Source organism: Oceanobacillus sp. M60 (assembly GCF_053839645.1).
Genome location: NZ_JBSSNH010000002.1, coordinates 115,344 through 173,014, shown reverse-complemented (window position 1 = coordinate 173,014; position 57,671 = coordinate 115,344). Strand labels below are relative to the sequence as shown.

General features: G+C 37.5%; 56 protein-coding genes, 1 pseudogene and 1 riboswitch (2 of these 58 cut by a window edge). Of the genes and pseudogenes, 19 read left to right on the top strand and 38 right to left on the bottom strand.

What is annotated here, in order from left to right:
• Window positions 1–972: the 3' portion of a THUMP domain-containing class I SAM-dependent RNA methyltransferase gene (locus tag ACW0TQ_RS05050; RefSeq protein WP_193062171.1), read on the top strand. 159 nt of this gene lie to the left of the window's left edge; the window shows 972 of its 1,131 coding nt (coding positions 160–1,131); its start codon lies off the left edge, out of view; its stop codon occupies window positions 970–972.
• 241 nt (window positions 973–1,213) lie between these two features.
• Here ACW0TQ_RS05050 and ACW0TQ_RS05045 read toward each other — a convergent pair whose 3' ends face one another.
• From ACW0TQ_RS05045 to ACW0TQ_RS05030, 4 genes are all read right to left on the bottom strand, one after another.
• Complete coding sequence (locus ACW0TQ_RS05045) at window positions 1,214–2,887, bottom strand: b(o/a)3-type cytochrome-c oxidase subunit 1 (protein WP_379542575.1); 1,674 nt, start codon at window positions 2,885–2,887, stop codon at window positions 1,214–1,216.
• The gene (locus tag ACW0TQ_RS05040) at window positions 2,868–3,401 is read right to left on the bottom strand and encodes a cupredoxin domain-containing protein (protein ID WP_212928184.1); all 534 of its coding nucleotides are present in this window, start codon (window positions 3,399–3,401) and stop codon (window positions 2,868–2,870) included. The genes ACW0TQ_RS05045 and ACW0TQ_RS05040 overlap by 20 nt, the downstream gene beginning before the upstream one ends.
• A gap of 18 nt (window positions 3,402–3,419) precedes the next feature.
• On the bottom strand, window positions 3,420–3,530 hold the full coding sequence (locus tag ACW0TQ_RS05035; RefSeq protein WP_455725399.1) for a cytochrome c oxidase subunit 2A: 111 nt from the start codon (window positions 3,528–3,530) through the stop codon (window positions 3,420–3,422).
• 487 nt (window positions 3,531–4,017) lie between these two features.
• On the bottom strand, window positions 4,018–4,218 hold the full coding sequence (locus ACW0TQ_RS05030; protein ID WP_042534079.1) for a cold-shock protein: 201 nt from the start codon (window positions 4,216–4,218) through the stop codon (window positions 4,018–4,020).
• Between the two features lie 439 nt (window positions 4,219–4,657).
• Here ACW0TQ_RS05030 and ACW0TQ_RS05025 point away from each other — a divergent pair, with 439 nt between their 5' ends.
• From ACW0TQ_RS05025 to cls, 12 genes are all read left to right on the top strand, one after another.
• Window positions 4,658–5,611 carry a thymidylate synthase gene (locus ACW0TQ_RS05025; RefSeq protein ID WP_289585152.1) on the top strand — a complete coding sequence of 318 codons (954 nt, stop codon included), beginning with the start codon at window positions 4,658–4,660 and terminating at the stop codon, window positions 5,609–5,611.
• Between the two features lie 36 nt (window positions 5,612–5,647).
• A complete protein-coding gene (locus ACW0TQ_RS05020; RefSeq protein ID WP_193062167.1) occupies window positions 5,648–6,139 on the top strand; it encodes a dihydrofolate reductase in 492 nt (163 codons plus the stop codon).
• An 86-nt stretch (window positions 6,140–6,225) separates the two neighbouring features.
• On the top strand, window positions 6,226–6,429 hold the full coding sequence (gene tatA / locus ACW0TQ_RS05015; RefSeq protein WP_042534073.1) for a twin-arginine translocase TatA/TatE family subunit: 204 nt from the start codon (window positions 6,226–6,228) through the stop codon (window positions 6,427–6,429).
• A gap of 35 nt (window positions 6,430–6,464) precedes the next feature.
• On the top strand, window positions 6,465–6,635 hold the full coding sequence (gene tatA, locus ACW0TQ_RS05010; RefSeq protein ID WP_040982187.1) for a twin-arginine translocase TatA/TatE family subunit: 171 nt from the start codon (window positions 6,465–6,467) through the stop codon (window positions 6,633–6,635).
• A gap of 71 nt (window positions 6,636–6,706) precedes the next feature.
• Window positions 6,707–7,462 (top strand): twin-arginine translocase subunit TatC, encoded by a 756-nt coding sequence (gene tatC, locus ACW0TQ_RS05005; protein ID WP_042534071.1) that lies wholly within the window; start codon window positions 6,707–6,709, stop codon window positions 7,460–7,462.
• 12 nt (window positions 7,463–7,474) lie between these two features.
• The gene (locus ACW0TQ_RS05000; RefSeq protein ID WP_289585151.1) at window positions 7,475–7,699 is read left to right on the top strand and encodes a YozE family protein; all 225 of its coding nucleotides are present in this window, start codon (window positions 7,475–7,477) and stop codon (window positions 7,697–7,699) included.
• A gap of 274 nt (window positions 7,700–7,973) precedes the next feature.
• Window positions 7,974–8,486 (top strand): VrrA/YqfQ family protein, encoded by a 513-nt coding sequence (gene vrrA, locus ACW0TQ_RS04995; RefSeq protein WP_212928186.1) that lies wholly within the window; start codon window positions 7,974–7,976, stop codon window positions 8,484–8,486.
• A 122-nt stretch (window positions 8,487–8,608) separates the two neighbouring features.
• Window positions 8,609–9,568, top strand: coding sequence for a peptide-methionine (R)-S-oxide reductase MsrB (gene msrB / locus ACW0TQ_RS04990; RefSeq protein WP_256704707.1), 960 nt, complete (start codon window positions 8,609–8,611; stop codon window positions 9,566–9,568).
• 42 nt (window positions 9,569–9,610) lie between these two features.
• Window positions 9,611–9,814 (top strand): DUF6501 family protein, encoded by a 204-nt coding sequence (locus ACW0TQ_RS04985; RefSeq protein ID WP_042534067.1) that lies wholly within the window; start codon window positions 9,611–9,613, stop codon window positions 9,812–9,814.
• 140 nt (window positions 9,815–9,954) lie between these two features.
• Window positions 9,955–10,194, top strand: coding sequence for a 4Fe-4S dicluster domain-containing protein (locus tag ACW0TQ_RS04980; protein ID WP_017796848.1), 240 nt, complete (start codon window positions 9,955–9,957; stop codon window positions 10,192–10,194).
• A gap of 137 nt (window positions 10,195–10,331) precedes the next feature.
• Window positions 10,332–11,849: an FAD-dependent oxidoreductase gene (locus tag ACW0TQ_RS04975; RefSeq protein ID WP_276540056.1), complete on the top strand. Its 1,518-nt coding sequence runs from the start codon at window positions 10,332–10,334 to the stop codon at window positions 11,847–11,849.
• A 162-nt stretch (window positions 11,850–12,011) separates the two neighbouring features.
• Complete coding sequence (cls, locus tag ACW0TQ_RS04970; RefSeq protein WP_042536270.1) at window positions 12,012–13,469, top strand: cardiolipin synthase; 1,458 nt, start codon at window positions 12,012–12,014, stop codon at window positions 13,467–13,469.
• Window positions 13,470–13,512: 43 nt separating this feature from the next.
• Here the strand turns inward: cls and ACW0TQ_RS04965 are convergent, their stop codons facing one another.
• Window positions 13,513–13,788 (bottom strand): acylphosphatase, encoded by a 276-nt coding sequence (locus ACW0TQ_RS04965; RefSeq protein ID WP_042534065.1) that lies wholly within the window; start codon window positions 13,786–13,788, stop codon window positions 13,513–13,515.
• Between the two features lie 148 nt (window positions 13,789–13,936).
• Between ACW0TQ_RS04965 and ACW0TQ_RS04960 the strand changes: the two genes are divergently transcribed.
• Complete coding sequence (locus tag ACW0TQ_RS04960) at window positions 13,937–14,425, top strand: GNAT family N-acetyltransferase (RefSeq protein ID WP_042534064.1); 489 nt, start codon at window positions 13,937–13,939, stop codon at window positions 14,423–14,425.
• A gap of 173 nt (window positions 14,426–14,598) precedes the next feature.
• Here ACW0TQ_RS04960 and ACW0TQ_RS04955 read toward each other — a convergent pair whose 3' ends face one another.
• The 12 genes from ACW0TQ_RS04955 to ACW0TQ_RS04900 all read right to left on the bottom strand — a co-directional run bounded on the left by ACW0TQ_RS04955 (window position 14,599) and on the right by ACW0TQ_RS04900 (window position 25,569).
• Window positions 14,599–14,976: a hypothetical protein gene (locus ACW0TQ_RS04955; RefSeq protein WP_042534063.1), complete on the bottom strand. Its 378-nt coding sequence runs from the start codon at window positions 14,974–14,976 to the stop codon at window positions 14,599–14,601.
• A gap of 4 nt (window positions 14,977–14,980) precedes the next feature.
• Window positions 14,981–15,784, bottom strand: coding sequence for an LAGLIDADG family homing endonuclease (locus ACW0TQ_RS04950; RefSeq protein ID WP_455725398.1), 804 nt, complete (start codon window positions 15,782–15,784; stop codon window positions 14,981–14,983).
• Window positions 15,785–15,902: 118 nt separating this feature from the next.
• On the bottom strand, window positions 15,903–16,988 hold the full coding sequence (gene xerS / locus ACW0TQ_RS04945; protein ID WP_042534061.1) for a tyrosine recombinase XerS: 1,086 nt from the start codon (window positions 16,986–16,988) through the stop codon (window positions 15,903–15,905).
• Between the two features lie 1,019 nt (window positions 16,989–18,007).
• Window positions 18,008–18,406 carry a VOC family protein gene (locus ACW0TQ_RS04940; protein WP_341172982.1) on the bottom strand — a complete coding sequence of 133 codons (399 nt, stop codon included), beginning with the start codon at window positions 18,404–18,406 and terminating at the stop codon, window positions 18,008–18,010.
• 164 nt (window positions 18,407–18,570) lie between these two features.
• Complete coding sequence (locus tag ACW0TQ_RS04935; protein WP_455725397.1) at window positions 18,571–19,119, bottom strand: TetR/AcrR family transcriptional regulator; 549 nt, start codon at window positions 19,117–19,119, stop codon at window positions 18,571–18,573.
• 150 nt (window positions 19,120–19,269) lie between these two features.
• Window positions 19,270–20,904, bottom strand: a complete 1,635-nt coding sequence (locus ACW0TQ_RS04930; protein ID WP_341172980.1) for a BCCT family transporter — start codon at window positions 20,902–20,904, stop codon at window positions 19,270–19,272.
• 386 nt (window positions 20,905–21,290) lie between these two features.
• Entirely contained in the window at window positions 21,291–21,452 is a 162-nt protein-coding gene (locus ACW0TQ_RS04925; RefSeq protein ID WP_175297063.1) for a hypothetical protein, read from the bottom strand.
• Window positions 21,453–21,626: 174 nt separating this feature from the next.
• Entirely contained in the window at window positions 21,627–21,917 is a 291-nt protein-coding gene (locus tag ACW0TQ_RS04920; protein WP_212928191.1) for a hypothetical protein, read from the bottom strand.
• 193 nt (window positions 21,918–22,110) lie between these two features.
• Window positions 22,111–22,404: a hypothetical protein gene (locus ACW0TQ_RS04915; protein ID WP_212928192.1), complete on the bottom strand. Its 294-nt coding sequence runs from the start codon at window positions 22,402–22,404 to the stop codon at window positions 22,111–22,113.
• Window positions 22,405–22,437: 33 nt separating this feature from the next.
• A complete protein-coding gene (locus ACW0TQ_RS04910) occupies window positions 22,438–24,138 on the bottom strand; it encodes an ABC transporter permease (protein ID WP_341172978.1) in 1,701 nt (566 codons plus the stop codon).
• On the bottom strand, window positions 24,090–24,773 hold the full coding sequence (locus ACW0TQ_RS04905; protein WP_084612973.1) for an ABC transporter ATP-binding protein: 684 nt from the start codon (window positions 24,771–24,773) through the stop codon (window positions 24,090–24,092). Before ACW0TQ_RS04905 ends, ACW0TQ_RS04910 begins: the two co-directional genes overlap by 49 nt.
• A 106-nt stretch (window positions 24,774–24,879) precedes the next feature.
• Window positions 24,880–25,569, bottom strand: a complete 690-nt coding sequence (locus ACW0TQ_RS04900) for a sensor histidine kinase (protein ID WP_455725396.1) — start codon at window positions 25,567–25,569, stop codon at window positions 24,880–24,882.
• Between the two features lie 91 nt (window positions 25,570–25,660).
• Here ACW0TQ_RS04900 and ACW0TQ_RS04895 point away from each other — a divergent pair, with 91 nt between their 5' ends.
• Window positions 25,661–26,329: a DNA alkylation repair protein gene (locus tag ACW0TQ_RS04895; protein WP_455725395.1), complete on the top strand. Its 669-nt coding sequence runs from the start codon at window positions 25,661–25,663 to the stop codon at window positions 26,327–26,329.
• A gap of 252 nt (window positions 26,330–26,581) precedes the next feature.
• Here the strand turns inward: ACW0TQ_RS04895 and ACW0TQ_RS04890 are convergent, their stop codons facing one another.
• Window positions 26,582–27,136 carry a cysteine hydrolase family protein gene (locus tag ACW0TQ_RS04890; protein ID WP_455725394.1) on the bottom strand — a complete coding sequence of 185 codons (555 nt, stop codon included), beginning with the start codon at window positions 27,134–27,136 and terminating at the stop codon, window positions 26,582–26,584.
• Between the two features lie 164 nt (window positions 27,137–27,300).
• Here ACW0TQ_RS04890 and ACW0TQ_RS04885 point away from each other — a divergent pair, with 164 nt between their 5' ends.
• Complete coding sequence (locus ACW0TQ_RS04885; RefSeq protein WP_042534056.1) at window positions 27,301–27,738, top strand: Lrp/AsnC family transcriptional regulator; 438 nt, start codon at window positions 27,301–27,303, stop codon at window positions 27,736–27,738.
• A 119-nt stretch (window positions 27,739–27,857) separates the two neighbouring features.
• Here the strand turns inward: ACW0TQ_RS04885 and ACW0TQ_RS04880 are convergent, their stop codons facing one another.
• The 17 genes and pseudogenes from ACW0TQ_RS04880 to ACW0TQ_RS04800 all read right to left on the bottom strand — a co-directional run bounded on the left by ACW0TQ_RS04880 (window position 27,858) and on the right by ACW0TQ_RS04800 (window position 49,607).
• Window positions 27,858–29,057, bottom strand: a complete 1,200-nt coding sequence (locus tag ACW0TQ_RS04880; protein ID WP_042534055.1) for an alpha/beta hydrolase — start codon at window positions 29,055–29,057, stop codon at window positions 27,858–27,860.
• 772 nt (window positions 29,058–29,829) lie between these two features.
• Window positions 29,830–30,111: pseudogene (locus ACW0TQ_RS04875) on the bottom strand (PTS sugar transporter subunit IIA); the annotation flags it as partial.
• Window positions 30,112–30,468: 357 nt separating this feature from the next.
• A complete protein-coding gene (locus tag ACW0TQ_RS04870; RefSeq protein WP_042534054.1) occupies window positions 30,469–31,824 on the bottom strand; it encodes a hypothetical protein in 1,356 nt (451 codons plus the stop codon).
• A gap of 90 nt (window positions 31,825–31,914) precedes the next feature.
• Window positions 31,915–32,625, bottom strand: a complete 711-nt coding sequence (locus ACW0TQ_RS04865) for a GntR family transcriptional regulator (protein WP_042534053.1) — start codon at window positions 32,623–32,625, stop codon at window positions 31,915–31,917.
• Between the two features lie 73 nt (window positions 32,626–32,698).
• The gene (locus ACW0TQ_RS04860; protein WP_455725393.1) at window positions 32,699–33,439 is read right to left on the bottom strand and encodes an SIS domain-containing protein; all 741 of its coding nucleotides are present in this window, start codon (window positions 33,437–33,439) and stop codon (window positions 32,699–32,701) included.
• A 33-nt stretch (window positions 33,440–33,472) separates the two neighbouring features.
• A complete protein-coding gene (locus tag ACW0TQ_RS04855) occupies window positions 33,473–34,774 on the bottom strand; it encodes a neutral/alkaline non-lysosomal ceramidase N-terminal domain-containing protein (RefSeq protein WP_193062151.1) in 1,302 nt (433 codons plus the stop codon).
• A 1,107-nt stretch (window positions 34,775–35,881) separates the two neighbouring features.
• Complete coding sequence (locus ACW0TQ_RS04850) at window positions 35,882–36,913, bottom strand: NAD-dependent formate dehydrogenase (protein ID WP_212928196.1); 1,032 nt, start codon at window positions 36,911–36,913, stop codon at window positions 35,882–35,884.
• Window positions 36,914–37,283: 370 nt separating this feature from the next.
• Window positions 37,284–37,646: a Na-translocating system protein MpsC family protein gene (locus ACW0TQ_RS04845; protein ID WP_042534049.1), complete on the bottom strand. Its 363-nt coding sequence runs from the start codon at window positions 37,644–37,646 to the stop codon at window positions 37,284–37,286.
• Between the two features lie 130 nt (window positions 37,647–37,776).
• On the bottom strand, window positions 37,777–40,395 hold the full coding sequence (locus ACW0TQ_RS04840) for a DEAD/DEAH box helicase family protein (protein ID WP_212928198.1): 2,619 nt from the start codon (window positions 40,393–40,395) through the stop codon (window positions 37,777–37,779).
• Window positions 40,396–40,788: 393 nt separating this feature from the next.
• Window positions 40,789–41,271 carry a LysM peptidoglycan-binding domain-containing protein gene (locus tag ACW0TQ_RS04835; RefSeq protein ID WP_244882401.1) on the bottom strand — a complete coding sequence of 161 codons (483 nt, stop codon included), beginning with the start codon at window positions 41,269–41,271 and terminating at the stop codon, window positions 40,789–40,791.
• A gap of 745 nt (window positions 41,272–42,016) precedes the next feature.
• Window positions 42,017–42,625 carry a uridine kinase family protein gene (locus ACW0TQ_RS04830; protein WP_256704697.1) on the bottom strand — a complete coding sequence of 203 codons (609 nt, stop codon included), beginning with the start codon at window positions 42,623–42,625 and terminating at the stop codon, window positions 42,017–42,019.
• A gap of 299 nt (window positions 42,626–42,924) precedes the next feature.
• Window positions 42,925–43,611 carry a thiaminase II gene (gene tenA / locus ACW0TQ_RS04825; protein WP_193062147.1) on the bottom strand — a complete coding sequence of 229 codons (687 nt, stop codon included), beginning with the start codon at window positions 43,609–43,611 and terminating at the stop codon, window positions 42,925–42,927.
• Between the two features lie 91 nt (window positions 43,612–43,702).
• Window positions 43,703–43,805, bottom strand: a riboswitch (TPP riboswitch).
• Between the two features lie 150 nt (window positions 43,806–43,955).
• Window positions 43,956–44,996, bottom strand: coding sequence for an NAD(P)-dependent alcohol dehydrogenase (locus ACW0TQ_RS04820; protein WP_042534045.1), 1,041 nt, complete (start codon window positions 44,994–44,996; stop codon window positions 43,956–43,958).
• Between the two features lie 319 nt (window positions 44,997–45,315).
• Complete coding sequence (locus ACW0TQ_RS04815; protein ID WP_455725392.1) at window positions 45,316–46,362, bottom strand: NAD(P)/FAD-dependent oxidoreductase; 1,047 nt, start codon at window positions 46,360–46,362, stop codon at window positions 45,316–45,318.
• A 503-nt stretch (window positions 46,363–46,865) separates the two neighbouring features.
• Window positions 46,866–47,069: a twin-arginine translocase TatA/TatE family subunit gene (locus ACW0TQ_RS04810; protein ID WP_042534043.1), complete on the bottom strand. Its 204-nt coding sequence runs from the start codon at window positions 47,067–47,069 to the stop codon at window positions 46,866–46,868.
• Between the two features lie 27 nt (window positions 47,070–47,096).
• The gene (locus ACW0TQ_RS04805; protein ID WP_193062145.1) at window positions 47,097–48,836 is read right to left on the bottom strand and encodes a GMC family oxidoreductase; all 1,740 of its coding nucleotides are present in this window, start codon (window positions 48,834–48,836) and stop codon (window positions 47,097–47,099) included.
• A gap of 21 nt (window positions 48,837–48,857) precedes the next feature.
• Entirely contained in the window at window positions 48,858–49,607 is a 750-nt protein-coding gene (locus ACW0TQ_RS04800; RefSeq protein ID WP_193062144.1) for a gluconate 2-dehydrogenase subunit 3 family protein, read from the bottom strand.
• 1,225 nt (window positions 49,608–50,832) lie between these two features.
• Between ACW0TQ_RS04800 and ACW0TQ_RS04795 the strand changes: the two genes are divergently transcribed.
• On the top strand, window positions 50,833–52,224 hold the full coding sequence (locus tag ACW0TQ_RS04795; protein WP_193062143.1) for an aminotransferase-like domain-containing protein: 1,392 nt from the start codon (window positions 50,833–50,835) through the stop codon (window positions 52,222–52,224).
• 108 nt (window positions 52,225–52,332) lie between these two features.
• Here the strand turns inward: ACW0TQ_RS04795 and ACW0TQ_RS04790 are convergent, their stop codons facing one another.
• A complete protein-coding gene (locus tag ACW0TQ_RS04790; RefSeq protein ID WP_455725391.1) occupies window positions 52,333–53,640 on the bottom strand; it encodes an MFS transporter in 1,308 nt (435 codons plus the stop codon).
• A gap of 521 nt (window positions 53,641–54,161) precedes the next feature.
• Here ACW0TQ_RS04790 and ahpC point away from each other — a divergent pair.
• Together ahpC and ahpF are read left to right on the top strand one after the other, a co-directional pair.
• Complete coding sequence (gene ahpC, locus ACW0TQ_RS04785; protein ID WP_042534036.1) at window positions 54,162–54,725, top strand: alkyl hydroperoxide reductase subunit C; 564 nt, start codon at window positions 54,162–54,164, stop codon at window positions 54,723–54,725.
• Window positions 54,726–54,915: 190 nt separating this feature from the next.
• Window positions 54,916–56,445, top strand: coding sequence for an alkyl hydroperoxide reductase subunit F (gene ahpF, locus ACW0TQ_RS04780; RefSeq protein WP_193062140.1), 1,530 nt, complete (start codon window positions 54,916–54,918; stop codon window positions 56,443–56,445).
• Window positions 56,446–56,760: 315 nt separating this feature from the next.
• On the opposite strand, the gene ACW0TQ_RS04775 is transcribed toward ahpF, so the two are convergent.
• Window positions 56,761–57,240 carry a PaaI family thioesterase gene (locus ACW0TQ_RS04775; RefSeq protein ID WP_193062139.1) on the bottom strand — a complete coding sequence of 160 codons (480 nt, stop codon included), beginning with the start codon at window positions 57,238–57,240 and terminating at the stop codon, window positions 56,761–56,763.
• 200 nt (window positions 57,241–57,440) lie between these two features.
• Window positions 57,441–57,671: the final stretch of a hypothetical protein gene (locus ACW0TQ_RS04770; RefSeq protein WP_455725390.1), read on the bottom strand. 1,110 nt of this gene lie beyond the right edge of the window; only the last 231 of its 1,341 coding nucleotides appear in the window; its start codon lies off the right edge, out of view; its stop codon occupies window positions 57,441–57,443.

Below are 57,671 nucleotides of genomic sequence, written 5' to 3'. Positions count from 1 at the left end.
ACCGCTGACCGCGTAAAAATTCTTGTCGGCAAATTTCAGGCCAAGACATTTGATGAATTATTTGAACAGACTAAGGCGCTTCCCTGGGAAAGTTATATTGATGAAACAGGGCAGATACCTGTATCAGGCAAATCTGTCAAATCGACGCTATACAGTGTGCCAGATTGCCAAGCTATTGTGAAAAAAGCAATTGTAGAACGAATGAAATTAAAATATGGACTCATAAATAAGCTGGAGGAATCCGGAGCGCTCTACAAAACAGAAATTGCTCTATTAAAGGATGAAGCAACACTGACGATTGATACTTCCGGGACAGGCTTACACAAGCGAGGATACCGTGTCGGGCAAGGGGAAGCTCCTTTAAAAGAGACACTTGCAGCAGCGCTTGTTCAATTAACCAACTGGAAGCCTGACCAGCCTTTAACCGACCCATTCTGCGGCTCTGGAACGATTTTAATCGAGGCTGCACTCATCGGCCAAAACATTGCACCCGGATTTAATCGTGAATTTGCTTCAGAGGAATGGAGTTTTGTAAAACAGAAGCATTGGGATGCGGCTTTTGGAGAAGCAGAAGAGGTAGCGAACTATGACCAGCCTTTATTTATCACTGGTTCGGATATCAGCCATCAGCTGATTGAAACAGCACAGGCAAATGCGCTGGAAGCAGGGCTTGGTGATTTGATTGAGTGGAAGCAGATGCAGGTCAGCGATCTTACAATCAAGCAAAAGGACGGGTATTTAATCACGAACCCGCCATACGGAGAACGTTTAAGCGATAGGGAAGAAGTAGAGAAGATGTATCAGGATCTGGGGACTATCATGCGTCATCATCCATCCTGGAGCGCATACATTATTACGGCGTATGAGCAATTTGAAAAAGTATTTGGAAAACCAGCCACAAAGAAACGTAAGCTGTTTAATGGTTTTATCCAGACGAATTATTATCAATATTTCGGGCAGAAAGAGGATTAGAACCCCTCGTAATCATGCATTAAAGACGGCAGCAGGTAATCATGGAAAAACGATTACCTGCTGCCGTTTTTTATTATTTTTCAAATGAATTCTTTTTGTCTTGTTCAGACACGTGCTTTTCTGCAATCTATTAAAAAAATTCTTTTTCAATTTCCGTTAACTCACGGTCCAGCTTATGCTTAAAATCAGTTTCGAGATGTTTATATATTTTTCTGTTCATCATTTATTGAATTACTTCCCCTTATAAAATACCGTCAAATGGAGGAGATCCTGGCGGTGCATTTTGAATAATATCTATCATCGGAATCGTATATGCAAATAATATCAAAGCAATTGTGATTCCAATCCACAGCTTCCAATTTTCCATCCATTGCGGTGTAGGCTGTGCATCCTCTTCTTCTTCCGCAATAGGGTATTCTTCTTCCCCTTTAGGAGCAAATGCGATTAAATCCACAAAAATGTATACCATCAGTACAATACCGATAAACAAGAGGGTGCCTCCAACAGCCTGTGCAGTCTGATAACCAACCCATTCTGCCGCTTGCTCGGTACCGCCGTATTCGGAGAAGGAGGATCTTCTTGGTCCTCCTAAAAGTCCTTGAATATGCATTGCCCCAGACATAATAAGCATCCCGACAGCCCAAATAATGGTTTGATAAATTCCCAGCTTATGAATCTTTGGCGTCAGCTTTCTGCCTGTTAAATGCGGTATTAACCAGTATGCAATCCCAAAGAAAGTGAGGAGTACTGTCGTCGCAATCGTTAAATGAAAGTGTCCTGTTACCCAAATCGTATTATGAACAAGCGTATTCAATTGGTGAGATGCGTTAATAATACCGCCTGCTCCGCCAGGGATAAACGCAAGCATTCCGACAAACGGAGCTACAAAACGGACGTCCTTCCAAGGCAATTTTTTAAACCAGTCAAACAGTCCGGTTGCACCTTGTTTTCTGCCTGTAGTTTCAAACATAGCAAACATTGAAAATGCAGTCATTAAACTTGGTACAATAACCATAAAGGTAAGAACTACCTGAATAAACTTCCATGTTGGATCAATTCCAGGCTCTGTAAGCTGATGGTGAAAACCAACAGGAATGGAGAAAAATAAGAATAAAACAAAGGAAAGCCTTGCTAACGAATCACTGAATATTTTTCCGCCAATAATCTTTGGTATAATCGCGTACCATGCCATATATGCAGGCAATAACCAGAAATAAACCAGCGGATGGCCAAAATACCAGAATAATGTCCGGCTTAACAGAACATTAATCGTCTCTGCATACCCTAATGACCATGGGATAAATTGGACCAGCACTGCGACTGCCACACCAATGGAACAAATAACCCACATAATCATATTAATCGTAACCATAAATGCTAACAGCGGTGTTTTCTGACCTGGATGCGCTTTTTTCCAAACATAGACCTGATGCCAATTTACAAAAGCCGCAATCCAAGAGCCAACGACCACAAGCGCAAGCCCGATATAAAAGATAGGGTGTGCTTTTAATGGCGCATAGAAGGTATATAGAACATTTGCTTCTCCCAGTAAAATGGCTGTTCCTGTTAAAGCTGTTCCTATCGTCATCGTCCAAAAAGACAGCCAGCCCAGCTTCCGTTGTTTATCGGACATTCCGACGGTTTTACCTAATAAGGAATATTGAAAGCCGATAATGAAGAAGGTAGTCAGTACTAATGCCAGGATAACGCCGTGTAAAGTAAGAATTTGATAATAGCCGATACCAAGCGGAAGTTCAAAATCGCCTGAACGCACCAATACTTGTAATAACCCCATTAATCCTCCAATAAATAAGGAAATAAATGCAACATACATAAAGGAAAGATATAATTTCGCTTCCGGTTTTGTAATCGGTAAGGGTGTTACATTAATTTCTTCATTCGGCTGCTGTTTCATTGCCAGACTCATCGTCGACCACCTCCACTGTCGCAAACATCATATGGTGTCCTACACCACAATATTCATTACATACTAATGTAAATTCTCCCGTTTGATTAAGCTCTACTTCCAAGCTGCTGATATATCCGGGCTCCACCATCATATTGACGTTGGTGCCGGCGATATTTAATCCATGGATAACATCGGTTGTAACTGCCTGAAATAAAACGGTTGATCCTTTAGGTATTTCAATGTGAGATACCGCGTTACCTTCCCCGTCATCACCTAAATCGTAACTGAAGGTACTCGCAACAATATTAACAATATATCTATCATCATCTACTTGTGTCAGTCCGAGGTTTTCTCTCTCGAAAGCCTCGTTTGCTTCTACATTCTCAGGGTCAATGGTCACACCGTGACTTTGCGGATGTGTACCTAAATAGAATGCCCCGAATCCAAGTATCAGCAGAAATAATACAAGTGCTCCGCCGCCGAAGATAAGCCATATCTTCTCGTATTTGTGTAAGTGCATCTTCTTTCTCCTCCTTCTTTATCGCGATAAAAATAATAAAAATACTGCAAACCAGCTGATAAGAATAACAACCCCTATAGTGATAACGGAAAAAAATGTACCCTTTAAATTAGTTTCAGGTTTTTTCATGTGATTCACCCCTTTTGTAACTTCTTGCCTATATGACTATCATATCGAAAATAAGTCTTGTGTACGTTATCAAATCGCACTTTTCACAATTCGTTCACTTATTCACAAATAAGGTGATTTGACTATTTTACAAACTTTTTGGTTAGAAAAGTTTATGTCTTTTTGGTGAACAAATAAAGAAAATCATTGACAAAATGTAATAGTACGGATTCAAAAAGTATGGTCCATTTTATAGGGTTTTTGCCTATCTCCTTATGAGGGAAGCATTGCATCATGCATGATATAAAAAGGGGACGGAGGGTTGGACTGGTTTGTTTAAAGCAATGAGATTTTCTATGTTTCCTGCAAAAGCAGGCAAGGCAATTCGATTATTCACTTCGATGGCATCCGCAGCAGAGGTGAGACCTTACCTGAAGGAATCATTCTTGATTACCAATAAAAAAAGCAGAACCCCTCTCAAGGATCCTGCTTGCATCTATAATAGTTTTTATTTTTTCTCAACGTTTGCCGCTTGTGGACCGCGTTCGCCTTCCACTACATCGAAGACAACTTCTTGTCCTTCTTCTAATGTTTTAAAGCCTTCTTCTTGGATAGCAGAATAATGTACGAAAATATCATTCCCTTCCTCTAATTGAATAAACCCGTAACCTTTTTCTGCATTAAACCATTTTACTACTCCGTTTTCCATGTTAAATTTCCTCCTAAATACTTCCACGTAAAACGCGTGTGATTACAAAGCAGAAGAACGAAATATGAAAAAGGCAGCCTTCGATAGAAGAACGGGATCATAATCATCCACTTCTGTCTATCGAAGCTGCCTTTACTTTCTAATGATTCCGTGCTATCTTCTTTGCTTGTACCCATATTAGCTTAAATTTTTTTCGTAGTCAAGAAAACCTTACCATTTTCTATAATAATCAAAAGGTTTTGAATATATATGATTTATTTTCTTTTCTCTAAATGGATTAATTTAAAGTTGAGAAACATATAGGCCATGAATTTCTGTTATAATAGGGTTGTTTAAAAACCTGAGGATAGATAAAGGGAAATGAAATAATATAGTCAATATAAGCTCTTGCTAAAATATTTTAAGTTCAGGAGACATATTATATAGAGGAGGATTATAAATGCAGGGAGAACAAGGCTACTTAGATTTATGCCGTAAAATATTAGCTACGGGAGAGAATCGTGATGATCGGACAAACACAGGTACTTATTCCGTTTTTGGCCATCAAATCCGATTTGATTTACAGAAGGGGTTCCCGTTGTTAACTACAAAAAAAGTTCCGTTCCGATTGGTTGCTACTGAATTATTATGGTTTATCAAAGGAGATTCAAACATCCGTTATTTACTGGAACATAATAATAATATCTGGAACGAATGGGCTTTTGAGAAATGGATTAAAAGCGCGGAGTATACAGGCCCGGATATGACAAACTTTGGGATACGCAGCCAAGAGGACGCTGCCTTTAAAAAAGAATATGACCAGCAAATGGAGCTGTTCAAAGAGAAAATACTCCAGGATGATACCTTCGCTCAGACGTATGGCGATTTGGGTTCTGTCTATGGGAAACAGTGGAGAGATTGGAAAACATCTAAAGGAGAATCCATCGATCAATTAAAAGAAACCATTGAAGCAATTAAAAACAACCCAAACTCCAGACGCCACATTGTATCTGCTTGGAACCCGGAGGATATTCCGACGATGGCCCTGCCTCCATGTCATACGCTGTTTCAGTTTTATGTAGCGGATGGAAAATTATCCTGTCAGCTCTATCAGCGCAGTGCAGATGTGTTTATCGGTGTTCCGTTCAATATTGCCAGCTATGCACTGTTAACGCATTTAATTGCACATGAATGCGGGTTAGAAGCGGGCGAGTTTGTTCATACCTTTGGAGACGCACATATCTATTCCAATCATATAGAACAGGTCAACCAGCAGTTAGAAAGAGATATCCGGGAGATGCCGGCATTAAAGATAAATGCCTCTGGAAAATCGATTTTTGATATTGAAATAACGGATTTGGAAATCGAAAATTATCACCCGCACCCAGCCATTAAAGCGCCAATCGCCGTTTAAATAATGAAGCATACACAACTGAATGGAGGCTAACGCATGATTTCATTACTATTTGCCGCTAGCAGGAATAATGTGATCGGCTATCAAAATGGGATGCCCTGGCATTTGCCGCAGGACTTAAAATTTTTTAAAGAGAAGACAACAGGAAATACGATTATTATGGGAAGAAAAACATTAGAATCGATGAACGGGCCTCTTCCGAAGCGGCGTAATGTTGTGCTGACCAGAAATAAAGATTTTGCACTCGACGGGGTAGAAATTATTCATGACTTATCTGATGTAGAGCGCTGGAACGAAGCACACCCAGAGAAAGAATATTTCATCATCGGCGGCGGAGAGATTTATGAACAGGCATTGCCTATCGCTGACCGCATGTATATTACACGGATTGACGAAGAATTCCCCGGCGATACATTTGCGCCGGATTTTGATGAAGCGGCGTGGGAGCTGACGGAAAAGGAAAAAGGCATAAAAAATGAGAAAAATCCGTATGACTATTATTTTCTGCAGTACGACCGCAAAAATTAACTTGTCTAACGATTTCTAAACATGCTATGATGGAAAGAGATTATGTTCTATTAGAGGACACAATATGAATAAAGAGGGTGTCAATGATGGGTATTGCAAGTATAGGCGTTCCAGGACTTATATTAATCGTGATATTAGCCCTTATTATCTTTGGACCTAATAAGCTTCCGCAAATAGGGAAGGCTGCCGGACAAACGCTGAAGGAATTTAAAAGTTCTACACGTGATTTAACGCAGGATATCACAGATGAGACAAAAGAGGTTAAGTCGATTGTGAAAGAAGAAAAATGAGTTTAGTCTCATATACGGAGTGAAGGATAATGAACATATTTTCAAATATCGGATTTCCCGGTTTAATTTTAATCATTATTGCTGCTTTAATTGTCTTTGGTCCAAATAAACTTCCTGAAATCGGAAGAGCGCTTGGAACAACATTAAAAGAGTTTAAAAATGCAAGTCAGGATATTTTAAATGACAATCCTAAAAAGAAACAATAATCAAATGCAGAGGTGTAGGGATTATTCCTTGCATCTCTTTTGTGTCATCAGTTAAAAAGGTGGGGTGAACTATGTCTGAACCAGAAGAGCAGATACCTGGAGAAAAAGAAATGAACGTTGGAGGACATTTGACAGAACTCCGAAATCGTTTAATTGTTACAGCGATTATATTCTTATTGTTTTTTATTGTCGGTTTTATTAATGTGAAAAGCATTTATCAGTTTTTTGTAGATGATATTGATATGCAGCTGACAGTCATCAGCCCAGCTGAGATTATTTGGATCTATTTTTCCATCGCAGGATTACTTGCCTTTGCCGCAACGATACCTGTTATCGTATATCAGCTTTGGGCATTTGTCAGTCCCGCTTTAACCGCAAAAGAAAAGCGAGTATCCTTAGGGTACATACCGGGATCATTAATTTTATTTGTACTGGGGCTTGTCTTTGGTTATGTGGTATTTATTAAATTGATTTTTCCATTTTTATTATCTTTGAATGATGATATGTTTAATATTATGTTTACCGTGGATCGCTATTTTGGATTTTTATTAAAAATAACACTGCCATTCGCCTTTTTATTTGAGCTTCCGGTGGTAACCATGTTCCTGACAAGCCTGGGGATATTAACTCCGGCATTTATGGTGAAAAACCGTAAATATGCTTATTTTATTTTAATTGTTGTCGGGGTATTGATAACACCGCCTGATTTTTTTCTGCAGATTGTTGTAGCAATACCGTTAATCGTTATTTATGAACTGAGTATCCAATTATGTAAGATGGTATATCGAAAGAAACAAGCACAACATGAAGCCTTTATGAATGAATAGGGGAGGGGAACTATGCGTCAATCTTTTTATCAATTCTTATTAACACATCGCGGGAAATTGGAGCAGGATGATTATTCTCAACTAGCAGATTGGGCATTCTACGATCATCATTTCCCGAAATACGCTGAAACGTATGATGAAATCAGCGAATACCTTGAATGGAATAGTCCATTTCCTGGTGCATTGGCAGCGTTTGATGCACTTTGGTCGGAATATGAATGGAAACACAGCAGCTGAAACAGGCTGCTTTTTTCATGGAGAAATCATATTAGTTCATCGCAAAAGCTTAAAGTAAGAAGTTAAACAAACGTTTGATTAATGACTTTTTGACGAATATCGGATGATTTCGACATTCTTTTGGCTTCCCAGCTGTTTAATTGGTGATTCCTGCGGTTTCCCGGGAAATGATTGCATGAATACGGGGGAATGTCTACACAGTTATATGGCTTCCGCATATTCTATAGCAGAACACAAAAAAGAGTAAATATGGATGGATAAGGGGTGGATAGTGATGGTTTTTCCACGCAGAAATCAAATGCCTCGTTCGCCGCAGCCCCCTTTTCGTAATGGACGCCATGATTTGAGGGGAATCCCGAGAGAAATAAGAAACACAAACGGAGCTGTAAATACAAAAGGCGAATCAAGAGGATTAGCAAGTTTATTGTCCGGGTCGGGAGGCGGAGGTGTCACGCAAAGCCTGGCTCAATCAGGAGGCGTTTCTACGCTTTCTAAAACGTTGGGAGGGGTACAGCAGGTTCTGGGTGTTGTACAATCAACAGCACCCTTAGTGCAAGAGTATGGACCGATGATTAAGAATCTCCCTTCGATGTACAGGATGATGAAGGCTTTTAAAACATTCAGCAAGGAAGACAGTGAGGAAATATCAGAGGAAGAGCGTATTCCTCCAGAACGTCCAAATCAAACAGCAGAAATCAATAAGCAGCCGGAGCAGACGGCAAAAATCAAAGAAGAACCTGTACAAAATAGAGAAAAGGGTGTTTCTACACCGAGATTATATGTTTAAGTCAAGCAGAAGGCTGAAATTATGATTAAAATAAGCCTTCTGCTTGATTTTTTTTTATAAAAAAGGAAAAATAGGGGGAGAGTATAGAAAAGAAGGAAAATAGCGATTGGAGGAAAAAAAGTATGTCACAACAAAAAGAACTCGCCACTTTTGCAGGAGGATGTTTTTGGTGTATGGTAGAGCCGTTTGATGAACGTCCCGGGGTAATCAGCATTCGTTCCGGATATACTGGCGGTCACGTAGAAAATCCAACCTATGAGCAGGTTTGCTCCAATACAACAGGACATGTTGAAGCGGTTCAAATAGAATATGACCCAAGCATTATGCCATATGAAGAGCTTGTAGAAACATTTTGGCAGCAAATTGACCCGACTGACGCAGACGGCCAATTTAATGATCGTGGTGAATCCTATCAAACAGCTATTTTCTATCACGATGAAGAACAGAAAGAAATAGCGGAGCATTCCAAAGAATTGCTGCAGCAAAGCGGAAAATTTAAAAAAGATATTGTTACGCCGATTCTTCCGGCTAAACCATTTTATGAAGCGGAGGAAGAGCATCAGGATTATTATAAGAAACGCTCTTTTCATTATAGAATGTATAAAAAAGGATCTGGACGAGAAGGATTTATCAAAGAGAATTGGCAAAATAAGCCTTCTGCAGAAGAATTACAAGAAAAGTTGACACCGCTGCAATACCATGTCACGCAGGAAAATGGGACAGAGCGTCCGTTTGACAATGAATATTGGGATAATAAAGAAGAAGGTATTTACGTCGATATTATTTCCGGCAAGGTTCTTTTTTCATCAAAAGATCAATACGATGCCGGCTGTGGCTGGCCAAGCTTCACCAAGCCAGTTGACCCGCAGCAGGTTACAGATGTGACGGATACTTCTCATGGTATGATCCGTACCGAAGTACGCAGTAAACAATCTGATTCGCATTTGGGACATGTTTTTGAAGATGGACCAAAAGAAGCGGGAGGATTACGCTATTGTATGAACTCTGCTGCAATGCGTTTTATTCCAAAGGACAAAATGGAAGAAGAAGGGTATGGAAACTTTTTATATCTATTCAAATAGATTATAATATTATTATGTAAACAAGAGAAGGGGAACAAAAGAATGATTCATAAAGACTGGGAGAACAGCGAAACTATTAAACAAATCACATGTGTACATGCTAATGCCAAGAAATTTATCGTTGACCGTAAGCTTACACCGGGGAAGGTGTATGATGTAAAAAATGAAACAGAAGAGTTTTACTTTATTATTGACAATAGCGATCGGATAGCAGGATTCAGAAAAGATTACTTTGAAGAAAAATAAAGCAAAAAATAGCATGAGATAAGCCTTCTGCTTTGGAGAAAGTCTTATCTCATGCTTACATAAAGCGTTTCTTTTTATTTTAAAATGCGTTATAATGATTTAATATGTCAATAATATTGGTAAAGAGGAGGAGAATCTCGTTGGCTTTCATTATTACTTCACCATGTAAAACAGAAAAAGCGGGGGAATGTGTAGAAGTTTGCCCTGTTGATTGTATAGAAGAAGGCGAAGATATGTTCTATATCGATCCGGATATTTGCATCGATTGCGGTGCATGTGAGGCAGTTTGTCCAGTAGAAGCAATCTATATGGAGGATGAAGTGCCGGAAGAGGAGAATGAATATATTTCATTGAACCGGTTATTTTTTGAAAATCGTTAATTATACAAAGACTGCTTCCTTTTATAGAAGCAGTCTTTTTCTATATCCTCATATTTATTCTTTTCTATTTCTGTTGAGTAATGATTACGTGAACAGGAGATACTAAAGAAAATATGTAAATGTGAGGTGCATTAAATATGGATATAAAATCAATTTGGCAGGCAGATACCGCATTCCAAGACTTTCCCAAGCTCGATGAATCAAAGAAAACAGAAGTTTGCATCGTCGGGGCCGGATTAACAGGAATCACTGCTGCGTATCTGCTCTCGAAAAAAGGCATAAAAGTTATCCTGATAGAAGCTGACCGTGTGCTGAGTGGTGTGACTGGACATACTTCAGCAAAAATCACTGCCCAGCATGGTATCATTTATTCAGAACTGATTGAAACCATGGGCGAGAAAAAAGCAAAACAATATTATCAGGCCATGCAAGAAACCATGCATTTTATAAAAAATGAAATCAAGGAAAACCAGATTGATTGTAATTATGAAGAACAGGATGCGTTTCTATATACAAATGATAACGCTTATTTAGCGCAATTAGACAAGGAAGCAGAAGCATATAAGACCTTAGATATTCCAGGAGAGCTTACCTCAGAGATGCCGCTGGAGATTCCTTTTAAAAAAGCGTTAAAAATGACTGGACAAGCCCAATTTCATCCTTTAAAGTATTTACAATTTATGCTAGAGGAAGCTGTAAAAAACGGCACAGAGGTTTACGAGCAAACTGTTGCAATGAAGCTGGAATATAATAGACAGCATACGGTCTTAACAAAGGATAAGCACCGTGTTGCATGTGATTATCTGATAGCAGCTACTCAATTTCCGTATATTGATCATCAAGGTCTCTATTTTGCCAAAATGTATGCAGAGCAATCTTATATTGTATCAGGAAAATACACAGGTAAATACCCGGGCGGAATGTATATTAATGTAGAAAATCCAACCCGTTCTATCCGGACAGCTACGTTAAATAATAAAGATACCTATCTTCTTATTGGCGGCGAAAACCACCGCTCAGGAGAAAGCACGGAGGAGAAATTATGCTATGACAATTTAAAGGCGTTTGCTAAAGAGCAATTTGAGATAACGGACATTTCTTATCAGTGGTCTGCACAGGACTTTACCACGCTGGATAAAATGCCATACATTGGCCCTATAACTGACGATGATCCTTCTATCTTCATTGCTACAGGCTATCGAAAATGGGGGATGACCAATGGCACATTAGCTGCAAATATTATAGCAGATAGTATTGCTGAAAAGGATGAAAATCCATACAATGAATTATTTTCTCCGGCACGTTTCGCTTCAAAGCCGATGCTAAAGAATCTATTCAAATTTAATATGGAGGTTGCCGCAGAGCTTTTAAAAGGTAAGCTGGATTTTATTCCGCCAGGGACAATAGATGATTTAGAAATAAATGAAGCCGTCATCACAAGGGTAAAAGGCTCTCGCGCTGGTGTTTATAAGGATATGGAGGAAAAACTGCATGTTTTGGATACGACTTGTACGCATCTAGGCTGTGAGGTCAATTGGAATGGTGCTGATAAAACATGGGATTGCCCTTGCCACGGTTCTCGTTATCATTATGACGGCGAGGTGTTGGCAGGACCTGCGAAAGAACCCTTAAGAAAATTGTCTCTGGATGAGTAATACAGAAAAGGAACACTCTTTTTTCAAATAAAAGTGTTCCTTTTTTTATGCAGCAATCATTGACTTAACTTTTAATCCCATTTAGTGTAATATGGATGAATCTAATAAATTTGGATAAAAAAATAGTTCAAATTTAGAAAAAAGCAGGTGATCATATTGGAAATGGAAATAGGTAATATTATTACGATGATTGGTTCTATCGTCATTTTTATTAATTTATTACTGGCACTAGGTGTGCTATTTTTTGAAAAAAGAGATGTCGGCTATACCTGGGCATGGCTGCTTATATTATTTTTCTTGCCCATTGTTGGATTTTTAATTTATATCTTTTTAGGCCGCAGTCTAAAACAGAATAACTTTTATGGCTTAACAGCAGAAGAACAAAAACTGCTTAAAGAAGAAGTAGACACACAACTAAAACTGATAGAGGAAGAAAAACGGGATGATATCCCATGGTTAAATCAGTACAATGACATTGTCACCATGAATTTACGCTCTTCTCACGGCAGATTATCAGAGGACAATGAAATTTTCATATTTAAGGATGGCCATAAAAAGTTTGATGCTCTGCTGAATGACATCAAGGAAGCGAAACAAGAAGTCAATGTGCAATATTATATAATTCAGCCCGATCAACTTGGGAAAAGATTAAGAGACGCATTAATTACTAAAGCAAAAGAAGGCGTAAAGGTCCGCGTTTTATACGATGAAGTAGGATCAAAAAAGTTGCCATCCCGATTCTTTGATGACTTAAAAAAGGCGGGAGGAGAAGTGCGTGTGTTCTTCCCATCCTTCTTAAAGCTGATTAACTTCCGAATCAATAATCGAAATCACAGAAAAATGGTCATTATTGATGGTGAATTCTCCTATATTGGCGGCTTCAACGTCGGCGATGAGTACCTTGGAGAGGATAAAAAATTCGGTTACTGGCGCGATACGCATTTGAAAATATACGGAAATGCTGTCAACGACATACAGGTCCGATTTATTATGGACTGGCACCAGGCTGGAAAGGATAAGCTTCATGATGATTATAAGAAGTTTTGCTTCCATTTAGAGAAGCACCATGGAACAAGCCCGGTGCAAGTTGTTTCCAGCGGTCCAAACTCTGAGACGGAGCATTTAAAGAATATGTATATTAAGATGATTCTCTCTGCAAAAGAGAGTGTCTGTATTCAAACGCCGTATTTTATACCGGATACGAGTTTCATGGATGCTTGTAAAATGGCGCTTTTATCAGGAGTAGACTTACGAATCATGATTCCTTGCAAGCCGGATCATCCGTTCGTGTATTGGGCTACATGGGCATATGCAGGAGATCTATTAGAATATGGAGCGAAAATATTGCTTTATGAGAATGGCTTTCTGCACGCAAAAACCATTGTAGTGGATAAGAAAATGGCTTCTGTCGGAACAATGAATATCGATTCCCGAAGCTTCCGGTTGAATTTTGAAGTAAATGCGATTACGTATGATGAAGCCGTTTCTAATGAATTGCATAATATATTTGAAGAAGATTGTAAGTTAAGCTCAGAGTTAACACTTGAACGCTACCATAAACGATCCTTATGGATTAAATTTAAAGAAGATATTTCCCGTTTGCTTTCACCAATTCTATAAAATAGAACGGGCACAGCTTTATCACGCTGTGCCCGTTCTATTTTTAATATTTAACGTTAAAAGAGGTATACTCCGGATCTCCGGAAAGCTTATTGACATCCATCTCATTTACTTTTGCAAATCGAGAGGGGCCTTTTTTAATTTCTTCAAGAAAACGGTCTACATTATTATCTTCTCCATATGCTTCAAAGGCTACTGCACCGTCATCTTCATTTTTTACCCAGCCGACAATATCATGATTCATCGCAGCATGTTGGGTAAAGTACCGAAACCCGACTCCTTGCACACGTCCTTGAACTCTAGCAGATACATACTTCATAGAAAATCACCTCTTAATAGATATGATAGCATAATTTATTTATCAATTTACAGTAAAGTGATATAATTACATACATAAATATTCTGAAAATTATAAAATGAAAAGAATAATTAATCAAAGTATCTGAGCAAGGAGGGAGGGGACGTATATGGAATGGATGATTAGAAATATTAATATGGAAGAGATAGACCAATTTGCATCGATTTTAAAAGAAGCCGCCGAATGGTTAAAGAGAACAAATAAGGAAATGTGGTATACTAGCGAACTTACCAAAGAAGCATTATTAGAAAAGTATGCACTGAATGAACTGTTTATTGGGTTTTTAAATGGGGAATCTGCTGGAACAATAATTGTTCAGGAACAGGATCACATATTTTGGCCGCATGAAAATAAAAATGACGCTTTATATTTGCATAAAATCGCTATACGCAGAAAGTATGCTAAAGAAGGCGTTTCTGTTAACCTGATAGATTGGGCTAAGCAGCAAGCCAAAATGCAACTGAAAAAATATATAAGATTGGATTGTGCAGCTGACAGACCTAATTTATGTTATTTTTATGAGTGTCAGGGATTTCAGCAAGTCGGCCAAAAGACGGTTGGTGAATTTTTTGTAGCTCTTTATGAATATCAGGTTTGAGATTAATAAATCATTTTGATTTAGCCGTATGAATGAACAATGGAATATAAAATCAAAAGTGTTAAAAATTTAATTTTGTCTCACTATCTAAAGTATACTTGGTTGTGAGATAGATTGTTTTATTAGTTCTCATAATAAATATTATGTAGGGGGCGTTATAGGAAATAAAAAAATTAAAGCTTTTCAATTCGATATTTATAGCTTCTCTTCTTCACAGAGTTAAAATCAATAAAATGAACACTATATTCTAGCACATCATTGGCGCTTAATTTATGTGCTTTTGCAAAATCCTTTATTTCAAGTAATAACTCTTTATCATAGGTTGTTTTATATTGAATACGATCTTTAGGGCGAGATTTTTTATCAAACTGAATAACTCCTTGCTTTAAAACCGCTTGTAAGCCTGATTCTAATAAATAATTTGGGTGTGTATCATATTGAATGGCCAATGTATTTAATTGATCAATAATCGATTTGCTAACATTTGTTCTAAATTTCACTCTCGATGTATCTGTTGTCTGAATCAGCTTTCCATCAATTAATTTCCACATTATATTACTCCTTTATTATTTGATTATGTGCTTTTGAATGAAGCCTTAAGTAATTTTCTTTATAGGATTCATAATGCTCTATTTCGTCATTGTATATAATATCTGCCAGTCTGGGAAGATACAATTTACCTTTTACCCAAACCCGAAAAACTGGATTACCAGATTGAGTAATTTCTTCAGTTATTTCACTACGCAGCTTCCATGTTTGAAAAACGAGTAGAAGTCCTTCGGCAAAGCTAAAACTGGCTGTAGTAATATTCATCACATAACCTTTCTTTTGAACCCAGCCATCACCATCTACAACTCCTCTAATAAAAGAGGGGAGGAACTCATCTGGCACCTCAGGAAATTGTACAGATAATGACTTATTAGGCAGTACTCCCAACTTCGCTAAATCATTCTTAATTTCTTTTGAATTAATAACCAATGTTGCTGTTGTTCTTGTTTTATATTTTTTCGATAAAATATAATCTGCACCCATATATCTCGCCACTTGACGAAGTATTGTTTGATTTTTTTGAGTTAAGGAAACACTAGAGATTCTCTGATTGATACAACCATCAGTTATAAACAACCCCAAAACCCACGCCATTTCATGTGACCACGTTTTAAAGAAGTTTTCATTAACTTTATGCTTTCGCGGCTGCCCTGAAGATTGCTCTCTGTTCATTTTAACTCCATGTTTATAGATTACATTGCGAATAGCCCGATCAGAGATACCGACTGGTGCAACCATTTCTTTATAAGGCATACCGCTTTTATACATTCTAATAATAGCTTCGTCCGTGACCCCTGGGTTTCTAGGCATTTTTTATCTCCTTTTGTTTGGTTTCTCTAATTATACAAACAAACGTTCGTATAATCAAGTGGAAACCTAGGAGAATTTAAAAATTTATCGTATAGTGAATTGGATAATACGCTAGTAATCACTCATCACCTTTAGGCATATCCATTTTATCTACAGCATTTTTCAAATCATCATTGTTAATATGCGTATAAATCATCGTCGTTTGTATCGATGAGTGGCCGAGTTGGCGCCTTAACTTCGGTACATCATTAATTTCATTGTGATACCTCGTAGCAAAAGAATGTCTTAGTTTGTGAACGGATAAGGATGGTTTTCCGAAAGCATTCGCGTATTTTTCGATTAACTTTTCAATAGAACGCGCAGTTAGTCGTCTTGGTGTGCCTTTTGGTCCCATTGCAGCAGCGATAAATAAAGCTTTGTTTGTTTTCTCAACATGATAGCGTTTTGCTCTGATTTGTAAATATTCATCTAAATCATCCATCGCTTGCTTGCTGAAATAAACATATTGTTCTTTGTTTCCTTTACGAATAACACGTGCAGTAAATTTGCTGTGATCAATATCATCTAAATCCAGGTTCACAACCTCTGAAAGTCGTAATCCAGAGCCTAAAATAAGCGAGACAACCGCTGTATCACGTTCTCGATTTAGGCGGTGAAAATTTGCAAGCTTTTTGTTGTCTTTATAAAGCTCACCATAATCATGGGCAACAAATTGGCGAAATCGTTCATATTCATCACCAATTAAGATTTTTCCTTCCATTTTATTTGCAGTTGTTTCCATACTTTCTTTGATGTCGTTGAATTCAAGCTTTGCCATCACATTACGTTTTAAATATGGCTGTAAATCACGTGTTTCAGCAATGTTTTGCAGGTAGTTGAAAAGCGATTTTAAAGCAGATAACTTGCGATTTATTGTGAGTTCCTTGTTATGTAATTGGTATTTAAGAAAGGTCAAAAATCGTTCAGCTTCCTGAACAGTTAGTGATTCAAGCGACTCAAGGGGCAGATCTTTCAATTCACCAGAATAAAAATTTTCGGTCACGAGCCAATTGAAAAAAATTTTATAATCGTGTGCGTAATTGAGTAATGAAGCTGCTGATAATTTTCTTTCTTTATGATTGATAAATTCCTCGACATACCAAGGAAGTTCCTTAAGAAGCGTTTGAAGTTTATTGTAAAGTTGCTGTTTTGAATGATTTGCCATTAGATCACCTCATAGATAAATTTTACAGGACTGTAATCAGAATTGCAATTATTACGTCAAATTTATATTTTACGTAATAATCTATTTGGATGATATTTTATATACATCAATAAATAAATCTTCTTTCTCTGCCTGCCCTCTACATAAAAGCTTGTTTTGGTCCGTCTGTTCCCTATTTGTTCATGTTGAATAATTCGCTTAATCTCTGGTTTTTATTTTAAACCATTTTCATACGTCCTGTTCCTTATATAAGGAACAGGACGTATGAAAATGGTTCATTGTTTGAACCTTATATCTCCTTCAGAAACTCCTTTAAAAGTACATCCTACTTTTTGTGTTCATGGAGGTTTTAAAAACCCGGTTGTTCTATCATCTTCCACAGTAGGTAAGATACAGTTAATGCTTATTTTACAATATACACATAATTTTTTGTTTCATTTTCATTCGCTTGTCCAAGAAATTATTGAGTTATTTTTATTTTTACAATTATTTCGCTGTAGATCGTGGTCTCATCGCGTGGAACACTTCTTTCTCAAGTAAGAATATAAGTTTGCAAACAATTATTTCTAGATATTTTCATAAAGGATACATACTCTAAGGTATCCAATAAATTAGTTGCTTTTATTGTTAACATAAAGCAGTCACAATCTGGCTAATTAAAATTGATTTTTGGCGGTTACTCTTATCAAATATATTTTATTGAGATGTAGCATTTATAGCAGATGCTTTACCATAATATTGCATGAAAGGGATAGCTATAGGCTGGCATTGGCTATTCCTACTTATAGAATTACTAATGACATGAATTGAGTATGTTTGAATCTTTGATATTTCCCTCTCTGTATTCATATTCGTAGTGCTATCTATTTCCTATAACAAGTATATTCGCCTTATTCCGATTTTTCTACAGACATGATAATAGTAAACCCGATTCGGCTCTTGCTTTATTTCTGCCAGCCTATTCCAATAACCTTATTTTAACTTCTATTTCATAAAGCAATAGCATGTTCATTCCATACCTATTGCTTCATCCACATCGGTTCTAGCATATTTCCATCAATATCTGATACCTCTAAGCCATACATTTGTTCTTCCGGCATCCCCATGTCTACATGATAAGCATCACCGCCATTTGTTTTCGCTAATTGACCGAATTCTTTGACTGCTTCAGCACTTTCTAAGCTAAAGCAGATTAAGGCAGCATTTTCTTTTTGAGTATCGGCAATCTTTTTACCTTGGAGAAACTGTTGATAAAAAGCGTGTTCTAAAAGCATAATATAAAAGTTGTCGTCCCATACCATACAGCTTGCGTGGGTATCAGAGAAGTCATCGTTCTTCGTAAATCCTAGTTTTTCGTAAAAATCAGTGGCATTAGCAACGTTCTTGACTGGAAAGTTAACAAAAATCATTGTACTCATGAAAACGCCTCCTTTTCATCAGTTTACTATAAATGGATTATAAAAACTTCTTCTCGATTGCTCAAAATTTTTTCTCTACGTGACATAAATGTAAAAAAACGCTATCTGCCGGGAATTAACGTATTAATATTATTTCGCCTGCTTTATATTTTCAGGTAAAAAAATTACGATGAACTCGAAACCAGCATTCGAGCCATCGCAATAGAATATTTCATTGCTTCTTCAGAACCGATTAATGTAGCCATCGATGTGGTGCCTTCCAACAGCAAAGTGAACTGTATTGCTAATTCTTTCCAGTTATCGACACTTTGCATTTTCGCCAGTTCCTCAAAATAGTGCAGCAGTTTTTCTTTATGTCCACGTGCAATACTCTCAATGTTATTATCAGTTCCCGCATAATCCTCAATTGCTCTCATAAACATATCACCTTTATAAGAGTATTCTTTAAGCCATTTATTATGAGCCTCTACTGCAGCCATGAATGGATTATCGGTGTTTGAATCGATAAAAGAATCTAAATAAGACCAATAGCGTGCCTCTCTTTTTTTAAGCACTTCTTCAACTAGATGGGCTTTAGAGTCAAAATGATTGTATAAAGTCATCGTTGCGACGTTGGCTTCTGTTATTATTTGCTTTAAACCTACACCCCGGAAACCATATTTATAAAATAAAGTTTCTGCTGTTTCTAATAAGTTCTCTTTTTTAACAGACATGGCTTTCATTCCTATCTAGAATTGTCATTCCATATCATAACATGTACATTTTATTTCTTCAATTTATTTTCAATTATATGAAAACCGTTATTTAATGACTAAAAAGTTCATAAATAACAGTTTTCACAAGCAAATAAATGTTTTTTTATCTTATTGATCCTTGCTGTTTTCTTCCTCTGGCATTTCATCCGGAAGGCTTTCAAGAAACTCTTCACGCTTCTCCTGTATTTCTTTCTTAGCTTCTTCTAAATACTCCGGCTGATGTTCATAATGCTTTCTCTCCATCGTAAGAATATCGTATTCATTAGCCAGTGATTTAACAACAGATATTGCAAGCAGCATGACGACAAATGTGAATGGGAATGCTGCAATTAACATTGCCATTTCCAATGCTTCAAGACCGCCGGAAAATAGTAATACAAGTGCTGTAGCAGAAAGAATCGCTCCCCAGATAATTTTAATCCGGGTAGCAGGATTAATTGTACCGCCTGTAGTCATCATAGCCAGCACAAAGGTGCCGCCGTCAGCAGATGTTACAAAAAACGATGCAATTAAGAGTATGGTAATCCCGAGTACAACCGGTGCAAATGGATAGTTTTCCAAGAAGGCGAATAAAGCCACTTCATCACCTTGAGCGACAACCAGATCATATAATCCACCGTTTAACGCCTCATCCAATTCAATACCGGCAACTCCAAGAATAGAGAACCAGATTAAACTGAATACAAAAGGAACCGACACGACACCAATGATAAACTCACGGATAGTCCGACCCCGGGAAACTCTGGCAATAAAACTTCCTACAAATGCAGACCAGCCAATCCACCATGCCCAATAAAACAATGTCCAATCATCAAGAAATCCGCGGTCACCGGTAAAAGCATTCATATCAAAAGTCATCGTAGGAAGATTTTGGAAATAATTTCCTGCTGTTGACATAAACGATTCGAACATTTGTAATGTGGAGCCTGTCACTAAGATAAACAACATTAGCGCAATAGCAATAATAATATTACTAATACTTAAGTAACGTATACCCTTGTTTACACCAGTTGCTGCAGACATGATAAAAGCAACTGTAATAACCAATACCACGATAGTTTGAGTAATGATGTTATTTTCAATACCTTCAAAACTGTAGCTTAATCCTGCTGTAATTTGTGTGGCACCGAGTCCAAGAGATGTAGCAATACCGAAAATTGTACCGAAAACAGCGAGAACATCAACGGCCGTACCCAATCCCCCTTTTGTACGTTCTCCAAGAATAGGAGATAGCGCTGAACTCATAAGTAACGGTGCCTGGTGTCTAAATTTAAAGTATGCAAGTGCCAGACCGACAACAGCATATACTGACCAAGGATGGATACCCCAGTGGAACATAGAATATTGGAGAGCTTCTGCAGCTGCTTCCCCCGAATTGGGTTCAGCATTTGGCGGTGCATAATAATCAGTTAGTGGCTCAGTAACACCGAAAAAAACAAGTCCGACTCCCATACCTGCAGTAAATAGAAATGAAAACCATGTAAAATAACTATACTGTGGTTTTTCGTCCGGCTTACCTAACTTCACTCTCCCTAATGGACTGAAAACCATGTATATAGCGAATAGAACAAAAGCTGTCATTGATAACATATAGAACCACCCGAAGTATGTGGATATAAATCCGTCCACTGTACCGAGTACTGATTCTACATTTTCCGGTAATATAGCCCCCCATAATATAAAGATTGCCGCAATTGATACAGCAATCCAAAATACTCGTGTGACATTTAACTTCGATTTCAAAAATAAAACCTCCTGTAATTTTCTAATGAAGATCGCAGTAAAATTTACAAAGCAATGTACAATTCCACTTCATACCATATTATTTTATATAGAACGACCCTTCTAAAACCATGTAATATACTAACATGACTATATAAGTACTTCAACACCCTAGGGTTAAAAACTTTAAATATTATCTAACTCATTATTCATTTTTCTTCATATTTCAGTTTCATAAGACGTATTTATTCTAATTGATTAACTAATGCAGCCATATCAGTTATATAATAAAATTTATCCACCCAAAAATGGTTCCAATCATTTCATTAAAAACAATGACCAGAACCATTTTTAAATTGATTGTGAATTGTGACTGGTGTTAAATCCCAGCCTCAGTTATTTTCGTTTTATCTGCTCTTATTATTAAAATGGTGAATTCCCCGATTGTTTTCTAATTGATCCTCAACTACTCCGCTTTGATAACTTTCATTCAATTGATTTTGCACAGCTTGAACGCCTTTGTTATCTTCAAATAGCTGGTTTTTCTTATTTTTATTCTTTTTGCTCATTACTGCCACCTCCTTATCTTTTAGTATGTACAAAACGTTGTAATAGCATGGCGATAATTACTTCCAAATAGTGGTTGTAGAACGACCTGTTTAAATATCCAACTCTTATCTCATCCGATGAAGCTATAGCTGCCATACTGCTAAATTTGATTTACCAATCCTTTTATTCAATATTTACCCGAATATCTGCTTCCAGTTCATCCCCTTCCAAACTGAGATATTCCCAGCCGCCTTGTAAACTGATGGTTTCTGTATGTTCTCCCTGGCCTTCAAATAATAATTTCTGCTCTGAATCAGCGGTATTCCAAAATACTTCTGCTTCTCCGCTTTCGATGTTTGCGTTATAGGTAATCTGAACCTTCTTTCCTTCACTTCCATCAAGCGATGCACCGCCAAATAAATTTTCTGTGCCTGAGAATTGTTGATATACCGCTTCATACGTTCCTGTATAATCATCTTCTCCAAATGCTCTTTCTCCTTCTAATGATTTATCTTTTGTTAAGGAGGGTTCACCAAAAAACCGGTAAGTTTATCGCCTGCTTTTCGTATACTTTCACTAAAAAAAGTTTTCATCTTCATTTGATCCGGAGGAACTGCACCCAACAAGTATAATAAAAGTAGTAGTAAAAGCGACTAAAATTAATAATTGTTTTTTCATCTATACTGCTCCTTTCTCCCTACGTTTTTTCATATTCCAACGGCAAATAAAATAAATCACCAACAAAACCAGCGCAGGAATATTTTGAGCAATGAACATATAAGCTTTCATACTGAATGTCATATCGGAAAAGAAATCTGATTTTAAAAACATATATATGGAATACCCGAAGGATACGATCGGGAATAAAAGCCCCATAAATCGATTCTTTCTAGTCGATAAATAAAACTGGATTCCTAAAATCAAAACTCCTCCAACAAAGATAAGCAGCAGCTCCATTAGACTTAAATGCATAACCTGTCCCCTCTTTCATACATATAACATAACTTATTGAACAATTTTGTAATAAACGCGTGCCGTTATTCGGTAGATGACCACATAAACAATCAGGAAAACCAGAAAAGCGATCAGCACACTGATTGGGAATAAGTTCACCTGATTAATCATGATCAGAATCATTAATTTCCTCATGAGGAGGAAAATCGCTAAAATATGGATTCCTGTTACGACGACAGGGAGAAAAAAGACGGTTAAAATCTGAGATTTAATGGCTTTTTTAATTTCCGATTGATTCAACCCGATTTTTTGCAGGATAGAAAAACGCTCTTTATCGTCATAAGCCTCAGAAGTTTGTTTATAATAAATAATCAGTACCGTCATTAATAATAGTAAGACAGCTAAATTCAAAACAATGAACAAAACGCCACTTCGGAGGGCCTGTAAGTCACTTGCTGCTTCTGATCGTGTGTCTACAACGACAATATCCATATCTTCCTTTTTCATATTTGAGCGCAGCTGTTCTCCAAATGCTATTTCCTGATCGTCATTTACTCCTTGTTCCAAGCTGATTTGTGTAGAAACGTTTGTGCTTGCAGCATAGTCACCCAATATTTCTTTTTGCTGGTGCTCTATTTGTCGAAGGGTTTCTATATCATCAACAATCATGTAATAGGTGTCACTAATTAAACTTGTCGTTTCATTGTCTATAGAAAATTCTTTCATATCTTCCATGACAGTGGCGGGAAATTGAAAATCCATCAGTGAAAGCGTTCCATTTGTATATTCATCCCCTGTTCCATGTACATATACTTCATTTTCATCAAGCGACAGGTTATCTCCAGTTAACTGATTATAGCTTTCCTGATCGGTCATATATAAATTGATCGGACTCTCATTCGCTAACATGGAATAGGCATCTTTTGTAACTTCGAAGCCATCGCCCGCAGCAAGTGTTACAAAATTTAGATAGGTATAAGAAGATGAACCGGTAACGGTATTGTTGGTTTCAGAAGCTGTTTGATCAATCAGCTCACTTAATTTTGCTTTGATTTCTTCCTCTGTTTCATCTGTCTCCTCTGGTAATCTTACCTCTGAAATCACATTACCTGAATAGGTTGCATCATCACTCTCAGATACGATATATAAGGAAACCGCAATCGAAAGTAAAAGAATCACACCGACAGATAAGATGGTAATGTTCCCAAGACCTACTGCATTCTTTTTCATCCGGTAAAGCATGCCGGAAACAGGGATAAAATGGTTGGTCTGATAGTAATAGTTTTTATTATTTTTTAAAATTTTGAGTACAGCAATACTTCCGGTGGTAAATAAGAGATACGTACCGGCAATAATCAATACTGCTGCAAGAAAAGCATAAGGCATACCACTAATGGGAGATTGCAGGGTTAACACAATATAATAACCCCACCCAGTTAATAAAACACCAAGAATCGAAAAGAAGATTTTGGTTTTTGGCTCTTTTTCACCGACATTTCCGCTTTTTAAAAGCTCTATCGGGTTGGCTAATCGAATTTGAGAGATGTTCCCCAATAAAATCAATAGAAAAATGATGCTAAAGAAGCTTAGTGTCCATATCACCGCTTCGGAAGAAAACTCAGACCCAAGAGCTACATCCGCACCCATCATTTGGCGAATCAATAATACACAAACTTTATTAAGGATGGTGCCTGCAACAAATCCTACGACCATGCTGAATACAGCAATATATAAGGTTTCGTAAGCAAGCATTTCGCGTGACTTGCTGCCTTAATACTATGCGTTACCATCAAAATCGTTTGTCCCTCTTTATTAATTTGTCCGAAATGCTCCAGCAATTCATCTGTAGATTTGGAATCCAGGGCGCCCGTCGGCTCATCTGCCAATATTAATTCCGGATCAGCAATCAATGCTCTGGCAACTGCCGCTCTTTGCTTTTGACCGCCTGATACTTCATACGGGAATTTAGTCAAGATATGCTCGATGCCAAGTTTCTTTGCTATCGGCATTAGTTTGTGCTCCATTTCCTTATGCTTTTTTCCGGATAAAACAAGTGGAACAAAGATATTATCCTGTATCGAGAACATATCTAAAAGGTTGAAATCCTGAAATACAAATCCGAGGTTATTACGCCGGAATTCAGAAATTTCTTTTTCAGGTATTTGCACAATATTTTTCCGGTTCAGCAATACATTACCGCGTGTTGGCTTATCCAATGCCGCCAGAATATTTAATAACGTCGTCTTACCGGAGCCGGATTCCCCCATAATAGCTATATAATCTCCTGCGTCCACGCTGAAAGAGACATCAGAAAGTGCTTCTACTTGATTTCCTCCAAACCTCGTTGTATAGACCTTTCTTAAATGTTGAACTTGTAAAAGTGTCATGGTACATCTCCTTTGTTTCTAACATTTTTGTTAGATTGGCTATTCTGTTGTCATTTGTTTATCATCAAACACGATAGAAACCTTCGTTCCCTTTTTAGGCTCCGATTCAATTTTTATTTGATGCTCCAATTTCGTCAGGATTTGCTAAAAGGTAAAGCCCAATTCCACTGGCGCTCTTATGCTCGCGTCCTGTAAACCCTGTGAAATTTCTTTCAGCTACACGAGGGATATCTTCTGGGCGAATACCGATGCCTGTATCCTCTATCACGACAGCATTTTCTTCCAAGTAAATAGAGATGGCTCCTTCCTTTGTATATTTCAACGCATTGGATACAATTTGTTCGAGCACAAAGCTCAGCCATTTTGAATCGGTAACGATGCGTTGATCTATCCCGTCATAATGAACAGATAGTCTTTTCCGAATAAAGACAGAAGCATATTTTTTGAGGCTTTCACGAATCATGGCATCCAAGTCCACTTTTTGAAAATGATAATCCGTCGAAGTGCTTCCTAAACGTACATACTGTAATATCAATTCGACGTATTGATCGATTTTGAATAACTGTTCCCTCATTTCTTCCGTCACTTCCCTATCCTCATCTTGAAGAATTAAATGAAGGGCAGAAATCGGTATTTTTATCTGATGGACCCACATGGTGAAATAATCTAAAATCTCCTGCTCTTTTTCCGCTTTTGTATTTTCCAGCTGAGAATGTGCTGCACTCAATTTTTTCAGTAAATCCTGATAGTCACTTTCTATTAAATTACCCGGCAGCGGTAATTGCTGTATCTCCATATGCGTTTGCTTTTGATGAAAGGTGGGGAGAAATGTATAATCAAATTCATAAATAAATTCACGAAAATATACAATCAGGGAGATGTATAAAATGGATGAAAAAATAACTGGAGAAATAAAACGTTCTTCAAAAGCAGAAGACATTCTAGCTCAAATTAATAGTAAAACGAAGCTGGGAGACTTACGAAAAATCGCAAAGGAGATAAAAAAAGATCATGAACTAGCTCTGGAGCTTTGGTCGACCGAAGCATTTTTACCCAGACTATTAGCCATCTTAATTATGGATAAAAAGCTTCTTTCAGAAGATGTGCTTAATAAGCTTGATGAGGATATGCAAATTCACACGTTTGATGAACGAAATAACTTAATGGACTGGTTAATGGCTAATCAGCTTACCAAGGACAAAAAGAGAATTGCATTGATGCAGTCATGGGAAAATAGCCCCCGCGCTCTCCAAAGGCGAGCTTTCTGGTATTATCAAGCGCGCTTGAGATGGATCGGACAAGCACCGCCTGATAATACTGCAGAGCTGCTAGCTGCATTAGAAGCTAATATTATGCAGGAAGAACCGGAAGTTCAATGGGCTATGAATTTCACAGCAGGCTGGATAGGTATTTATGATGAAAAAAATCGTTCACGCTGTATGAAACTTGGCGAGAAAACGGGCCTTTACAAGGATGAAATAGTAGCAAAAGGATGTACTCCCAGCTATTTGCCGGAGTTTATTACGATTGAAATTAACAAACGACATCATATTTAATCACCTTTAATTTACTACTTTCGCGTTACAATTCTAATCCGTCTAAAAATAGTGGACTAGAATAATAAAAGGAGCGCTTCTTTTATAAAAGAACCAGCACCTCTTTTACTATCGATAAGCAATATTGGATCCAATATTGCTTATCGATAGTTTTGCGTTTGAGAGTAAATATCATATTAATTTTAGATTAACAGCTTTTCAAAACAACTCTTCTTCATATTGTCTTTTTCACACCTGCAATTTATAGTGTCTTCACAGCACTGATTCAATAAACTGCTGTGCAGTCAACACACTAGCAAATTCATCATGAATCGTTGCCAGCGACAAATGATGGATGGTATCTGCATCTATGAATTTACCATGATGATCTTTCATTCCAAACGCAGCAGTGGCATCTGAAAGCAGATACGTTTTATACCCTAAATTCCCGCTCATTCTTGTCGTGGTAGATACGCAATGCGGTGTGGTTAAACCAGCAATTGCAATGGTATCAATATGACATGCTTGCAAATATTCATCTAAATGCGTTCCAATAAAAGCACTGTTCACTCTTTTTGTTATTACTTTTTCTTGTTCCAAAGGAGCGACCGTTTGTTTAATAGGAAATCCCTTTCCTTTATAATAAAATACAGACTCCGGATTATCTGAAATGTGCTGAATATGAATAATCTCCCATTGATGTTCCCGACATCTGTCTAATACTTCCTTCATCTGTTCTTCTGCATCAGGATTATTCCGTTCACCCCATTTTTTATCATCAAATGCCTTTTGCACATCAATCATAATTATAGCTTTCTTTCCTTCCATAACATCACCCCATCATTCTTTTTATGCCTCTCCTCTTCTAACATCTTATTTTATATAAAAAGGCAAAGCTTTTACATCATCTTAAAAAGGAAATTTGAGTGTTTGGCTTTTCATAATTAGGAACTTAAGTTATTCTGTTTTATAAAAAAAGGTTGAGGTATTATATGGACCAAATCGATAGAGAAATTTTGAGGATATTACAGGAGAATGCGAAAATCTCCATGAAGGAGTTAGCAAAAGCCGTTCACTTAACCTCCCCGTCCGTCATAGAAAGAGTACGAAGATTAGAAGAGCAGCAAATTATCGAAGGTTATCATGCGCATGTCTCCTTAAAAAAGCTGCATCGTCCCATTATTGCACTTGTCATGTTTAAATCTACTGATTGTAAAGCGTTATCGAACTTTTGTAATAATCATCCGGATGTGCTTGAGTGTTATCGAGTTGCCGGAGAAGTGAGCTATATTGCCAAATTAGCCACACATTCAGTGGAAAGCTTAGAACAATTTATTGATGAAACGATGCAATATGGAACACCATCAACAAATATTGTGCTGTCTTCCTATGAAAAGAAAGTAATTGATGCGTTTGATATGGAAGAATAAAAAATGAGTGGATTGTATAATCCCTCTCATTTTTGTCATTCATTTCCAAATCTCTTCCAAAGACATTATAATCAATATACCTTTAAATTGATAAGAGCTTCCCTCTGACGCAATAAATACTAGTTGTATTCACTTAAAAATTCTTCTATTTTTTGTCTGGTTGTTTGATTAGCTGTACTTTCCCAGTTAGTGTCATAACTATGATCAGAAAACGGAAAATAATAAGCTTGGTTGTCTATATTATTTTCTTCGAGTTTTTCATGCAGTATCTCTATTTGCTCTTCAGGTATTACTTTATCTTTTAGACCGACAAATGAAATCGTGGGTGCAGAAGTTTCATTTACATACTGGATAGGAGACATTTGAAGATAACGATGTTTGATTTCTTCTGTTTTTGGCTGGCCATCCATGAGCTGTTCAAGCAGTGGCTGAATAAATTCTTTACTATTAGTATCATCATAGAGCTGTAATAAATCCGATGGCCCATATAGATTAATAATAGAATTTATTTCCACGGTGGAATCGGAATCCGTTTCTCTGGGAGCAAGGCTGTTTTCCTTTAAATCCGTATACCCTGTTAACAATGCTAAATGGCCCCCGGCAGAAGATCCTATTAAATTAATTCTGTTTATATCTAAATGATATTCATCCGCACGTTCAACAATCCAGTTTACCACATCATGTGTATCTGAAATTTGTTTTTGCCACATGTCGGGTCCATTTTGACTGTATTCCACATTAAATACAACATATCCTTTCGAATTAAACCATTTACTCCATGAGGAAACCTCATTTTTATCCCCGCTGCTCCATCCTCCGCCATGAATATTTACGATAACAGGACGATTTTCATCATTCACTTTTGTATCCCATACATCCAGTAATAAATCTCCATCTTCCGCAGTTTTATAAACAACATCTTCTTCTAAATCGGAATACGTATCTGTTCCAGAAAAAGAGAATGTATAGTTATCCATCAATGCAGTTTCTGCGTCAATACGATCTGCATAATATTGGTTTTGAATCCCAGATAGGAGCGCGATTCCTAAAAAAGAAATACAGTTGACCGCCCAAATCATTTTTAAAAATAATGCAGATTTTTTCCAAATAAGAAGGAGTAAAATAATGAAAGCTGCTACACCTAAAATGAATAATGCTACAGGGAATGTGAGCAGGTAAAATGAAATTTGGCCTGAATAGGAACCATATCCACTAGCAAAAAATGTGCGCCAAAGCAAAACACACACGCCAGTTAGCACGAGTAAACTAGCAATAATACCAATTTTGTTGAAAATAGATTTAAATTTTGTAAATGTCATTTCTTTTCTCTCTTTCGTTAGTATGTCTGAATAGCGGTACCCTGAAAAGAGATTTTTGAAACTAAAACCTGTTTGTCAGACTACTTTAAATGCGCTAATGTTCACTAGATTTATAACTTTACTTAATTGTTCGCCGTTATTATTTTTATCTATAACATTTTACTCTTATTATTTTTATTTACCACTGAACCATTATTTGGAGTGCACTGGAAGAAAGATTGATATCTCATCTTCTGTAGACATAATAAGTATTTGTTACCATTTCCCCCTTTTTTCTGGTAAGATTCTCTTCCTCTTTGCATTCATATGGCAGGAGAGCATGTTTTACAGATAAAACAAAAAAGATCAAAAACGCTTCATATTATTTAATCTGGATAAAGAAAGCATTATGTAGTTAGATTGGGGTGTAGAAATTCTAGAATAATATATTTTTACACTCCCTTTTTTAAACGAACGTACCTCATACTAAATCATAGAGGGGTTTATCCCTCCTCTTAAAATAACTAACAAAGTCTTTGTTTATTTAAACTTGTGAGATCTATATTCTCCAATTGTTTTAATTGGTTAATTTTAATGGCTAGCATTTCTTCTGTTTTCTTTAATTCTTCCTGATGCTTCTGAAGTTTTTTTGATGCGCTTTTAAAATATCAATTCGTTCACTTAATACTTCTCTATCCCCTTTTAAAAAGCTCATCATTTCTTTTAAATCAGCGATGGAAACATTCGCATTACGTAAGCAGGAAATCACTTCTATCCAAGATAAATCTTCGTCATTCAACCCAGCAACGATAGCCCATGTATCTTCATGTCCCTCCATCAAGCTGCTTGCCTGATTAAAGGGGGTTCTACCCCAAAGATCGACTAAGAATAATACTTCATCCTGATTGTCGAAAGAAGCAATGGCCTCTTCCATTTTTGCTCTTACGTCATCCGGACCTTCACTCGGCATCAACGTAACAGCCTTGACATTCTCTTGCTCTCCAAAGATCATCGCTCCAGACTGCAAGATACCTGTCGCAAATTCACCATGGCTGGCAATGATAATTCCTACCATCTTTTTAACCTCCTTTTTATGTTTGTTAAGGATTAAACTTGTATGAGCCGATTCTAAATAATGATTTTTCAATATTTGAAGCGCTTTCATAAAAAGAAAAAGAGAAAGGAGAGAAGAGTAGTTTAATGAAGTTAAGGATACGAAGTGCCCTTATTCTTCATTCACTACCATTCACTCCTCCCTAATTGAGTTAGTAATATCAAAAATATTAAATGATTATTCTACTAGCTTTCAATGAGTCATCTTTTAATAGTAGCAAACAAAGGTGCTAGAAAATCTAAATAACCGGTAATAAGCTAATTAAACGTTTCAATTATTAATTACTTCTTTATTCTATACTTTATATTTAATTCTCTCCTACCAGCCGTATTTTTTATATCCCCATTCTTTTTCAATATGCTCTTCTTTTTTTATAACGAGTGTTTCGTGAGGTATATCTTTTTCCACATTTAAACCAGGATATAGTGCGCATTCACTTCCTACTTTTACACCTGGGAAGAATATATTATTAATACCTGTCCTAGTATAGTCACCAATAAAAATCGCATTAGAATAGGTATCTGAATAAGTTCTTCCATTTATTTTGTGTATTTGAGGAGTGTCATTAAATCTTACGATTCCACATACACAGGCTGCAGCAATATCTACATATTGGCCAATCACACCATACATTTCACTATAATGAATAGCAGAAATACCTTTCATTGTAACACCCTCAACTTCCGCATTATGTCCTATCCTATTCTCACAACCAATTACAGTATTTGGTTCAAGTTTTGCATAATCTTTAACATACGAGTTATTTCCTATTAAAACAGGGCCATTTATAATAGCACCAGTATCAACATTTACATTATCCCCAATAATGACATTGCCATTAATGGTTACATTCTTACCTATAATTGAATTATTACCTATCTGAATATTACCGTTTATAGTTGATTCTTTAGAAACAGATGAATTGTCCCCAATAGAATATCCGTTTATTTCCTTAGTAAATGAATTAAGATAGTATGCATTCACATTTAATATATCCCATGGAAATTGTAAACTATGCACTTTATCCTGAGCAAATACCGGTTGAATCTTGTTTCCCTCTTTTAAATAATCATTCAATCCATTTTCAATAAATAACTGGTTAGGAATCATAGCCCCTGTCACACGTTGACTGAATCCGTAATTAGCGTACGAAATTGTTTCTAATGCATGCTTATCTAACTTAAATACTCCTGCAACTTCAGAATTAACATAGTGTTCTCGAGCATGGGCTAAAAATTGATTTACTTGATTATTCTCTACAAAAGCCCCAATCATATCAATACTTTTTTGTTTTTTTTCTATTAGTAGAACACTGGTATCTTCTTCTGATTCCTTAAGATATGTCAAATCGTCTAGACTTATAAGACAATTCCCCTTTTGAATAATAACTCCTTCCTTAAATTGTTCTAAATTGTTTCGTAAAAAAACATCTAAATTTAGGGTTGGATCAATACAATTTATTTCCCGATACTTTCGTAATAAATTTCTAGTTTGGTCTGGTTTATAACTAAGAAATACATAGATATCCGATTCCAATATACCGACTTTTAATAATCTATCTATTTGCCAAAAAATCATTTCTTTATTCAATATTGGAAGGCTATTAATTTGATAATGTTTATCAAAAGGAAACATTTTTGGCTCTATTTCACCACATAATATAAAAGCTTTCATTGTTTTCCTCCTCATCTTATCTTGGAGTTTTATTAATCTAAATAAAACTCCAAGATAAGAGTGTCTAGAGAATGTTAACCTCTGTCGGGTTTATTTATATATAGTATGCATCAAATAGTAATTTTTTGTTTGATACAGTGCAAACCCTAAATTAAAAGGCTTTCCATTCTTCATACAAGCAATAATTTTTGTATCAATTAACGGTGCTCCTTCTTCAACATCCAAAAATTCAGCAATTTTTGAATTAGCTAAGGTAGCACTAATTCGTTGATCTATAAATTCATAGGATACTCCTTGCTCATTTAAATACTCATAAATAGAGTTTTCGCAAATTTCCACATTTAAATCTTTAACAATTGATGCATCAAAATATTCTATCTCATAAATAACTGCCACTTTATCAGCATATCTAATTCGTTCAACTAACCAAAGTTCTTCTCCAGCAGCGATTTTCATATCTTCAGCTTGTACAGCATTCGCTTTTACTTTTTCCAATTTAAGTAATTTTGTAGAAGGTTCCATTCCTCTATTTTTCACTTCTGAAGTAAATCCAATTCCAGCTTTGAATCCAAAAAATTTTGGTATGGGGTTAACAAAAGTTCCTATTCCCTTTTTTTTGGATAGTATTTTTTCATTAACAAGTTCTTCAATTCCTCGTCTAACTGTTATTCTTGACACTGAAAGGTTATTAGATAATTCTAATTCTGATTCAATAATTTGATGTGGTTGATAAATACCCGCCTTAATTTGACTTAGTATATAATTTTTAACAATCTCATATTTAGGTGCGTTATTAGTCATAATAAATATCCTCTCTAACTATTATAATCTGTTGTTATTATACCATCAGAAAGAATATTAATCACTTTGTAAATTATTTCCAATAACCGTAGTATTGGTTAAAGAGTCTATCATTGTACTCATCAGCACCATCTAAATTTGAACTCTTAAATACAGGTATTTCTAACTCTGCTTCTTTTAGGCGTGAAATTACACCAATAATAACCGATTGCGCAATTCCAATTCCTGTAAAATCAGATGTAGGCCCTAAATCTGCTTCTACTCCTTCTATTCGATAAGCTGCATCTCCTTTTGGAGCATGATTATCAATAGTGACATCAGCAATTTCATAGATATTTTTCCCTGAATCATGCCGGGAAGAAACTGATTGGGTATGCTCCATAGACGTCAAAGCAATCACATTTGCTCCCAGCTTTTTAGCTTCAATACACATTTCAACTGGTATATTATTTCTTCCTGAATTAGAAACGACCATAATTGAATCCCCGGCTTCAACTTTATAAAGAGATAACATATTCTTGGCATATCCATCTAATCGTTCCATATAAGTGCTTTTATTTGGCATTTGATGCAACATTACTTCAGGTGGGAGAATACCTTTCACATAAGCTAGTCCTCCTGCCCTAATATAAATTTCCTCTGCTACCATATGGGAGTGACCTGATCCAAAAATATAAAAACGACCGCCATCTTTACAACTATCAAAAATTAACTCTGTAGCCTTATCAATTGATTTTTCTTCATTTTGCACAACTTGCTCCCATGTATTGCTCAAATAATTCAAAAACTTTTTAACTTCTGTTTTAGTAGTCATTTGATCTCCACCTTTTCTTATTATGAATTCATATTAACACAACATGTTATAACAAGTAAAGGATTTAATATGTTCTTCGATTTTATTAATTAATTTCTCCGCCTCGCCTACTTTAAAGAAACTACTTTGAGCCTCGTACATATCAGTTTTATATAAATCCTTTTCTGCAAAGTAAAATAAATAATCATTTGTAAGACTAAAAATTAAAGCTTGATATTTGCTTCTCAATTTCTCTGTTAAGTTAGAAGTTATTTCTCCGGGTATAAAGACAATTAATTGACTATCTAATAGGCCTATCCAAAAAGGAACTTTAATTGAAGAAATATCATTTAAGGTGTCTTTCATTTTAATAGTGGCACGCTTTCCTTCAATTTCTACTTCAATTAATCTGCTTTCTTCTACACTATTTTCCTCTTTTAACTTCCATTTTAATTCCTCTATAGAAATTTGTTCCTCTCTCTTAGAAATATTACTTACATCTTTAGTTTTTAATCTTATTGATTTTTCGACAAAAGAAATTCGTTCTAATGTTTCTTTTTCTTTTAAGTACTCTTTCTCTCTTATAAACTGGCCATATAGTGAATTACTAAAAAATCTAGATTGGCTGAAACTTTGTTTTTCTCTTGTAAACCGTGTACTAATATTTGCACTGCTTCCATTGATAAAACTTACTAAATCAAAAGACTCGTTCATTTTTTCATAAAAACCAGATAGAAAATCTGCTGAAATTAAATAATTACTAGAAGACAAAACAGTAGGGTGACATGAATAATTAACTATAGCTGTTTTGCTTGTATCAGTAATAATTTCAAATACGGTCATTATTTGATCTATCTTTTTCGAAGGTTGATGTCTATTCGTAGCAACTTTATGAATATTCGTTTTACTGATACTGTAATTAAAAGTTTTCATTTTATATTTACTCAATACTATTGATTCAGTTATTAATAAAATAAGATGCTCTTCCATGTAGCTATCATAGTCTCCAAAAATCCCTGTTAAACCACTCTTTATTTTTTTATTTGTATTAATCATTCCACTGGGGCCCGAATGGGTATGTGTTGCAAAAAGAAACAAGTCGAATTTATGAGAATCAGTTAAGACATTTTCTTTAATTATTTTTTTAACTTTATAGCGTAATGTACTGTCAATACCTATCACATCAAGTGATATGAAAAATAAGTAATGATGATTGGATTCATCAAAAAATGTATGAGTTTTAACAAATAATGGATCGTGTTCTCCTTTACACTCTCTAACAGGATAATAACCGCTTAACCCCTTAACTTTAATATAATTAATTTTCTTTTCTGAAAAACCATATCGAATTACCATTAATATTCCTCCTTAATAACCGAACATCACCTATTATAATATGTTATAAATACATGATATTCAATGGTTAAATAATTACAAATAATTTACATATAGTTCCAATTACGAACATAAAGCAGACATCTTAGTGATATTTGATACTAATTTTCAATAGTATATGCATTAAATATATACTAGTCTTGCGATCTTTTTTTGCCGCCAAATACAGTGTATTTCACCTGTTTAATGCATTTATAGGCTTATAAGCATAACATGATAAATTATAAGAGATTTTATGTTGTATATCGACAAATACTGAAATTATGTGATGAGGGAGGTAGTTAGTAAATATCGCAGCGCTGACTCGCCATTCACTTTAAAAGCTACAAAACGTGGATCGATAGCTTTACAAAAAAGCGCCAATAAAATGAGGTCTCTTATCTCATTTTATTAGTGCTGCTCCTGGGTATACGACCTTATCCCTGTCAGACGAACTATGACTACAATTTCTCTAAAGATATAGTAGTCGATATAGGAATAAAGCGCATAATCTTCATAAAACATATATTCCATTTTCAACTGTTAAATCCATTTGATAAATGAAACCGAATCTATGGACTAGGAGCCAAATTCGAATATAATCAACGAGCCTCTAGATTAAACTTTTCTAAAATAGCAAATAAGGCAGCTTGTTGTAGTGACGTTGGCACTTATTTGTTTTAAAGGCGATTGTATTCTTTGTAATAAACGGTCTATATATGCTGCGAGTATTCAACTATAAAACGAAAAAAGTTCAACTTAAATTAAGAGAGATTCTTTTGTGTTAGTAAACTATATTAAATGCTTCAAATATAATTTACTAATCTGTATAACATGGTTCACTTTTATATTTTTATATCATATAAAAAGAATCACTTTTCTGTTTTTGCCGAGGTTTATAGCTACCTAAAAAATAGCAGGCAAAATCACTGATAAGCAACTTTGCCTGCTATTTTTTCTAATTTTTTAGAAATATATTTTGCTGTTATTAATCTAAATTAGTTAGAGATTTCTTTTAAATTATCTCTGTAAAACTGTAGAGTTTAGCTTCTTTCCTAAAATGAGAGACATACATTTACGCTAATGCGCTTATTTATTTTTGTTTGTCTGATAACTTTGGTGGGAAACTTTATTTTTGTCTACAATAATATATTCATCTCTTATTGGTGTATTCTCCATTAAATTCGTTAACATCTCGATAACGCCTTTTTGAATTCTTTCCTGCGCCTCTACGGTCATACCAGAATAGTGTACTGTTAATCCTGTTTGTTTAAGAGAACGCCATGGATGATCTACTGGAGCTGGTTGTGGATACCAAACATCGCCGCCATATCTGATACGACCATCATTGACCGCATGAACAATTGCATTTTTATCTACAATTGCACCGCGAGCACAGTTAACAAGTACAGCATTTTCTTTCATTTGACTTATTATTTCCTGGTCGAATTTATTCTCAGTATCTGCAGTTAAAGGTGATTGAATAATCACTACGTCAGAGCTTTTAATTAGTTCACCGAACGTAACATATTCGACTCCGATTCTTTCTTCTGCATCTTTCTTTCTAAACGGATCATTATATTGCAATTCTACGTTAAAAGCTTTTAATCGTTCTGCTGTTAATTGACCAATTCGGCCAAAGCCAAAAATGCCGACTTTTTTATTTAATAGCTCATTGGCACCAGAACCTACTCTTGGCAGATCCCATTCACCTTCTTCCGCTTGCCTGTGCCCCTCTTCATAATTTCTTAAGAGCAGCAATGTTTCCATTACATTTTGCTCCGCAACACTTTCGTTATTACTGCCAGTTACCTCGGCTACCGTAATCCCTTTTTCTGCTGCTGCTTCTATATCGACATGGTCAGAACCAATTCCTGCAGTAATTGCCAGTTTAAGATTTTTTGCTTTTTCGACACGTTCTTTTGTAATATATGCCGGTAAAAAAGGAGATGATATAACAACATCCATATCTTCAATATGTTGATCGATTTCTTTATCATCAGTTATCAATACTAACTCATCTTCTGTGCCGTTCAGAAAATCTCTTAAGCCTAAAGATGCCTCTTTAGTTAGAAGTTGTGAAGAACCTGTTGACGCTGGAAATAATGCAACGATTTTCATTATAATCCTGCTCCTTTTCATTATAAATTTTCTTACTTCTCTCTTCAGGGTCTTTTTATTTACTTTAGCTCTCCATATAACACCCCCTTTATATAGAAAAAACCACCATCTTATAAAAATCGAAAGCGATTTTACAAGATAGTGGTTAGTAATTAGCACATAAGGTACCATAGACCAATCCGCCATTTATTTCTATATTAAATTCAAGTTATTTAACAACAATAAGCAATTTTGTTCTCAAGCATTAATCGGATACAAACCGAAACAATTTATTTATTTGATAACATAGCTGGATATCAATATCATGACCGTAGTTAGTAATCAGCACCTATGTACCATTGGCTAAGCTACCTAAAATAGTGTAATAGCTTTACAGTCTATCTATTGGTTTGTCAAATATAAATATTGAAATAGCTTCATCATCTTCCACATTAATATCCGCAAATAGTTTTAAAAATTTTGCACCAACTAATTCTTCTAAATCTGAAGGCCGTACTTTTTCATACAGTTGCTTCACCATTTGTGTCCTGGCTTGCCAGATCATTGTATGCCCTTCCTCGGTTTGAGCGATAAACTTTTCTACAGGACTAAGGCTCCCATTCATATAAGCAATAGCCCAAGTACCATGAAATGAGACTTTTATTTTCTCGGGGCCTTTTCCGATATGCTGTTTACGATAGGACCGAACTAGATTGGCAAACTGCTGTTCGACTTTATGAATAGTTGTGGACATGTATAAATCCTCTTTCATAAATAGTATTAATCTAATCTCAAAAATAATTATACCACTTTTTTTACATTAATCAAATTAAACCAATCAAATTAAGCCGAAACACTAGATTAAAAATTATCTTTAGCCCCCGCTACTTCCATACGGATATTTGCTCCGATTTAGATACAAACTGCGCAGACATGGCTTTTGCTCTCGCTTGAAGCAATACTTGCCTTCCCTCCGGAGTTCTCGTATATACCAGTTCCGCTTTACCTAAGTGCTTTTCCCAACAAGCCAGGAAAAGTTCTGCCATTTCCTTATTTTGTGCCAGTATCGCAGGAACAGCATGGTAATCGATACGGTTCCACCATAATGTCCGCTGTTTTCGGACAACTATATATCTGGGACTCTCAAGTGGATCCAGTACCTCGCGCAATGCCTCCACATATATTTTTTGTTCATAGATGGGGGCATTCTCTAACCAGCAAGTAATGACGCCATTTTCTTCTTCTGTCTGAATGAGGGAAACAGCTGGCTTTGTCTCTATCCAGCTTGACTCAAATAAGGCCTGATATACGATAGTTCCAACTTCACTCATGCTTTTCTCGACACTAATATTACGAAATAAGATTTTAAGTAATCGCCAAATGAATGGAGAAGCAATAATAAGAGCAATAGCTATAATAATAACAACTACCCATAAAAAAGCACGAAAATTACCTTCCAGAATGCGGAAATTCGTTATTTCACCAAGTACATTATCTACAAAGAAAAAAATGATAGAAAGTATCGCGAGAATCAAAGCCTTGATGGTATTCGTAAATAATAATGGACGCGGCACCTGCTGTTTTTTGGCAGATATCTCTTCCGTTAAAGTCCCATCTATTTCAACTGCCGACTTCCAGCGCCGGAAAAGCTGCCCTCTCTCCCTTGCCAAATCACACATCTGCCGGTTGGACTGTTCCTTATCGATGCTGTAAAAGGGAGGTTCGGCCAATGATAGTCGACCAATCCCTGTTTGAATCACATTCTTCTGATGCCCTAGACCAATCAAGGCCTTAAAACGTCTTTTCAATGCAAGGTAATCCTCCCCGCCTTCTGAATTGGTAGCATCCAAGCAAACAAGATGCCATATATTGGCTGTTTTTTGCGGATTGTTTTTCTCTACACGAATGGCTCTTCCTCGCATCTGATTGGACAGCATAAAAGAGCCAACATAAGAAGCAAGGACTAATGAATTAATAAACGGTGCGTCCCAGCCTTCTCCAAGTAATGCAGCTGTACCAATTAATACAGTGATTTCGCCGCGTTCAAATAATTTTGTCATCATTTGCACCATTCGATGCCGTGCACTGGTATTGATAGTGATTTCTACATAAGCTGCATCATAGGACAGTTCCGCTGCTGTTATAGCAACTTCCCATTGCTCGGCTAAATCTTCACAGGCTGCCAATGCCTTTTTGGGAATAATAACAATCGATCCCGTTAAAACCCCAAGTGAGACATCCAATTCCCTGCGGCGCAATTGTTCAAAAACAGGTATAGCTCCTAAACGCCGGAGATTCTGCTCATCCCCTGCTTTCTTAGGCAAATCTTCTCGTCTAATATAATCTGTAAGAATAACCTGACGCAGCTCTGTTCCTAATTCCTGTGCCTCAAAGGCAGTCACCTGCTGGATGCTGTTTAATTTCGAGGGGCTCTGCACCAATAAACGGTTGATTCGATCATTCGCTGTTAAGACCACCCTGCGCTTTTCAACAGCCCCGAGACGTTGAAGGTAAGACTGTATTTCTTTTCGTACTGGCTCCTCTTCATCCATAATATGCTTATCTTGATATAGAAGATGTGTCAGCATGAGTTCCAGCCATTCCAAACTCCACTCCGGAATTTGTTTTTTCTTCAAGCCCATTATCGGAAGCGGCTTTGTCCAGGCAGTACTTTCCACTTCCTTTAAGAAAATAAGCATACTGGACAAATAAGCCGGCTCCGCCAGGATTTCTTCTGCATATGTACCCGGATCGGTGATCCATGGATGTGCTTCTATTTTATCAATAAGTGCCGTGTTGTGACGTGTGGATTGTTGAAACGCTATGACCTGGCTTCGAAATTGGTTGATCTCCTCCTGCTCCTCATGGAGGGGGTCGGATATCCAGACATAATCTTGAAACGGAGCGAGCTCTGCTTCTCGTACCAGCTCTGCTATGCTTATTTCAGCATCAATCTCGCCGCACAGCTCCAAATAACGGTTCCATTCCTGGATGGATACATCATATGGCGGAGTAGCTGTCAAAGCTACAATAGCTGGATTAGTAAGATTTTTTCTGAAAGAAACAGCAGAACGCCACCATGCAGTGCGTAAATGATGTGCCTCGTCCAGTACCAATGTCTTTACATGAGAAGCAAGCTTTTCCTGTACTTCTTCCTCCTGACCAGTCATCCATTGATGAAACCCTTGATATGTTGCAACTGTAACCAAAGCCTTTTCCTTTAAATCTGTTGTCATCCATTCCGGCTGATTACTGCTCTGATCAAATAATTCTACAAAACGGGCCACCCATTGGTCGCGGATGGCGATAGTCGGTGCCAATATTAATGCAGGCTGATTAAAACGCAACATCATCTCCAATCCGATAACTGTTTTTCCTGAACCTGGAGGAGCTACTAAATGTAAATGACGTTTATTCAGATAGGTGTCCATATCATCTATGATAGCTTGTTGATAAGATCTCCATGAATATTTAAACTGTAGGTGTTCGGGAAAGCTCTCCATATCTGTCTCCTCATTTCCTTGCTCTCTATTCTATATTATCATCATGATCAGTGAAAGGAGATACGCTTATAATTGGCATTTCCATCGTTTATCCCTCTGTCACATCTTTTTATTCACATTATACGATTCAAGTGGAGAATCTGTCTATTGCTGCAATATTGAGTAATCATTTACTATTCTTTGTTCGTATCTATTTTGGTATTTTTGCTTATTTAATGACTAGTTATACGAATGTTAATACGTGTTTTCATAGCTTAATATAATAACTTATAACATATTCTTATATACGAAAAAGCAACCAGCCTACATGAGATTCATAGGCGGTTGCTTTCTTTGCGTTAAATCGCGATAAGGTTTTTAACATAAAGTAAATCTGTCATCTAGTCCCTATACTTAATAGGTCCACACTTTAGCTTGAAGTTCTTGTACTCCAAATTCCAATGCATCGTCTAAGTCTTCCTTATAAATATCCAGATGGCCATTTGTAATAGCACTACCCCTGTCTTCGCACACGTAAGTTTCATCCTGCTCCGGGATATGTATTTTCGTGCCAAAAGGAAGCGATTGCGGACATGCAATGGTCCTTCCTTCTTCTACTTCCTCACCAGATGCTGTGATACCATAGGCTGGATCACCAGGTTCTTTACCAGTAGATTCTGGACCAGCTGTATAAGCTGTCACTGTAAAAGAGGCTCCGTTTTGATCTGGTATTGTTACTGTTTGCCCAGCTTCAATATATGCAGCATCCGATATGGATGGATTTGCTGCAATAAGCGCATTGACATCTACTTGATAGTTTTGTGCGATACGATAGACATTATCTCCCGGTTGCACTTCATGCTGCTGCTCAGCTGCTGCCGCCCCAGTAAAGAGCACGAATCCAGCCAAAGCAAGAAAAATTGAAAAAATATACTTGATAATAACACCTTCCTCTCCAATATGATAGTAACTATCTACCCCACTTCTTAGCTTATAAACTCAAATTCTATCTATTTAATCTAATTGTAATAAAAATGAAAAAATAGAAATATATTTTATTCTATTGATTATTTTCCATAGATGAGCATGCTGGTGAAGTTCTTGCGTAAAAACATCCAATCAATGAATTACTTTTTCGCATAACGAAGTGATAAAAACGATAAATAATTCACAACTCTCGAATTATTTATCGCAGGCTAATAACAGTATCATACGCTTTTAGTGCGTAATTTATAGTTGTATGGTAATCTGTTAAATTATTCTTCTCTCCGTCTTATCTTCCTCTTTTAATTTTAAAATAATGAAGGCAATGATTTTATCCCATTTTCCTTCTTGTCCAATTATATTCTATGTATAAGCGTACTAAGTAATCTGTCGTTGGAAAAAGAAATTGCGTGTTTATTATGTAAGCCTGTGGCACCTTCCAAAAAACAGCCTGTAAAAAAGAGAAGGAATCTCTATCAAGTCTCTAATATGTTGGTTGGGGGGTAACACAATGAGTCATCTGATTTATTCACAGAACAATTTGATAGAGAAACCTTATTCCTTATTGATAATGATAATCATTATCACTTGAATTGTCAATACATAATTACAATATTATTTATTTTAGGGAATGGAATCATTGCATTTAAGCGGTGCCTTACCCGTTCACGACGATTAAATCAAATGATGCCGGCGGGCACAAAACGGAGAAATAGTAGTCCTCTGCAGGATCCCATTGCTTATGCCAAGCCTCATCCGCATGCCCCTCTCTTACATTATGCCGATAACGGCGAACCTCAGGTAATACATCCACTAGAATCTTCAAATCAACAACATCAGAAAATTCGGGCAGCGAGCTATAAATTCCATCAAGAATAATGACCTTTGAGGGCTCTTTCGTTATGGAGGATGAGGCCAGACCGCTTTCAGCTGAAAAAGAAAAAGGATGATATTGAACGCTTTCCCCCGCTATAAGCGGTAACAATGCTTCTTTATGCAGACGTTGCCAGTCAATACATCTGCGACATTTCCATTCCGATGTAGAAGTATTCCATTCCTCGTCTGTAATCGTCGCGTCGAAAAACGCATCACACTGAATAACAGTTGCTCCTACGTGTGAAGCAACCTCAGCAGCCAGCGTAGATTTTCCTGCACCGCTCCCCCCGTCCAAAGCCACCACTAAGGGGCTGATTCGTCCTTTCAGGTATCCATTTATAGCGGATACGATTTGCTCGGAAGCTTTTCTTGTTACTTGAGTGTTTTTCACGATTATCCCTCCTCCGTGTCAGACACAAGATTAAATTCACTATCTACAAGTATTCATTTCTTTGGAATAAATGCTTATTAAACTAAATTTCCGGCTTCGGCTTGTTTGCTTCTTGCCATTACGAAAATTGTATCACAAGTAAATTAGCTGCATCGTGTTTTTAACAAAATTGCGCAGTTGGTATAATAAATACTTTTCCCTTCCAGTCCAAAAAAAGAACCCTCAGATAAATGAGAGTTCTTTAACATGGAACGAATAAACCGAACCCATTAAGAAATTGGAAGCCGTTCTGTTTCTTCTTAACGACTGTTCACTTTTTTACTTTCTGAAAGCCAGCCTTCAAGATTGTAGGACATTTCCCAGAAATGGAGTTCGTATTCTTTTGCGATAATAAATTGTTCTTTTACCTTCTCTTTTTCCTTATCATTCATATCTTCAACTAAAGTGTTTAGTAAATTAATCATTTCGGTAGTTGAATCTTGAAACCAGTCACTCGCATACATTTTAATCCAGTTACGATAAATTTCCGGCTCTGGAGTGGCATTTTCATTCACTTTTCCGATGTCCGCATATAACCAATAGCATGGCAGTATGGCAGCCACAGTATGTGCTAGATTTCCAGACAGGCTTGCTCGATACAAATGCGAAGTATAGGCATACGCAGTTGGCGCTGGTTTGAAGTTATCTAAATCTGCTTGTGTAATATTTAAAATCTCAGCGTGCTCGTTATGCACGGTCAGTTCAGCCTCTGCTGTAAAGCGCGCTTTATCAGCTAAAAGAGCAGTCAGCTTAAAATCTTCGGCCTGGGATGCTGCAATCGCGTGGATCTTACCGTAATGTTTTAAATAGTAAATATCTTGTAAAATATAATACTTAAATGTTTCTAGCGGCAAATCTCCTTTCACGATTCCTTGCACAAATGGGTGATGTAAACTTTGCTCCCAGCTTTCCTTCGTTGCAGCACGTAATTCATCCGTAAATTTCATAAAAAAAATCCTCCTTTAATCTTTTTTCTAAAGACTCGTAGAAGGAAGCATCTGCATACAAAAACATACACACGAAAAAATAGCGCATGGTTGTCTGCTTATTCTACTTCCCTCCGCTGGCCTTAACCAGATCAGGTTCTAAGGGTGCTAAATATACATTTATCTCAGCCGTTACGGCGCCCCTAGCAGAAAATTGAAATGTATTCGATTGTCTATTATGGTAGCAGAACAAATTGTTAAGTCAAGTCTTTTTTGTTTATAAGAAAATCAGCAAAGAAATAATCAAATCTATTAAAAAAATAGGTTTCCAAGAAGCTTAAAAAACTAGTGTGTTTCACTCGTTATCATGGATAAATCATTATCTTAATGCTAGTATCCTTCTGATTTACGGCGGTTTCTACAGCCTCTTTGATATTATCTAAACGATACTTATGGGTAATTACATCCTCGAGACCAAGGTCCTGACTGCCAATTGCCTGTATTGCTGTCGGATAACTGTTTGCATAGCGAAAAACACCGTGAATGTCGTATTCTGAATCGACGATATGGGTAATATCTACAGGTATTTCTGAGGATGCAGGTAATCCAACTAATACAATCCTTCCTCCGCGTTTCGTAATCGTCAGTGCATCCTGAACCGCCCGGCCATTACCTGAAGTTTCAACGGCGATATCCAAACCACTGCCAGCTGTTGCCTTTTCTATCTCCTCATGAATATTATCTTGTGTTGGATCAAATACCTTTGTCGCGCCAAATTTCTTCGCTAATTCTCTGCGATATGGTACCACATCCGAGCAATAGATTTCGTTCACTCCGAATATTTTCGCTGCCTTGATCGCTAACAGCCCAATAGGTCCTAAACCGGTTATCAGCATTTTATCATTGGGATGAACTTTTCCGCGCTGCATCGCATGAATGCCAACAGAAAGCGGTTCAATTAAAGCCCCTTCTTCATAGCTCATTTGATCCGGTATTTTAAAGGCGAAATCACTGCGAATCGTGACATATTCAGACCAAGCTCCGTCAACTGGCGGAGTTGCCATAAATTGTACCTCCGGGCAGAGATTGTATCGGCCTGATTTACAATATTCACAAGTTCCGCATACCACACCCGGCTCGACAGCTACACGGTCGCCTGCCGCAAGATTCTCAACCTGACTGCCAGCTTTAACAATATCTCCTGCTAATTCATGCCCTAAAATGAGTGGTTCTTCTACGACATAACGCCCGATTTTTCCGTGTTCGTAGTAGTGCACATCAGAGCCGCATACACCGATACACTGCACTTTGATTAATACTTCATTTTCCTTTGGTTCTGGTATATTTATTTCCTTAACCTCAATATCCAATGGCTTATTCAGAACTGCTGCCTTCATCTTTTTCATTCCGCTACACCTCTTTGATATGTATTGTTTTGCCAAGCGTATAAATACGTCATCCTATACTATTTTGGAAAAATAGAGAGCTATAATTTTTTAAGAACATATTCTTCATTGTAACATGCGTGTTGATATACGATAAATAAACGTGCGATCTTTCTCTTTTTATAGAATACAATGTGCTATAAGCTCTTCCTCTATTTTCTTAGAACAGCTTCTCAATGTAAGGCATTCCATTTCCTCCAAAATTAAAACACTATCTTTGTTCGAGATAGTGTCAATAAGAAGATGGCATGTATCATTTAAATTCATATTTTCTGCCTTATTATTTCGTATACAAGTGAGAAAGCAGCTTTCTGTTTTTTTCATGAAATTTTGAGTTGTGAGAAGAGACATAAATCTCATTATAGGCATCCGGCTTCATATACAGCTTTGCTTGATTCACTGTGTTCGCTGCATCATTGTACGCGCCGGCAATTAAGTGCACCTTTCCATCGAAGGAAAGAATATCACCAGCAGCATATAAACCAGCTATGTTCGTTTCAGCTTTTCCGGATCCTTTTACGAAAAAGTCTTGTTCAAGTTCTACTTTCAACGGACTTTCTTTAATAAATTTCAGCTCTCTATCAAATCCGTGATTAATGATTAAATCGTCCACTTCAAAACGAACTTTTTCCCCAGTTTTTTGGTTTTTCGTCAAGATTTCTTTGACATAATGACCTTCTTCGTCTGCAAGCAGTTTTTCTATTTTTGTATTTTTATAGATATGGACAGAGGAGGCTTCCAGATGAGCGATATGTGCTTCCATCGCTTTAAATTCCTCCCCTCGATAAACCAATGATACCTGTTCCGCAATGGGCTCCAATTCGGTTGCCCAGTCAATGGCCGTATCTCCTCCGCCGGAAACAATCACTTTCTTATCTTTAAACCTGTCAAGGCTCTGTACTGTGTAATGAAGATTGCTTACCTCGAAACGATCCGCTCCCTCTATATCCAATTTAATTGGTTCCAGGATACCTCCGCCAGTTGCCAAAATAACCGTTCGGCTAACGTATTTATGTCCTGTATGGGTTGTCACCACAAAACAATCTTCCATATTCTTTTCAAGTTTTTCCACTTTTTCATTTAAAATAACTTCCGGGTTAAATGTACGTGCCTGCGCTTCCATTTGCTCTATCAATTGAGCGCCGGTAATCGGTGTTAGTCCTCCTATATCCCAAATCATTTTTTCAGGATAGATATGAACCTTCCCTCCGAGGTTTGGTTTAAATTCGATAATGCGGGCAGATAGATCGCGCATCCCGCAATAAAAGGCCGCATACAATCCAGCCGGGCCACCGCCTATAATGGTTACATCTTTACATTCTGTCATCGTCTAACAACCTTCCATAAGTTAAATTTTCTGTATTCTTTTTCTAATATTCGTGAGGATTCACACCAGATCGATAAAAAACACACGCTAAAATATTGGATAATATCTAGAATGATGCGCAAATTGGGAGATGAAAAATGTCTTCAATTACTTCAATTCGCGAACGCCTTAGTTGGACCTGGGACTGCGTTTACTCGTCCCATCAAAACCGCTAGATAAAGAAATCCTACTATTTAATGATAATGATAATCATTATCATTATAAATGTCAATGTGTCTTTTTTTATTTCTATCTTTTCGTTCCTGATTAAGCTACTTAAAAAACCGGTAAAAGTCATCTCATACACAGCAAAAAAGTCTTGTACCTAAAGGATTCTGCCGGTGCAGCTCTCTTTTTTAGTACAAGACTTCAAATTTCTTTCTATGAAAACAGCTATACTAATAAACCTCAAACTCATATTCATCGGATACGCTTATTGCATTGCAGAATATTAACATAAGATTTCAACCTTCTCTGTTGACTTTCGGTATTTCCTTTGTTTCACTCGCTTCTTCATCACTTATGATGCCTTCTGCTGATTTTTTAAATGAAGTCAGTGTTTTCCCTAAGGCAGAACCAATTTCAGGCAGTTTTTGGGGACCAAAAATGATCAAAGCCAGAATAATAATCAGAATCAAGCCTGGGATACCGATATTGGAAAGCCCCATCCTGTTCCCTCCTCTTTTATTCTATCATTAAACATGCTGGCTGTTTTTACTCACTTGGACCAATTGGCCTCCCTCATCGAGAAATTTAATAATCCCTTCCGCAGCCCGATATGCCAGTGCCCCTACCGTGCCAGTCGGGTTGTAGCCGCCATTATGGGCGAAAGCAGAAGCACCGACAACAAATAGATTATCGACCTCCCACATTTGTGAATAGTTATTTACTGCAGAGGTTTCTGGGTCAGCACCCATAATGACACCGCCCGTATTATGGGTTGTCTGGTATGGGACGATATCATAATGTTCGCTGATTTCTCTGACGTCCACGTGATCGGCACCCATTTCTTTTAGAATCTCTCCGGCTTTTTCCGAAAGATAGCGATGTAAGTTCCGGTCCTGCTCTGTAAAATCGTACGTTAACTTCAATAAAGGATTACCATATGCATCTTTATAGTTTTCATCCAAGCTTAAATAATTGTTGCGATGCGGCATGGAAGCTCCTTGTGCACCAACAGAAAGAGATCGATTAAAATAATGCAGTGACTGCTCTTTAAAATCCTTACCCCATGATGGCGTGCCCTTAGGAACTGGATTGCTTTCAATTGGCCGGCGTCCTGTTTGTGTAATTGATAAGGAACCGCCATGAATGAAATCTAAAGCTTTATGATCGAAATTATCTCCATTGTAATCATCTACGGTAGCCCCAAGCGAGCCTGCTCCCATAAAAGTGTTAAACTTCTCGTTTTCAAAGAAGCCCGTTGCGCCACCCCCGATTTGATAGCAATAATTCTTCCCGATGACGCCTTTTCCAGTTTCCGGATTATAAGGCTTGCCAATTTCTGATTGAAGCAGTAAACGCGTATTGTTTAATACATAGCTTGTCAAAATGACCACATCTGCAGGTTGTTCAAACTCCTCTCCCGTTTGCACATCGACATAACGGACACCGGTTGCCTTCCCATCATTATGAAGTACCTCGACCACGTTGGAGTCAGGCCGCAATTCAAAGTTTCCTGTTTTTTTTGCAGTAGGGAGAACGGTGATATTCGGGCTTGACTTTGCTCCGTACTCACAACCAAATCTCTCACAGAAACCGCAATACTGACAAGCATTGATTGTTTCCCCATCCGGATTTTCATATGCCTCCGATAAATTTGCGGACGCCATCTGGATAGGATGAAGATTTAAATTCTTAGCAGCTTTTTTAAAGCGATCCAAGATGGGAGTGCTTTTCATTGGGCCTGTCGGATAATCGTTCTTCCGAGGAGCTCCCATTGGATTCTCTTCTCCGCTGATGCCAGTAGTTTGTTCAAATTTATAAAAATAAGGCTCTAGCTCATCATAAGTGATGCCCCAGTCCTGTAATGTATAATCGTCGCTCAGCTTGTCCTTTCCATATTTTTTATCTGTTTCCGATTTGATTTCCAAGTCATATGGCAAAAAACGCCACGTATGTCCATTCCAATGATCTCCAGCACCGCCGACACCTTCTCCCAGAAGAAATGAACCTAATTGTCTCATGGGCAGTGCATGTTCATCCCGTTTATTCCGAAATGTGATGGTTTCTTTCGAGGTATCCTGCATCAGCCCATAACGGACAGCGTAACGGTATTCATCATGAACCATATGAAAATCTTCTGTTCCTCTGTCACCGCCTCGTTCCAGACCAACGACTTTATATCCTTCCTTTGTCAACTCTGCGGCAATAATACCGCCTGTCCAGCCAACCCCAACAGTGACAACATCTACCTTGTCCAATTTCTTTGCCATATCAACAGCCTCCTCATCGTATTACAAATGATCGTTTAATGCTTTTGGTTCCATCTCTATAAAGCTTTCATCCTCAATTTTATCGGTATAACTCATTTGACTGCCTGGATATTCCTTCATTTTCCAACCGCGCATTTTATCATTCCCGCCATATAAAGGATCAGCATAAGCACCTGCGAGTGTTGATGCACGCAGCATTTTGAAAAACTCAGAGGACGCAACCCCTTTTAATTTTACTTCGTCATTTTCAAATTTCTGCAATATTTTATCCTGCTGTTCTCCTTCCAAATCTATAAAAGACTCCTTATAATCATTTTGGCTTTCCTGCTCTAATGCACGAATTCCCTGCATAAAGATTTCATGACGTTTTAATGCAGACTGATAGCCTTGAAAAGGGGTTCCCTTACGAAAGGGACCTTGCATATATTCTTTATCATTATTTCCATATGCTCCTGCTAACTGATGATCAATAAAATAGGGAACTCCAAGAGCTAACGCGCCAGGTCCATTATCATCTTCTGGAAATATACGCTCCGTCGCTGCACCAAGCGTATTAAAATCAGCATGTCTTGTGAAATACATTAATGCCTGGTTGAAATTCTCCTCTTCTTTTACAGTAGGTGCAGCTGGCTGTTTCGTTCCACTCCCACCAAAGCTTGCTCCAAACACAGATCCTATCAAACCGCCGCCGATAAGACCTCCTGCTACATACCCGGAATTCTTTACAAATTTTCTGCGTGACATCTTAGAACCTTTTGACTCTTCAGCCATTTTACTCCCGCCTTTCTAAAACAATTAAAATGTTACAACTAGAATGTAAAAAAACTCATTTTGAGTGAGTTATCAGGATGGGAAAGGAATGATTCTGCTTTGGATACGTTCTAAAACTTCTTGCTTTGCGTACCCTTTCTTTATTTCAAGTTTATTTTTCTATGTTCTCTCTATACGTTTTGATACTTTCACTAGTTTTTAGTTCGTTATTACATCTATATGTTTTCTCTGATGGTCATATACCTTGTAAGTCAAAAAATACGAAGATTGGTTTGTTGTTATTTCTAATATTCTATGGCAATCAGGTCATCTCTAAACAGTCAATTCAATTAAATATATAGATAACTTCTTTTACTCCATTTGGTTTCTTAAAAGGAACAATGTTTAATTAAAGTGCCTGCTTCTCAAAAAAGAAACTTTGGATTTACGATGATTTTAGTAACCAAATGAATACAGACTTATCGTTTGAACTACGCAATATAGATTTATTTTCCGGAAAATACTTCAGCTGCGATGAAGCGCTGATAAAGCGATTTATAGAAGGTGTTCGTATAAAATGAAAACATTAGTATTCGTTTTTCACCCCAATTTGGCTAAATCTCGTGGAAACCAGTATTTAATTGAAGAATAAAGAAGCAGCCTAACGTTACTTTCCACGATGTTTATAGAGCTTATTCCAAGGAATAAATCGATGTTCAAGAGGAACAAAAGCTGGTAGAAAATCATGATCGTATTATTTTTCAATTTCCTTTCTATTGATACAGCGTCCCTCCATTGGAAGCAGCTGTTAACTTTGTCGGTGCACATTATTTACCGCCATTTGCGCTGAATGGTGTCGGTCATCAAGGAGGAACAACTTGCTGAAATCACAAAAGAGTATGTAGATTATGCGTTGAACCCGGAGCTGCTTACCCCCTGCTATAAAAAGACACAGCGGAGCAGCCGTTTGCTCGATAATGACAAACAAACTAAAAACCAAACCTTATTTTATTGGAAGGTTTGGTTTTTAGTTTGTCAGGATCGGCAATTTGCTCTGCAATTGCAATTGCTTCCTAAGGCATTAACTCATCATGAGGTTTAGTAAATTCAAAAAAAGAATTGCAGATGGGAAGAATATGCTTATACAATATAAAGCAAGGATGTTATTCAGTATTTTAAGAAATCATTGAAATTGTAAGAAACTGTCGAAATAAACAGCGTAAAATTGTATAAGAGGGGGAAGAACATGTCTATTAATTCTTTTGAAAACTATCCGATGTCTTGGAAACCGTTGCTCAATAAAAACAAAAAGCCAGTTTATCAAACTCTCGCCCAGCAATTGGAGGACGATATACTAAATGGAAATTTATTGCCAGGAACAAAGCTTCCCCCTCAGCGAGAGTTGGCTGATTATTTAGATTTAAATTTAAGTACCATTTCAAAAGCTTTTAAAATGTGCGGGTTAAAAGGCTTGTTAAGTTCATCTGTCGGCAGCGGAACTTTTGTAGCTTACGATGCGCTATCCAATGCCTATTTACTAGAGGATACAAAGCCAAAGCATTTAATCGAAATGGGCGCTACATTGCCTGATAATGATTCTTATAAACTACTTCAGCTCCAATTAAAAAGCATGGCACAGGAAACAGACTATGAAAAATGGTTTGGTTATGGCCGTGCCGGAGACAGTCTTTGGCAAAAAGACGCTGCCGTAAAATTTATCAAAAGAGGCGGCTATGAAACGACTGTTGACCATATCTTATTTGCAAATGGAGGACAAAATGCCATTACGGCTATATTAGCCAGTCTCTATAAATCCGGCGACCGTATTGGCGCTGATTCCCATACTTATCCTGGATTAAAAACGGTTGCCGCAATGTTTGGTATACACATCATACCGATCAAAGCAGAGAATCATATCATGAGCCCCTCTGCTTTTGAAGATGCCTGTAAAAACGAGCATATCAAAGGGATATATGTAGTCCCCGACTACCACAATCCAACAGCTTGCTGTATGCCTGTCGAAAATCGAAAAGAAATCGCAGCAATTGCTAAAAAGTATAACCAGATTATTATAGAAGACGCGACATATAACCTTCATCATAAAAAAGCATATCCGGCAATTGCCGCTTTTGCGCCTGAACAGACCATTTATGTTGCCAGTTTATCAAAGTCCATAGCACCAGGGCTGCGATTAGCTTATGTGGCGGCGCCGAAACAATATAAGGAGCTCATTTCAAAAGCACTGTATAATTTAAATATATCCGTCTCTCCCTTATTAGCAGAACTGGCAGCACGGACCATTGTATCCAACCAGTTTGAAGATTTAATTGAAGGACATCTTCATGAAGCGATTCGCAGGAATGAAGTTTTTGACCGTTATTTGGCTGATTGCACATGCTTGGGGGCTGATATAGGCATCTTCCGCTGGGTGCTGCTGCCAGGCAAAATAACAGGTGCGCAATTTGAATTGCTTGCCGCACAGCAAGGTGTACAGGTCTACGCAGCAGAACGCTTTGTAGTTGGTAACAGTTCTCCAGAAAGAGCTGTAAGAGTTGCCGTTTGTGCCCCGGAAACAACTGAAGAGCTCGAGCATGGCCTGATTATTCTTAAACGATTACTAGACAGCATCCTTTCATAGGATTGAAAGCATCTAAAATGCCTGAACTTTTGAGATGAAAGGATTCAGGCATTTAGATAAATATATGTGTTATTTCATTCTTATATCAAAAGATGTATACGCATCATTCTATGAAGCTCTTTTCTGTTTATTAATATCTGCCCAAATAATGATAGGTATAAGCAGTAATGAAAGAATCGCACCACCAATGGAAAGGAATGCATAACTGGAATTTGCTACAATCATTCCAGATATTCCGCCCCCTAACGCTCCGGACAAAGCAATCCAGACATCTACGGTTCCCTGCGTCTTCGCCCGGCTGTCTAATGAAGTAGAGTCTACCAGGATTGCGGTTCCACTAATCAAACCAAAATTCCAACCAAGACCAAGTAACACGAGCGCTGTAATAAGTACTGTCATCGAATCCGCAGGTCCCAACGCAGCTAAAACACCAGAAGCAAGCAGCGTAACCGCAGAAGCAACAGCCATCGCAGCCCGGCCGACTTTATCGACTAAGCTCCCGGTTATTAAAGAAGGAAAATACATTGCGCCAACATGAAAACCAATCACTAGGCCGACAGCCTGCAAGTCATGCCCATGATGCCCCATATGTATCGGCGTCATAGTCATAATGGCAATCATAACAAACTGCGTTAAAACCATTACTGCAGCTCCTGCCCAAATACCTTTCCTGTTTTTGGGTAGCCCACCCATGTTTTTTTCTGTCTTTGAATGGCTGTTGCTTTTCCCGGAATTAGAGATGGCTTTCGCTACAAGCAGCGGATCAGGACGCAGATAAAATAAAAGTACCAATCCTGCTAGTATATAAGCTGCTGCTGCTAATATAAATGGGCCTGCCAAAGCAGGTACTCCCAGAAATATCGCAACATCTCCCATAAATTCCACCAGATTCGGTCCGGCAACAGCGCCTAATGTAGTAGAAACCATGGCCATACTTACAGCTTTAGCCCGTTGCGTTGAACCTGCCAAGTCTGTTCCTGCATAACGCGCTTGCAGATTGGTGGCTGTTCCTGCCCCGTAGATAAACAGCGCAATAAATAAAAGGACAATGCTGTTCATTAATGCAGCCATAACGACACCAATGGCCCCAATCCCTCCAGTTAAAAAACCTGCTGAAAGTCCAAAACGACGTCCGTAGCGTTGAGAAAGCCGTCCTACAAGTAACGCTGTCCCTGCAGATCCTAAGGTAAATAATGCTGTAGGAATCCCTGTTATGCTATCTGTTCCCAGCATATCCTGTGCGAGGAGCGCCCCTACGGTAATTCCCGCTGCAAGACCTGCGCCTCCAAATATTTGAGACATAATGACAACCATTAATGTTTTCTTATACAGTTGTTTTTGTTTTTCTGGAGAGTCAATATATGCTTGCAGCCAAGCTGAACTATCTCCAAGTTTTATTTCATTATCTTCCGCCATTTTATCCCGCCTTCATACTAATACAGTTCTTTTTTAGTAACAATCATAATATTTAGATAGCTTATCACGAATGAAAAAACCATACAACACAATAATTGTATGGCAAACAATATTATAAAATTATTGTATGGCGGCCAAATAGATGAAGCATTTCTATTCTATGACGCCCTTCTATGATTTCTTTTGAAACGCCGCCCCTGCTTTTATCTGTTTCTGGAATTGTTCTTTGCAGTTCTGTGAAGAAAAACACAAATTGCCCCTTTTTCATTTGCCGAATCCGTTCGCAAATGTTATACTCTATTCTCAATTAGTTATTCAATTTTAGAATAAAAGAACAATATAAGACAGCTTATTTCGTTCACAATTTGTTAATAATTCAAGTGAAATAATGCACTTTTTCACTTGGGTTCCTTGACAAATTATCTCTAATTTAGAATAATTATTACTAGATTATAATTATTGTTTTTATTGATAAAAATCAATAATTATAAGATTACTATTTTGCAAGGAGGACATACATTATGTCACTAATAGGTAAAGAAGTACAACCATTTCAAGCAACTGCATTTCATCAAGGTGAATTTGTAGATGTATCCGAAGAAAATTTCAAAGGTCAATGGAGCGTTGTTTGTTTCTATCCAGCAGACTTCTCTTTTGTTTGCCCGACCGAATTAGAGGACTTACAAAATCAATATGCTGAATTAAAAAATCTTGGTACAGAGGTTTATTCTGTTTCTACAGATACACATTTTGTGCATAAAGCATGGCATGAAGCATCAGATGCTATCAACAAAATTGAATATACGATGATTGGTGACCCTTCTCAGCAAATTTCCCGTAACTTTGAAGTATTAAGAGAAGATGCAGGACTGGCTGATCGCGGTACATTTATTATTGATCCAGACGGCGTTATCCAAGCTGTAGAAATTAACGCTGATGGTATTGGCCGTGACGCCAGCACATTAATCAATAAAATCAAAGCGGCACAATATGTACGTGAAAATCCAGATGAAGTTTGCCCTGCTAAATGGGAAGAAGATGGAGAAACATTAAAACCAAGCCTAGATTTAGTTGGAAAAATCTAAGAAAGCACGGTTAGCCGGTTAACGGCTGTAATTTAAATTTAAACGGGGTTCGGCGTTACGTGCGTCGAACTTCCTTTGTGTTATACAGCCTATCGATACAGATTTCTCCATCAGGGGAAATTCCGAGACAGCTATGAACAAAGAGATTCATTTTAGTTTTTCCGATTTTAATAGAGAAAAGAGGTTTACTATGCTCGATCAAGAAATCAAATCACAACTTAAAGAATATTTGCAGCTATTGGAAAATGACATTGTACTCAAAGTAAGCTTTGGCGCTGACGATGTTTCCAAAGAAGCAGAGGAACTGGTCAATGAAATTGCCGGAATGTCTGATAAAATCACAATCGAACAAGGTGAATTCCCGCGCACTCCGACCTTTAGCGTAAATCGTCCTGGAGAAGATTCAGGCATTGCTTTTGCCGGTGTTCCACTTGGGCATGAATTCACCTCTCTTGTTCTTGCATTATTGCAAGTGAGCGGCCGTCCGCCGAAAGCAGATGTGAAACTCCTGGAACAAATCAAGCAATTGCAGGGACCGCTCCATTTTGAATCGTATGTCAGCCTTTCCTGCCATAATTGTCCTGACGTAGTCCAGGCCTTGAATTTAATGAGCGTGGTTCACCCTGCAATTACGCATACCATGATTGAAGGATCTGCATTTAAAGAAGAAGCAGACGATAATGGCGTGATGGCCGTCCCATCTGTCTTCTTAAATGGAGAATCCTTTGTTAACGGACGCCAAACTCTAAAAAGCATCCTTGAAAAATTAGGCAATACGACTGTGGATGTATCCGGCCTGAACGATAAAGAAGCATTTGATGTGCTTGTTGTCGGCGGCGGTCCTGCTGGCGCCAGCGCAGCTATCTATGCAGCACGAAAAGGAATTCGTACCGGTGTCGTAGCGGAACGCTTTGGCGGACAGGTTCAAGATACCATGGGCATCGAGAACTTCATCACTACCAAATATACAGAAGGTCCGAAATTGGCAGCAAGCCTGGAAGAGCATGTTCGCGATTATGAAGTTGATATCATGGACTCGATGCGTGCTAAATCACTGGAGAAAAAAGACTTATTTGAATTAGAACTGGAAAATGGTGCAACACTGAAAAGTAAAACAGTTGTGCTTTCCACCGGTGCACGCTGGAGAAATATTGGCGTCCCCGGGGAAGCAGAATTCAAAAATAAAGGGGTTGCTTATTGCCCGCACTGTGACGGCCCAATTTTTGAAGGAAAAGATGTAGCGGTTATCGGCGGCGGTAATTCCGGGATTGAAGCAGCCATTGATTTAGCCGGAATCGTTAAGCATGTCACAGTTCTTGAATTCCTTCCCGAACTGAAAGCAGATAAGGTTTTACAAGAGCGTGTATATAGCTTGCCAAACGTAACAGTTATCACAAATGCTCGTACTTCTGAAATCTATGGTGATCAAAAAGTGCAAGGGCTTCGCTATGTTGACCGTGAAACGGAAGAAGAACACAGCATCGAACTTGCTGGTGTCTTTGTACAAATTGGCCTTGTGCCAAATACGGAATGGCTGGAAGACACGGTGGAACGCAGCAAATTTGGAGAAATCATTGTAGATAAACGCGGTTCTACCAATATTCCCGGCGTATTCGCTGCAGGAGACTGCACAGACAGCGCATATAAACAAATCATTATTTCAATGGGATCTGGAGCCACTGCGGCTTTAGGTGCATTTGATCACTTAATTCGTAATTAAGGCGGAAAGACTAGCGGGAAAATCCTGCTAGTCTTTTTATCTATGAATCAATTTAACTTTTATTTGGCGCAAACATAGGCAACGCTGCCGATAGAATCTGGATTTTCCAACTGATCTATCATCGATGTAGCCAAGTCGGCCCCAGTTATACGTCCCTTCCCTTTTGGTACAGGCTTATCGAGGCTTATTCGGTAAGTCCCTTTTGCTAAAAAAATACCAACTCACTCCTAAAAAGTGTAACTTGGTATTTGGGATTTTGATAACTTCCTTTATGTTAACTTAACGCACTATACTGCATGATATTCAAAAAAATTTCTATTTTAAAAACGTACTCGGCATAACGACAAGAACGACCTCTCCACGTGCGCAGAGAGTATCATCTGCAAAGATTTCTGTATGGACCTTCCATCTTTTCGGATGAATTTCCTCCACTGTTCCAATGGCCTTTAGCGGCGTATCCTGTGGAGTTGGCTGCAGGAATTCCACATGGAGGCCTGCAGTGACAAATCTGGGCGGTACCGAACCATCACCAATTTCATTTCCGTTTTTGCGGTGTAAAGCAAGTGCAGCCGAACCTGACCCATGACAGTCCATTAACGAAGCTATCAACCCGCCGTAAACAAAACCCGGGATTCCCATGTACTTTGAATCAGGCGTAAAAATGGTAATTGTCTTATCTCCTTGCCATCCAGTCCGCAGGTGGTGACCATCTTTATTTAGTCGGCCGCATCCATAGCACCAGGAAAAATCATCGGGATAAATATCTTGTATTGCTTTTTCTATCTTTTCTTCCACACTGTCCCCTCCCTCGACTTTATAAATCTCAATAAATCAGATGGAATATAAGCTGGTAATCTGTCATGTTGTACTATCAATATATACAAGTTCTTCCTGATGTGCAATAATATTCTGATAAATAAATAGAAAGAACCTATTTTGAAAAATAATCAAAACAAGTTCTTTCTATATGAATAACCATCAAGCTATTCTGTTCGTTAAAGCTCCTTTTCTTTGACTTCCCCGGTTTCTTTATCTACCAGATACCAGCCTATGGTGTTTGTCATCTGCGCTTCCCCTTCTTCTCCTGAAAACACAAATGCTTGAACAGTATAATAGCCTTCTTCGTCCTCGTCATCTTGTACCATGGCTTTTACATCTTCCCGGTTAGTGTCGCTATGCTCATCTACATAGTCAAACACGTTTTTTGTCGCATCCTCTTCCGTTAT

Bases quoted from the DNA above. Each gene is read 5' to 3' on its own strand.
- ACW0TQ_RS04915 (WP_212928192.1), bottom strand. From the start codon at position 22,404: ATGCATTTAAGTCTAATGGAGCTGCTGCTTATCTTTGTTGGAGGAGTT.
- ACW0TQ_RS05035 (WP_455725399.1), bottom strand. From the start codon at position 3,530: ATGAAAAAACCTGAAACTAATTTAAAGGGTACATTTTTTTCCGTTATC.
- ACW0TQ_RS04965 (WP_042534065.1), bottom strand. From the start codon at position 13,788: ATGAAGTATGTATCTGCTAGAGTTCAAGGACGTGTGCAAGGAGTCGGG.
- ACW0TQ_RS04910 (WP_341172978.1), bottom strand. From the start codon at position 24,138: ATGCTTGCTTACGAAACCTTATATATTGCTGTATTCAGCATGGTCGTA.
- ACW0TQ_RS05045 (WP_379542575.1), bottom strand. From the start codon at position 2,887: ATGAAACAGCAGCCGAATGAAGAAATTAATGTAACACCCTTACCGATT.
- ACW0TQ_RS04840 (WP_212928198.1), bottom strand. From the start codon at position 40,395: ATGGAGAGCTTTCCCGAACACCTACAGTTTAAATATTCATGGAGATCT.
- ACW0TQ_RS04950 (WP_455725398.1), bottom strand. From the start codon at position 15,784: ATGCCTAGAAACCCAGGGGTCACGGACGAAGCTATTATTAGAATGTAT.
- msrB (WP_256704707.1), top strand. From the start codon at position 8,609: ATGTCACAACAAAAAGAACTCGCCACTTTTGCAGGAGGATGTTTTTGG.
- ACW0TQ_RS04870 (WP_042534054.1), bottom strand. From the start codon at position 31,824: ATGAAAGCTTTTATATTATGTGGTGAAATAGAGCCAAAAATGTTTCCT.
- ACW0TQ_RS04800 (WP_193062144.1), bottom strand. From the start codon at position 49,607: ATGGCTGAAGAGTCAAAAGGTTCTAAGATGTCACGCAGAAAATTTGTA.
- ACW0TQ_RS05000 (WP_289585151.1), top strand. From the start codon at position 7,475: ATGCGTCAATCTTTTTATCAATTCTTATTAACACATCGCGGGAAATTG.
- ACW0TQ_RS04935 (WP_455725397.1), bottom strand. From the start codon at position 19,119: ATGTCTGTTAAAAAAGAGAACTTATTAGAAACAGCAGAAACTTTATTT.
- ACW0TQ_RS04905 (WP_084612973.1), bottom strand. From the start codon at position 24,773: ATGACACTTTTACAAGTTCAACATTTAAGAAAGGTCTATACAACGAGG.
- ACW0TQ_RS05025 (WP_289585152.1), top strand. From the start codon at position 4,658: ATGCAGGGAGAACAAGGCTACTTAGATTTATGCCGTAAAATATTAGCT.
- ACW0TQ_RS04900 (WP_455725396.1), bottom strand. From the start codon at position 25,569: ATGGAGATACAGCAATTACCGCTGCCGGGTAATTTAATAGAAAGTGAC.
- ahpC (WP_042534036.1), top strand. From the start codon at position 54,162: ATGTCACTAATAGGTAAAGAAGTACAACCATTTCAAGCAACTGCATTT.
- vrrA (WP_212928186.1), top strand. From the start codon at position 7,974: ATGGTTTTTCCACGCAGAAATCAAATGCCTCGTTCGCCGCAGCCCCCT.
- ACW0TQ_RS04790 (WP_455725391.1), bottom strand. From the start codon at position 53,640: ATGGCGGAAGATAATGAAATAAAACTTGGAGATAGTTCAGCTTGGCTG.
- ACW0TQ_RS04955 (WP_042534063.1), bottom strand. From the start codon at position 14,976: ATGTGGAAATTAATTGATGGAAAGCTGATTCAGACAACAGATACATCG.
- ACW0TQ_RS04820 (WP_042534045.1), bottom strand. From the start codon at position 44,996: ATGAAAAAGATGAAGGCAGCAGTTCTGAATAAGCCATTGGATATTGAG.
- ahpF (WP_193062140.1), top strand. From the start codon at position 54,916: ATGCTCGATCAAGAAATCAAATCACAACTTAAAGAATATTTGCAGCTA.
- ACW0TQ_RS04845 (WP_042534049.1), bottom strand. From the start codon at position 37,646: ATGTCCACAACTATTCATAAAGTCGAACAGCAGTTTGCCAATCTAGTT.
- ACW0TQ_RS04960 (WP_042534064.1), top strand. From the start codon at position 13,937: ATGGAATGGATGATTAGAAATATTAATATGGAAGAGATAGACCAATTT.
- cls (WP_042536270.1), top strand. From the start codon at position 12,012: ATGGAAATAGGTAATATTATTACGATGATTGGTTCTATCGTCATTTTT.
- ACW0TQ_RS04860 (WP_455725393.1), bottom strand. From the start codon at position 33,439: ATGACTACTAAAACAGAAGTTAAAAAGTTTTTGAATTATTTGAGCAAT.
- ACW0TQ_RS04925 (WP_175297063.1), bottom strand. From the start codon at position 21,452: ATGAGCAAAAAGAATAAAAATAAGAAAAACCAGCTATTTGAAGATAAC.
- ACW0TQ_RS04895 (WP_455725395.1), top strand. From the start codon at position 25,661: ATGGATGAAAAAATAACTGGAGAAATAAAACGTTCTTCAAAAGCAGAA.
- tatC (WP_042534071.1), top strand. From the start codon at position 6,707: ATGTCTGAACCAGAAGAGCAGATACCTGGAGAAAAAGAAATGAACGTT.
- ACW0TQ_RS04940 (WP_341172982.1), bottom strand. From the start codon at position 18,406: ATGAGTACAATGATTTTTGTTAACTTTCCAGTCAAGAACGTTGCTAAT.
- tatA (WP_042534073.1), top strand. From the start codon at position 6,226: ATGGGTATTGCAAGTATAGGCGTTCCAGGACTTATATTAATCGTGATA.
- ACW0TQ_RS05030 (WP_042534079.1), bottom strand. From the start codon at position 4,218: ATGGAAAACGGAGTAGTAAAATGGTTTAATGCAGAAAAAGGTTACGGG.
- tenA (WP_193062147.1), bottom strand. From the start codon at position 43,611: ATGAAATTTACGGATGAATTACGTGCTGCAACGAAGGAAAGCTGGGAG.
- ACW0TQ_RS04985 (WP_042534067.1), top strand. From the start codon at position 9,611: ATGATTCATAAAGACTGGGAGAACAGCGAAACTATTAAACAAATCACA.
- ACW0TQ_RS04865 (WP_042534053.1), bottom strand. From the start codon at position 32,625: ATGACTAATAACGCACCTAAATATGAGATTGTTAAAAATTATATACTA.
- ACW0TQ_RS04795 (WP_193062143.1), top strand. From the start codon at position 50,833: ATGTCTATTAATTCTTTTGAAAACTATCCGATGTCTTGGAAACCGTTG.
- ACW0TQ_RS04885 (WP_042534056.1), top strand. From the start codon at position 27,301: ATGGACCAAATCGATAGAGAAATTTTGAGGATATTACAGGAGAATGCG.
- ACW0TQ_RS04855 (WP_193062151.1), bottom strand. From the start codon at position 34,774: ATGGTAATTCGATATGGTTTTTCAGAAAAGAAAATTAATTATATTAAA.
- xerS (WP_042534061.1), bottom strand. From the start codon at position 16,988: ATGGCAAATCATTCAAAACAGCAACTTTACAATAAACTTCAAACGCTT.
- ACW0TQ_RS04810 (WP_042534043.1), bottom strand. From the start codon at position 47,069: ATGGGGCTTTCCAATATCGGTATCCCAGGCTTGATTCTGATTATTATT.
- ACW0TQ_RS04815 (WP_455725392.1), bottom strand. From the start codon at position 46,362: ATGACAGAATGTAAAGATGTAACCATTATAGGCGGTGGCCCGGCTGGA.
- ACW0TQ_RS04880 (WP_042534055.1), bottom strand. From the start codon at position 29,057: ATGACATTTACAAAATTTAAATCTATTTTCAACAAAATTGGTATTATT.
- ACW0TQ_RS05020 (WP_193062167.1), top strand. From the start codon at position 5,648: ATGATTTCATTACTATTTGCCGCTAGCAGGAATAATGTGATCGGCTAT.
- ACW0TQ_RS04850 (WP_212928196.1), bottom strand. From the start codon at position 36,913: ATGAAAATCGTTGCATTATTTCCAGCGTCAACAGGTTCTTCACAACTT.
- ACW0TQ_RS04805 (WP_193062145.1), bottom strand. From the start codon at position 48,836: ATGGCAAAGAAATTGGACAAGGTAGATGTTGTCACTGTTGGGGTTGGC.
- ACW0TQ_RS04975 (WP_276540056.1), top strand. From the start codon at position 10,332: ATGGATATAAAATCAATTTGGCAGGCAGATACCGCATTCCAAGACTTT.
- ACW0TQ_RS05040 (WP_212928184.1), bottom strand. From the start codon at position 3,401: ATGCACTTACACAAATACGAGAAGATATGGCTTATCTTCGGCGGCGGA.
- ACW0TQ_RS04890 (WP_455725394.1), bottom strand. From the start codon at position 27,136: ATGGAAGGAAAGAAAGCTATAATTATGATTGATGTGCAAAAGGCATTT.